This is a genomic window from Paenibacillus terrisolis (genome assembly GCF_056171975.1).
This window is the reverse complement of sequence record NZ_JBKFGG010000052.1, coordinates 1-46,037: the sequence shown is the minus strand read 5'-3', so window position 1 is coordinate 46,037 and position 46,037 is coordinate 1. Positions and strand designations below refer to the sequence as shown.

The 46,037-nt window shown below is 52.4% G+C and carries 46 protein-coding genes and 1 tRNA gene; 13 read left to right on the top strand and 34 right to left on the bottom strand.

Features of this window, described 5'->3' with window-relative positions; translation table 11 throughout:
* Positions 1 to 365: 365 nt before the first annotated feature.
* The 12 genes from ACI48K_RS24945 to ACI48K_RS24890 all read right to left on the bottom strand — a co-directional run bounded on the left by ACI48K_RS24945 (position 366) and on the right by ACI48K_RS24890 (position 11,424).
* Entirely contained in the window at positions 366 to 1,172 is an 807-nt protein-coding gene (locus ACI48K_RS24945; RefSeq protein WP_475030330.1) for an ABC transporter permease, read from the bottom strand.
* Positions 1,169 to 2,020 carry an ABC transporter permease gene (locus ACI48K_RS24940; protein ID WP_475030329.1) on the bottom strand — a complete coding sequence of 284 codons (852 nt, stop codon included), beginning with the start codon at positions 2,018 to 2,020 and terminating at the stop codon, positions 1,169 to 1,171. The genes ACI48K_RS24945 and ACI48K_RS24940 overlap by 4 nt, the downstream gene beginning before the upstream one ends.
* Positions 2,017 to 2,985 carry an ABC transporter ATP-binding protein gene (locus ACI48K_RS24935; protein ID WP_475030328.1) on the bottom strand — a complete coding sequence of 323 codons (969 nt, stop codon included), beginning with the start codon at positions 2,983 to 2,985 and terminating at the stop codon, positions 2,017 to 2,019. Before ACI48K_RS24935 ends, ACI48K_RS24940 begins: the two co-directional genes overlap by 4 nt.
* 256 nt (positions 2,986 to 3,241) lie before the next feature.
* A complete protein-coding gene (locus tag ACI48K_RS24930; RefSeq protein ID WP_475030327.1) occupies positions 3,242 to 3,994 on the bottom strand; it encodes an SIMPL domain-containing protein in 753 nt (250 codons plus the stop codon).
* 151 nt (positions 3,995 to 4,145) lie between these two features.
* Positions 4,146 to 4,415, bottom strand: a complete 270-nt coding sequence (locus tag ACI48K_RS24925; protein WP_188541858.1) for an HPr family phosphocarrier protein — start codon at positions 4,413 to 4,415, stop codon at positions 4,146 to 4,148.
* 108 nt (positions 4,416 to 4,523) lie between these two features.
* Positions 4,524 to 5,453: a DNA-binding protein WhiA gene (gene whiA, locus ACI48K_RS24920; protein ID WP_475030326.1), complete on the bottom strand. Its 930-nt coding sequence runs from the start codon at positions 5,451 to 5,453 to the stop codon at positions 4,524 to 4,526.
* Positions 5,454 to 5,458: 5 nt separating this feature from the next.
* Positions 5,459 to 6,403 carry a gluconeogenesis factor YvcK family protein gene (locus ACI48K_RS24915; RefSeq protein ID WP_475030334.1) on the bottom strand — a complete coding sequence of 315 codons (945 nt, stop codon included), beginning with the start codon at positions 6,401 to 6,403 and terminating at the stop codon, positions 5,459 to 5,461.
* Positions 6,404 to 6,474: 71 nt separating this feature from the next.
* Positions 6,475 to 7,368 carry an RNase adapter RapZ gene (gene rapZ / locus ACI48K_RS24910; protein ID WP_475030325.1) on the bottom strand — a complete coding sequence of 298 codons (894 nt, stop codon included), beginning with the start codon at positions 7,366 to 7,368 and terminating at the stop codon, positions 6,475 to 6,477.
* 282 nt (positions 7,369 to 7,650) lie between these two features.
* Positions 7,651 to 8,601 (bottom strand): ROK family glucokinase, encoded by a 951-nt coding sequence (locus ACI48K_RS24905; RefSeq protein WP_475030324.1) that lies wholly within the window; start codon positions 8,599 to 8,601, stop codon positions 7,651 to 7,653.
* 276 nt (positions 8,602 to 8,877) lie between these two features.
* Positions 8,878 to 10,152: a DUF438 domain-containing protein gene (locus ACI48K_RS24900; RefSeq protein ID WP_475030323.1), complete on the bottom strand. Its 1,275-nt coding sequence runs from the start codon at positions 10,150 to 10,152 to the stop codon at positions 8,878 to 8,880.
* A 46-nt stretch (positions 10,153 to 10,198) separates the two neighbouring features.
* Positions 10,199 to 10,426, bottom strand: coding sequence for a DUF1858 domain-containing protein (locus ACI48K_RS24895; protein ID WP_475030322.1), 228 nt, complete (start codon positions 10,424 to 10,426; stop codon positions 10,199 to 10,201).
* Between the two features lie 167 nt (positions 10,427 to 10,593).
* Complete coding sequence (locus tag ACI48K_RS24890) at positions 10,594 to 11,424, bottom strand: GNAT family N-acetyltransferase (protein ID WP_475030321.1); 831 nt, start codon at positions 11,422 to 11,424, stop codon at positions 10,594 to 10,596.
* A 153-nt stretch (positions 11,425 to 11,577) separates the two neighbouring features.
* Between ACI48K_RS24890 and ACI48K_RS24885 the strand changes: the two genes are divergently transcribed.
* The 5 genes from ACI48K_RS24885 (at position 11,578) to ACI48K_RS24865 (ending at position 16,156) form a co-directional block, all read left to right on the top strand.
* Entirely contained in the window at positions 11,578 to 12,258 is a 681-nt protein-coding gene (locus tag ACI48K_RS24885) for a response regulator transcription factor (RefSeq protein WP_475030320.1), read from the top strand.
* Positions 12,255 to 13,649 (top strand): sensor histidine kinase, encoded by a 1,395-nt coding sequence (locus ACI48K_RS24880; RefSeq protein ID WP_475030319.1) that lies wholly within the window; start codon positions 12,255 to 12,257, stop codon positions 13,647 to 13,649. The genes ACI48K_RS24885 and ACI48K_RS24880 overlap by 4 nt, the downstream gene beginning before the upstream one ends.
* A 146-nt stretch (positions 13,650 to 13,795) precedes the next feature.
* A complete protein-coding gene (locus ACI48K_RS24875; protein WP_475030318.1) occupies positions 13,796 to 14,710 on the top strand; it encodes an ABC transporter ATP-binding protein in 915 nt (304 codons plus the stop codon).
* Complete coding sequence (locus ACI48K_RS24870; protein WP_475030317.1) at positions 14,707 to 15,420, top strand: ABC transporter permease; 714 nt, start codon at positions 14,707 to 14,709, stop codon at positions 15,418 to 15,420. The genes ACI48K_RS24875 and ACI48K_RS24870 overlap by 4 nt, the downstream gene beginning before the upstream one ends.
* Position 15,421: 1 nt before the next feature.
* Positions 15,422 to 16,156 (top strand): ABC transporter permease, encoded by a 735-nt coding sequence (locus ACI48K_RS24865; protein WP_475030316.1) that lies wholly within the window; start codon positions 15,422 to 15,424, stop codon positions 16,154 to 16,156.
* 58 nt (positions 16,157 to 16,214) lie between these two features.
* On the opposite strand, the gene ACI48K_RS24860 is transcribed toward ACI48K_RS24865, so the two are convergent.
* The gene (locus tag ACI48K_RS24860) at positions 16,215 to 16,643 is read right to left on the bottom strand and encodes an Lrp/AsnC family transcriptional regulator (protein ID WP_475030333.1); all 429 of its coding nucleotides are present in this window, start codon (positions 16,641 to 16,643) and stop codon (positions 16,215 to 16,217) included.
* Positions 16,644 to 16,785: 142 nt separating this feature from the next.
* Here ACI48K_RS24860 and ACI48K_RS24855 point away from each other — a divergent pair, with 142 nt between their 5' ends.
* The 5 genes from ACI48K_RS24855 to ACI48K_RS24835 all read left to right on the top strand — a co-directional run bounded on the left by ACI48K_RS24855 (position 16,786) and on the right by ACI48K_RS24835 (position 21,128).
* Positions 16,786 to 17,553: an MBL fold metallo-hydrolase gene (locus ACI48K_RS24855; protein WP_475030315.1), complete on the top strand. Its 768-nt coding sequence runs from the start codon at positions 16,786 to 16,788 to the stop codon at positions 17,551 to 17,553.
* A gap of 128 nt (positions 17,554 to 17,681) precedes the next feature.
* Positions 17,682 to 18,590, top strand: a complete 909-nt coding sequence (locus ACI48K_RS24850; RefSeq protein ID WP_475030314.1) for an ABC transporter ATP-binding protein — start codon at positions 17,682 to 17,684, stop codon at positions 18,588 to 18,590.
* 1 nt (position 18,591) lies between these two features.
* Positions 18,592 to 19,338 (top strand): ABC transporter permease, encoded by a 747-nt coding sequence (locus tag ACI48K_RS24845; RefSeq protein WP_475030313.1) that lies wholly within the window; start codon positions 18,592 to 18,594, stop codon positions 19,336 to 19,338.
* Between the two features lie 3 nt (positions 19,339 to 19,341).
* Entirely contained in the window at positions 19,342 to 20,529 is a 1,188-nt protein-coding gene (locus ACI48K_RS24840) for a sensor histidine kinase (RefSeq protein ID WP_475030312.1), read from the top strand.
* A complete protein-coding gene (locus tag ACI48K_RS24835; RefSeq protein ID WP_475030311.1) occupies positions 20,526 to 21,128 on the top strand; it encodes a response regulator transcription factor in 603 nt (200 codons plus the stop codon). The genes ACI48K_RS24840 and ACI48K_RS24835 overlap by 4 nt, the downstream gene beginning before the upstream one ends.
* Before the next feature lie 537 nt (positions 21,129 to 21,665).
* Here the strand turns inward: ACI48K_RS24835 and ACI48K_RS24830 are convergent.
* Positions 21,666 to 22,679, bottom strand: a complete 1,014-nt coding sequence (locus ACI48K_RS24830) for an alpha/beta fold hydrolase (protein ID WP_475030310.1) — start codon at positions 22,677 to 22,679, stop codon at positions 21,666 to 21,668.
* A gap of 338 nt (positions 22,680 to 23,017) precedes the next feature.
* Here ACI48K_RS24830 and ACI48K_RS24825 point away from each other — a divergent pair, with 338 nt between their 5' ends.
* Complete coding sequence (locus ACI48K_RS24825) at positions 23,018 to 23,509, top strand: hypothetical protein (protein ID WP_475030309.1); 492 nt, start codon at positions 23,018 to 23,020, stop codon at positions 23,507 to 23,509.
* Between the two features lie 150 nt (positions 23,510 to 23,659).
* Here the strand turns inward: ACI48K_RS24825 and trxB are convergent, their stop codons facing one another.
* The 13 genes from trxB to ACI48K_RS24760 all read right to left on the bottom strand — a co-directional run bounded on the left by trxB (position 23,660) and on the right by ACI48K_RS24760 (position 37,750).
* Complete coding sequence (gene trxB / locus ACI48K_RS24820) at positions 23,660 to 24,619, bottom strand: thioredoxin-disulfide reductase (RefSeq protein WP_475030308.1); 960 nt, start codon at positions 24,617 to 24,619, stop codon at positions 23,660 to 23,662.
* Between the two features lie 139 nt (positions 24,620 to 24,758).
* On the bottom strand, positions 24,759 to 26,489 hold the full coding sequence (locus ACI48K_RS24815) for a tetratricopeptide repeat protein (RefSeq protein WP_475030307.1): 1,731 nt from the start codon (positions 26,487 to 26,489) through the stop codon (positions 24,759 to 24,761).
* Between the two features lie 350 nt (positions 26,490 to 26,839).
* Positions 26,840 to 27,787 (bottom strand): ribose-phosphate diphosphokinase, encoded by a 948-nt coding sequence (locus ACI48K_RS24810; protein ID WP_475030306.1) that lies wholly within the window; start codon positions 27,785 to 27,787, stop codon positions 26,840 to 26,842.
* A gap of 39 nt (positions 27,788 to 27,826) precedes the next feature.
* Positions 27,827 to 28,651, bottom strand: a complete 825-nt coding sequence (gene hisJ / locus ACI48K_RS24805) for a histidinol-phosphatase HisJ (RefSeq protein ID WP_475030332.1) — start codon at positions 28,649 to 28,651, stop codon at positions 27,827 to 27,829.
* A 22-nt stretch (positions 28,652 to 28,673) separates the two neighbouring features.
* Positions 28,674 to 29,456, bottom strand: a complete 783-nt coding sequence (hisIE, locus tag ACI48K_RS24800) for a bifunctional phosphoribosyl-AMP cyclohydrolase/phosphoribosyl-ATP diphosphatase HisIE (protein ID WP_475030305.1) — start codon at positions 29,454 to 29,456, stop codon at positions 28,674 to 28,676.
* Positions 29,453 to 30,211 carry an imidazole glycerol phosphate synthase subunit HisF gene (gene hisF / locus ACI48K_RS24795; RefSeq protein WP_475030304.1) on the bottom strand — a complete coding sequence of 253 codons (759 nt, stop codon included), beginning with the start codon at positions 30,209 to 30,211 and terminating at the stop codon, positions 29,453 to 29,455. The genes hisIE and hisF overlap by 4 nt, the downstream gene beginning before the upstream one ends.
* Before the next feature lie 110 nt (positions 30,212 to 30,321).
* Positions 30,322 to 31,065 carry a 1-(5-phosphoribosyl)-5-[(5-phosphoribosylamino)methylideneamino]imidazole-4-carboxamide isomerase gene (gene hisA, locus ACI48K_RS24790; protein WP_475030303.1) on the bottom strand — a complete coding sequence of 248 codons (744 nt, stop codon included), beginning with the start codon at positions 31,063 to 31,065 and terminating at the stop codon, positions 30,322 to 30,324.
* Positions 31,066 to 31,687: 622 nt separating this feature from the next.
* On the bottom strand, positions 31,688 to 32,326 hold the full coding sequence (gene hisH, locus ACI48K_RS24785) for an imidazole glycerol phosphate synthase subunit HisH (protein WP_475030302.1): 639 nt from the start codon (positions 32,324 to 32,326) through the stop codon (positions 31,688 to 31,690).
* A gap of 3 nt (positions 32,327 to 32,329) precedes the next feature.
* Positions 32,330 to 32,947 (bottom strand): imidazoleglycerol-phosphate dehydratase HisB, encoded by a 618-nt coding sequence (gene hisB, locus ACI48K_RS24780; protein WP_475030331.1) that lies wholly within the window; start codon positions 32,945 to 32,947, stop codon positions 32,330 to 32,332.
* Complete coding sequence (gene hisD / locus ACI48K_RS24775) at positions 32,947 to 34,245, bottom strand: histidinol dehydrogenase (RefSeq protein WP_475030301.1); 1,299 nt, start codon at positions 34,243 to 34,245, stop codon at positions 32,947 to 32,949. The genes hisB and hisD overlap by 1 nt, the downstream gene beginning before the upstream one ends.
* 95 nt (positions 34,246 to 34,340) lie before the next feature.
* Positions 34,341 to 34,985, bottom strand: coding sequence for an ATP phosphoribosyltransferase (hisG, locus tag ACI48K_RS24770; RefSeq protein ID WP_475030300.1), 645 nt, complete (start codon positions 34,983 to 34,985; stop codon positions 34,341 to 34,343).
* 26 nt (positions 34,986 to 35,011) lie between these two features.
* The gene (locus ACI48K_RS24765; protein WP_475030299.1) at positions 35,012 to 36,229 is read right to left on the bottom strand and encodes an ATP phosphoribosyltransferase regulatory subunit; all 1,218 of its coding nucleotides are present in this window, start codon (positions 36,227 to 36,229) and stop codon (positions 35,012 to 35,014) included.
* 303 nt (positions 36,230 to 36,532) lie between these two features.
* Positions 36,533 to 37,750, bottom strand: coding sequence for an acyltransferase (locus ACI48K_RS24760; protein WP_475030298.1), 1,218 nt, complete (start codon positions 37,748 to 37,750; stop codon positions 36,533 to 36,535).
* Positions 37,751 to 38,017: 267 nt separating this feature from the next.
* Between ACI48K_RS24760 and ACI48K_RS24755 the strand changes: the two genes are divergently transcribed.
* Positions 38,018 to 38,542: a sigma-70 family RNA polymerase sigma factor gene (locus tag ACI48K_RS24755; protein WP_475030297.1), complete on the top strand. Its 525-nt coding sequence runs from the start codon at positions 38,018 to 38,020 to the stop codon at positions 38,540 to 38,542.
* The gene (locus ACI48K_RS24750; RefSeq protein ID WP_475030296.1) at positions 38,535 to 39,950 is read left to right on the top strand and encodes a DUF4179 domain-containing protein; all 1,416 of its coding nucleotides are present in this window, start codon (positions 38,535 to 38,537) and stop codon (positions 39,948 to 39,950) included. The genes ACI48K_RS24755 and ACI48K_RS24750 overlap by 8 nt, the downstream gene beginning before the upstream one ends.
* Before the next feature lie 77 nt (positions 39,951 to 40,027).
* Here ACI48K_RS24750 and ACI48K_RS24745 read toward each other — a convergent pair whose 3' ends face one another.
* The 7 genes from ACI48K_RS24745 to ACI48K_RS24715 all read right to left on the bottom strand — a co-directional run bounded on the left by ACI48K_RS24745 (position 40,028) and on the right by ACI48K_RS24715 (position 46,036).
* Positions 40,028 to 40,546, bottom strand: a complete 519-nt coding sequence (locus tag ACI48K_RS24745) for an acyltransferase (protein WP_475030295.1) — start codon at positions 40,544 to 40,546, stop codon at positions 40,028 to 40,030.
* Positions 40,543 to 41,196, bottom strand: coding sequence for a pyrophosphatase PpaX (gene ppaX, locus ACI48K_RS24740; RefSeq protein ID WP_475030294.1), 654 nt, complete (start codon positions 41,194 to 41,196; stop codon positions 40,543 to 40,545). The genes ACI48K_RS24745 and ppaX overlap by 4 nt, the downstream gene beginning before the upstream one ends.
* A gap of 6 nt (positions 41,197 to 41,202) precedes the next feature.
* Positions 41,203 to 42,240, bottom strand: coding sequence for a prolipoprotein diacylglyceryl transferase (gene lgt, locus ACI48K_RS24735; RefSeq protein ID WP_475030293.1), 1,038 nt, complete (start codon positions 42,238 to 42,240; stop codon positions 41,203 to 41,205).
* Between the two features lie 11 nt (positions 42,241 to 42,251).
* Positions 42,252 to 43,193 carry an HPr(Ser) kinase/phosphatase gene (gene hprK, locus ACI48K_RS24730; RefSeq protein ID WP_475030292.1) on the bottom strand — a complete coding sequence of 314 codons (942 nt, stop codon included), beginning with the start codon at positions 43,191 to 43,193 and terminating at the stop codon, positions 42,252 to 42,254.
* Positions 43,194 to 43,468: 275 nt separating this feature from the next.
* Positions 43,469 to 44,590 carry an ABC transporter ATP-binding protein gene (locus ACI48K_RS24725; RefSeq protein ID WP_475030291.1) on the bottom strand — a complete coding sequence of 374 codons (1,122 nt, stop codon included), beginning with the start codon at positions 44,588 to 44,590 and terminating at the stop codon, positions 43,469 to 43,471.
* A 126-nt stretch (positions 44,591 to 44,716) separates the two neighbouring features.
* Positions 44,717 to 45,817 (bottom strand): PucR family transcriptional regulator, encoded by a 1,101-nt coding sequence (locus tag ACI48K_RS24720; RefSeq protein WP_475030290.1) that lies wholly within the window; start codon positions 45,815 to 45,817, stop codon positions 44,717 to 44,719.
* Positions 45,818 to 45,963: 146 nt separating this feature from the next.
* A tRNA-Lys gene (locus tag ACI48K_RS24715) sits at positions 45,964 to 46,036 on the bottom strand.
* Position 46,037: the final 1 nt, after the last annotated feature.

Genomic DNA, 46,037 nt, shown 5'->3' with positions numbered 1-46,037 from the left:
CATTTTTGGCACCTCTTCGTCTTATTAGATTCAATTATCTGTTTGACACTAAGAGATGTCCACTTTTTATTCTAGCTGCATTTTGCTGTTAAGTTTTGCAGTTAGGTTTTGCTGTTAAGTTTTGCTGTTAAGTTTTGCTGTTAGGTTTTTAAGTTCTGTTGTTAAGTTCTGTTGTTAAGCTCTGCACTTAGTTCGCATTAATCTTCCGTGCCAGTTAGCTTAAGTAGTTAGCCTCCGCAGTTAATTCCTGCTGTTAACTTCTGCAGTTAGCTTCCGCAGTCAGGTTGTGCCGTTGTGTTCAGCCGTTATGTTTCAAGCACTCACTGCGTCAGATGCCCCCCGCCAATTCCCCCGGTTTTTCCGGCTTAGAACGGCAGTACCGACTGCTTCTTCTGTCCCTTGCCCCGGTTCAGCATAAATTGAGCCAGGAATATCAAAGTGACGGTCACCAAAATCAAAATCGTACACAGCGCGTTAATTTCCGGGGAAATACCCCGTTTGACCTGACCGTAAATATAAATAGGCAAGGTGGTTGAGTCCGGTCCGCTTACAAAGAAACTAACCATAAAGTCGTCGAGCGACAGCGTAAAAGCAATAATCGCCCCGGACACGATCCCCGGCATGATTTGCGGCAGGGTAACATGACGGAACGTTTGCCATGCTCCCGCGCCCAGGTCCTGGGCCGCTTCCTCAAGCTGTTTGCCCATGCCCATGAGCCGGGTCGACACCACAACGTATACATAGGACAAACTAAAGGTAATGTGCGCGATAATGATCGTCATTTTGCCAAGCGGCATATGAAGCTGGGTAAACAGCACCAGCAGAGACAAACCCATAATGATATCCGGAATGATGATCGGCAAATACAAAAGCCCGCCCATCCCGGCCTTGGTCTTCCTGCCTGCCCGGCGCATCGACAGAGCCGCAAAGGTTCCCAGCACCGTCGACACGATCGTCGAAATGATCGCTACCGTCAAGCTGTTGCTGAGCGCCTCCATCACATGCCGGTTGTCGAATAACGAAACGTACCAGTCGAACGTAAAACCGGTCCAATTGGCGGCAAGCCGGGAGCTGTTAAAAGAATAGGCTACGATAAACGCGATAGGCACATAGATGAAAATAAACATAATCAAAGAGTGTACGCCCAGCAGCGGATGATTTTTCGTCTTCATGAGCGCACCTCCCGTGTCTTCTGATACTTGGAGGTCATCGCCTTATTAAACATACCGATCAGGATCAGCGACGTAATGACGAAAATCACCGACAACGCCGAACCGAACGGCCAGTTTCTGGCCCCCAGGAATTGGCTCTGAATAATATTGCTGATCATCGCGGATTTGGCGCCGCCAAGAATATCCGTCACGACGAACATCCCGGTTGTCGAAACGTAGACCAGGACACACCCCGTCATGATCCCGGATTTGGTCTGCGGCAGTGTGATATGCCAAAAAGCTCGCCAAGCGGACGCGCCAAGATCGCTGGCCGCTTCCAGCAGCTTTTTGTCCATTTGCTCCAAAGCGACGTAAATCGGCAGCACCATAAACGGAATAAAGGTGTATACCATACCCAGCAGTACGGCTCCTTTGGTATATAACATCTGCAGCGGTTCATGAATGAATCCGATGTCGACCAGCAGATTGTTGACGATGCCCTGCGTACGCAGCAAAAGAACCCAAGCATAGGTACGGATCAGGAAATTGATCCAAAATGGGATGGTAACGAGCACAAGCCCCCATGTTTGCCTTTTGGGTCCGGCATTCGCAATATAATAAGCCAGCGGATAGCTGAGCAGCAGGCAGATCGCGGTCGTCGACACGGACAGCACAATCGTATCCCAATAAATGCCCAGATACAGCGGGTCAAAAAACAACTTATATCCCTCAAGACTAAAATGAAATACCACATTCCCCAGATCGTCGCGGCTCATGAACGAAATGCCGACCACGATCAGCATCGGAACGACCAGAAACAAGCTAAGCCACAGCAAAACCGGAAGCATGCTCAGATTTGATCTTTTCATGATCCGATTACCACCTCGTCGCCCAGCTTCCAATTCACCCCGACTCGGTCTCCGATTGTCCACGCATGGTCGTCCGAAGAATCCAAAATGATCGAAACGGTCATCGGCTCGTTATCGAGCTGAACGATCAGCTTATGAATGCCTCCCAAATAGAGCACGTCCAGCACTTCACCGGTTTGCTGCGCTTCTGCCGTTTCCGGCGAAGCCGCAAGCTTCTCGGGGCGAACGGCGAACAGACGGCCGTCCCGGGAAAAAATATTGTTCTCCCCGACAAACGTGGCCGCAAACAAAGTGGACGGCGAGGCGTAAATCTCGCGAGGCGTGCCAATTTGCTCGACTTGTCCGTTGTTCATGATCACGATCCGGTCGGATAACATCATCGCTTCCTCTTGATCGTGGGTCACATAAACGAACGTAATGCCCAGGCTGCGCTGCAGCTGCTTCAGCTCGGATTGCAGACTCTTTCTGAGCTGCAAATCGAGAGCGCCAAGCGGTTCGTCAAGCAGCAGCACCTTCGGTTTATTGGCAATGGCGCGGGCAATCGCCACCCGCTGCTGCTGCCCGCCGGATAGCTGATGCGGATAACGCTTAATCAGCGGAGTAAGCTGCGTCATCTCTACCGCTTCTTGAATGCGTTCGCGCTGCTCTTTGACCGCCATTTTTTTCATTTTCAATCCAAAGGCAATGTTCTCTTCCACGGTCATATGCGGAAACAAAGCGTAATGCTGAAAAACAAGGTTCAAATCCCTGCGGTTTGGCGGAAGACTGGTGAGATCGGCGCCGTCCAGCAAAATCTTTCCTGCCGTCGGCTGTTCGAACCCCGCAATCATCCGCAAAATCGTCGTTTTGCCGCAGCCGCTTGGGCCCAGCAAAGTAAGGAATTCCCCTTCCTTGATGTTGAGCGAAAGCGGATGCACAACGACTTGTCCCCCAAAGTGTTTCTCCACTCCGGCCAGTTCAATCATTCATGCATCAACTCCTTCTATAGTAATAAAGCCATTCATTCATTAAAAAAAGCCATATCCATTGGTACGGCCCAATCAAATTCACAGATTCAATTTTGCATATTCACTATACCTTGTTTTGGCGCGGGTTACAACACTTTTCTGGGTCCTTCGACATGAGGGGATTCAGGCCGGAAAGGGTACATAAAAAACGCCCCGTTCCATAAGGAATTGGGGCGTTTAAGCTGAAACGGAACGCATCGAAAGGAGAGATTTGTTATTTCAATTCATACATCACGCTAAGCGATGTTTGCACGTCGATTTCTCCCGGCTCTACGGCAGTGCTGGCGGCGGCATCGGCGGCGCCAAGGCTGAGCGCTTTGTTTTGGATGAAAATCGGCGTCGAAGCTTCGGATTGGCTGATGCTCAGTACGATTCCGAGTTGACGGCCGGCGGCCTTGGCGATCGAAGCGGCTTTGCGGTTGGCATCGGCCATTGCCTTTTGGATGACTTGATCCTGGAATTGATCCGGGTCTTCTACGCCAAAACGCACGTTGTCGATTCGATTGGCTCCGGCTGCCGAAGCGGCGTCAAGCAATTGTCCGATTTTGGACAAATCCCGGTAAGTTACGTCCAGCGTATGCTGCGCGGAGTATCCTTTAATTTGCTGGCCGTCCTTGTCGCTGTAAGTGTAGTTAGGCTGAACATAGAACTGCCCCGTTTGGATATCTTTGTCGCTGATGCCCCAAGTTTCTTTGAGCAGTTTGGTGATTTTGCCGACCTGCGTCGCATTGGTGCTTTGCGCTTCCTTAGCGGTATTCGCATTGGTTACGACGCCAATCGAAACATACGCTACATCCGGCTTCACGGAAATTTCGCCGCTGCCTACTACGCTAAGCACATTTTTCTGCATGTCCCCATCGGCGTAAGCCGGGGCTACCGGGCTGTACGCTCCGGAAAGAAAGGTTCCCCCCACGATCAGCGCTCCGGCAATCATAACGGATCCTACAGGCTTAATCCACTTTTTCATTTTTCATGACCTCCATGGAATGGATGATTTTAACTTCTATACGAGAGGTTATGGACAAATGTTGCAGCATGCCCGAAAAAATGAATAAAAAAAGGATGAATTCGCTTTACGCCGCGAAAACATCCCCTTTGTTTATGGAAAACTCGAACTATTATTGGTTCTCCAATTCTTCCTTGCTGACCAAATTGATTAAAGCGTTTGCAGCCTGCTCCGCATCCGCGCCCTCAGCGCTTATGTAAATCTCGGTTCCGGTGCTGATTGCAAGGCTCATGATTCCCATGATGCTCTTTGCGTTGACTTTTTTATCGTCCTTTTCAACGAAGATTTCCGATGAATATTTATTCGCTTCCTGAACGAAAAGCGCAGCCGGTCTAGCATGCAGCCCCGTTTTCAATCGAACGGTTACCGGATTTTTAACCATCAAACTTTACCCCCTATTACGAATTCAGTCGTCATTCCTCATATTCGTAGACATTATAATTTATATCATTATAGCATATCCACCATGCAACACACTAGCCAAACAATTTCAGCCCCCGCGAATTTTTTCCGCCAGTTCGTCAATTTTGCGCAGCCGGTGGTTGACGCCCGATTTGCTAACTGTTCCCTTCAGCATCTCGCCCACTTCCTTCAAATTCATGTCGGGATGGGCCAAACGAACCTCGGCGACCTCCCGAAGCTTATCCGGCAAGTTTTCAAGGCCCATTTCCTTCTGCAGCAGCTTGATATTATCGATTTGGCGGACGGCCGCTCCGATCGTTTTGTTCAAATTGGCCGTTTCGCAGTTCACGATGCGATTGACGGAATTGCGCATATCGCGCATGATCCGCACATCCTCGAATTTGAACAGCGCTTGATGCGCCCCGATAATGCTCAGCAGCTCGATGATCTTCTCGCCTTCTTTGATGTAGAAGATGAAGCCTTTTTTCCGCTCGATGCAGCGGGCGTTAAGGTGAAATTCATTCGCCAGATCGACCAGCGCCTGGCAGTGTTCTTCGTACATGGAGGCAATCTCCAGATGATACGAAGAGCCTTCCGGATTGTTCACCGAACCGCCGGCCATAAAGGCTCCGCGCAGGTAAGCCCGCTTACAACAGTTTTTCCGGGTAAGCTCCGGATTAATCCCCTGGGTAAAAATAAAACCTTCCGAAACAATTTTCAGTTCCTTCAGTATTTCCTGCACCCGGGCCGGAATTCGCACGATATAAACGTTGTTTTTCTTAAGGCGCATCTTTTTGCGGACAAGCAATTCGGTGTGCACCTGAAAATGCTTTTTCAGCAAAGAGTAAATCCGCCTTGCGATCGCGGCGTTTTCCGTGGAGATATCCAAAACGACTTTTTTGTTCGAAACCTGAACCGAACCGTTCATCCGGATCAGCGCAGATAATTCGGCCTGCTCGCAGCAATCGGAAGCTTCGACCAAGGTCAGCTCTTTTTTGGTTTGCGCCGCAAATGACAAGGGACTCACCTCTTTCTAATAATCCAGTCTTGAACCAGCTGATAAATATGATGACTCAGTTTGTCCGCATCATGACGCAAATAACGGCGGAACATCACCAGCGTATCGGCGATGACTTTATAGCCTTGGCCGGTGACGTTGTCCCAATCGACCTGCACCGGCTTGGCGCCTTTTTCGGCGTAAAAATCCTGAACCTGCGTAGGAATTTCGCCGTCGTTCACGATCACATAATCGAATAAATGATGGCCGACATGGTTGTAAACCGCCTGCAAGTGATCGCTTACCGTATAATTATCGGTTTCCCCGGGCTGCGTCATCACGTTGCAGATGAAAATTTTGATCGCTTCCGTATTTTCCAGAACCGCTTCCGCCAGTTTCGGGACCAACAGATTCGGAATGATGCTCGTATATAAGCTGCCCGGCCCGATCAAGATCGCGTCGGCATCCCGAATCGCCTCAACCGCCTCAGGCAAAGGTTCGACTTCTTCCGGCTCCAGGAAAATCCGCTTGATCTTGCCCCGAACTTCCGGAATTTTCGATTCCCCGGTCACGATGCTGCCATCTTCCATTTCCGCATGCAGCACCACCGCCTGGCCCGCCGCCGGCAAAACGCGCCCGCGAACGGCAAAAACACGGCTTAGTTCCCGGACTGCCGTCACGAAATCGCCGGAGATGTCCGTGATCGCCGCTAAGATTAAGTTGCCCAAACTGTGGCCCGCTAGTCCGGACCCGGATGCAAAGCGATAGCTGAGCATATCCGATAACAAAGGCTCGACGTCGGCCAGCGCAGTCAATACGTTGCGAATATCGCCGGGTGGCGGCATTTGCAGTTCGCTGCGGAGGATTCCCGAGCTGCCCCCATCGTCGGCTACCGTCACAATAGCCGTGATATCGAGCGGTTTCTCCTTCAACCCGCGAAGCATGACGGACAACCCTGTTCCCCCGCCCATTACGACGATTCGCGGAACTCTTCCTTCCTTGGCCCGATGTATCACTTTATGGTTCACCTCTTAAAATCGAGTTACTGCCGGTCCCGCCCCTCATCCCGATGGCTGACCCGGACCGTTTCCGTTTCGCTGGTTCCCAGCATCCTGCCCAGATATTCGGCAATCGCCACCGAGCGGTGTTTGCCGCCGGTACAGCCGATTGCGATGATTACCTGGCTTTTGCCCTCTTTATGATACTGAGGGAGCAGGAAATGCAGCATATCTAACAGCTTGGTTAAGAAAACCTGCGTCTCCGGCCACTTCATAACATATTCATATACATCGGCATCTTGTCCGGTGTGTGGACGAAGCTGTTCAATATAATGAGGATTCGGCAGGAAACGTACGTCGAACACCAGATCGGCGTCGATCGGAATTCCGTATTTAAATCCAAAGGAGGTTATATTCACGGATAAGTTGTTGCTCTCCAAATGAGAAAACCGGGAAATGATCTTCTCTTTCAGTTGGGCAGGCTTCATAATGCTCGTATCGATGACCTGAGTAGCCGACATCCGAAGTTCGTCGAGCATTTTGCGCTCCAACTGGATGCCTTCGAGCGGCATGCCTTCCGGCGCAAGCGGATGCCGTCGCCGGCTCTCCTTGTATCTTTGCACGAGAATAGCGTCGGTCGCATCTAGGAACAAAATTTCACAGTTAATGGTAAAATGATCTTTGATATATCCGAGCGATTCGGCCAGCGCGGTAAAAAACTCCCGGCCCCGCAAGTCGATGACAAGCGCAACCTTGGCGATTTTCCCCTTGGACTGCTCGATCAACTCGGCAAATTTAGGAATCAGCACCGGAGGTAAATTGTCCACGCAGAAAAAACCGAGATCCTCCAAGCTTCGAACGGCAAGCGATTTCCCCGCACCCGACATCCCTGTAATAATAATAAGATTGGCTACTGAGCTGGTTTCTTTATCCGGCATTTCTTTTCCCTCCTCGCGGAACTCCTGTTCTCTATCTATTATAAATGAAGAACACCTTTATTAAAGCAGAATGCCTTCGTTACAGAAAAAAGGCAGCCGTGTGAAATACTCTTCCGATCGCTGTTGTTCGCTGATTTCTTTGAATGGATAAATTCAGAGGAGGCTGAAATCCGCTCACAAAGGCGACCACTAGCGTTTCTTCCAGAGCATTTCACACTCTTGCCTAATTCTTTAACGATAACAATAAAACTCAACTAACCATAACGGGACAAAGTTCCGTTCTTAAGAACGCAAGAACAATCCGGCTGCGCCTACCATGCCGGCGTCGTTGCCAAGTGTAGCCGGCACGATTCTCATGCCTCTTTGTGCCGGTTCCGGTGTCAGCTTCGCAAATACGCTGCTGACTTCGTTAAACAAGATGTCTCCGGCTTTGGATACGCCTCCGCCAACGATGAACAACTCCGGATTCAATACGACGGCAACGGCGGCCATCGATTTGCCGAGGTAATAAGCGGCGCGGTTGACGATCCGAATGGCGGCTTCGTCGCCGGCTTTGGCGGCGTCAAAGACGTCCTTCGCCATAATGTTCTCCACGAGCGACAGGGAGGTCCGGTCGCCGCGCGCTACGGCGTCCTTAGCCATGCGGATAATCCCGGTTGCCGAAGACACGGTTTCCAGGCAACCCATTTGGCCGCAGCCGCAACCGATCGCTTCAAGATCGGGCACAACGGACATATGTCCCAGCTCACCGGCCATGCCGGAGAAGCCCTGATAAATTTTGCCGTTAATAATGATGCCCCCGCCAACGCCGGTTCCGAGCGTATAGCACACGCAATTTTCAACGCCTTTGCCGGCGCCGCCCCAAGCTTCCCCGAGGGCAGCCACATTGGCGTCGTTATCTATTTTGATCGGCTTGCCTAAGCGCTTCTCCAGAATTTCACGAATTGGAAAATCCTTTAAACCTACATTCGGGGCCAGAATAATGATGCCCTCGCGGACATTCGTAAAGCCTGCAACCCCTGCGCCGACACCGGCAACCTGATCCCACTCGAAAGGAGATTGCTCGACAACCAGACGTACGTACCGTTCAATGTTACCGACGATCGTGTCCGCTCCTTTATCGACTTCCGTGGGCCCTTCATAAGTATGAAGAAGCTGACCCTCTTCATTACAAATGCCGACTTTGACCGCCGTACCGCCCAGGTCTACACCAATGTAGATTTTTTCAGACATTTTACAAGCCACCTTTTTTCAAATAATATTCTGCAACTGAAATGCGTCTCTTATCGATGGGAATGCGCGTTCTTAGATGTATTTTGAGCCTACGTACCAACTATAAGCGAACCCTTACGTTCGGTCAAGAGACGGAGTTTTGGGGAAATCCCAATAAAAACAAGGGTTTTCGGGATATGAAGAAGATCACAGCGGAGGGGAATTGGATGAAGCTTACAGCGGCCCCGGCGTAAAAACGCCCCGACTCTCGCAGGTAGCGGGAATCGGGGCGGACGATTAAGACATAATGCGTTTTTGTCCTTCCAGAGCGCGGATCGGAGCAATGTTTTGCGTAAATTCCAAGGTGCCGAGATATCGTCCGTCTTCGCTGCGCACCGCAAAATACCGGATGTAGACGAATTTATCTTTGATTTGAATCCAGAAATCCTCCGCATCCTTTTTCCCTGCCTTGAAATCATCCAACAGGGCATTGACGATGTGCACGCTTTGCGGCGGATGGCAGTTCTGGACGGTGCGGCCGATGACGGCTTTGGTGCGGGCGAAAATCCGTTCCTTGCCATGGGAGAAATAACGGACGACGTCGTTCTCGTCAATAAACGTCAGATCCACAGGCAGATGGTTCATCACCGATTCCAACTGCTCCATGGACAAAATCCCGGTCTCGAACTTGACGTAGCCCTGCGGCGTTTCACCCCGGTTTTCCGCGGATTCGCCGCTGCCTTCCCCCTCTTGCCCATGGTCCGGCAGCGGAACGCGGTCAGGGATCCATTCCTGATCCGGCGCAGTCAGACAGAAGCCGATTTCGTCGCTTTCACGCGCGATCTTCACCCATTCGTCCTCCGTCAGCTTCTCGAGCGCCATCGGCAGCAAGATGTTTTCTTCCTTAAAGATCATTTCGTTCACTTCGCTGATGATCCGCTCCAGGTCAACGACCAGGGTTTCCTTGTCTCCGGTGTAATTTACCAGCTTCCCCTTGACTTCCTTGATCATCGCGCGAATGCCGTCGTCCACGCCCCACATGACTTTCGTCGGCCCGTAGATGCCGTACTTCTCCAGGTAAGGGAACAACAGATTTTCTTTCCGGCTATAGTGCTTATCGAGATCCAGCAACAGGTTCAGGTCTTCGATCAGCTTATAGATCGTCTCTGACGCGTCTTCTTTCGCGAATTTATCCTTGTGCAGTTCGATTTTGAAATTGACGAGCTTTTCAATTTCCCGGTTCTCCAGCTTGAAGGTGTGAACCGGATGCCCTGGCTGATCCTTAGGCTTCGACGAGCGGTGGATTTCTTCAATCGATCCTTTGAAAATCGCCGTATGCACCGAGCATAGCCGCTGCACTTCCGCCACCGGGATGCCTTCCTCTTCCATCAGCGCATGCTCCAAAGCCGAGATTTCCGTGACCGTTACGTCACCTACCGCTTCTTCGAATTGCGCTTTGACTTCCTCCACGCTTTTGCCCTGGTGAAGCTGCTTGATGATCTCTTTCAGCATCTCCTGCCGGTGCGACTGCTCCGGTGCGCCATGTTCACGATTATTGATCAATTCGCTCATAATGGTTCCTCCTTAAAAAGTTGAAATGTTGCGTGCCTTTCTTCCTCTATTCCACGATTTCGTAACCTCTGTTGCGAAACGCCGTTTTTATCGCGTCTATATCCAGCTTCTTCATCTTGGCTCCCTTGGGGATGGTCATAAAACGTCCGGCCGTCTGCAGCATGCCCGGTTTGGCGATTTGCTCGAAGCCCAGTTCCTCCATGATGATCAGGATTTCGGGATCGGCCGAACACAGCTCAAATACGGTTTTGCGCAAATCGATAAACTTGCTCATCCGCACCGCCGCCTTAATTCATAAAATTTGAATGATAATTGTTCTCGCATCAAAGTTAACATAGGAGAATTCACAGGCTCGTGATTTCAATCACAAATAAATCGTCCCCATGGTGAACAAATAAAAAATGCGAAGAAGGTTTCTTCGCATTTGAGAGGTCGTCCTGTCTATTCATAAGTATGCTCCGCAAAGCAGGCAATCTCCGCAAAGCCGTTCCTTTCATATAACCGCTTGGCGCCAACATTCGATTTTGCAACGCGCAGCCTGATATTTTTAGCGGCACGGTTTACAGCTGCCTCTCCAACGCAGCAGGCTAATATATATCCGCCAAATCCTTTATTCTGATATTTCGGCTTTACAACGAGGTCCGTAATATAATGATCCTGAATAATGTAAGCCCCGATCAATTCTTGATTGAGCCAAAACGAACGGACTTGACGGGATTGACTCAAAGTAAGGAGTTCTTTGCGGAAGTTCTCCCGATTTACGGCATGACCATTCGTGGGCCAACCGTTGTCCACATTTAATTGATAATAAGCGCTATCGAATAGATCAATAAAGCCCTCCAGCATTTGGCTCTCAAAGCCTTGCTCCGTCAAATCAAAATTCGTCACTGGGGGAATTATTTGTTTCCCGGTATATTCAAGGTGCCAACCCTCCATATCCGGCTTAAAACCTAATCGCCTTACGAGATTAATGATTGTCGGATTACCTCCGAACACGTTAAAACATATTTCCTTGTCTTTGGTTTTGGATACAAATTCGCCGGTCTTGTTATGTATTTCGTTCAAAATCTCTTCTATACCCTCTTCGTGAACAAACGACGCGTAGAAAATACAGCTGTCTTCCGCATCGACCATCAAAAATACGCCTTGGTTGTGCACGGTACATATCGAATCGATGATTTCAACCTGATGATTTTCAAAGGCCCGATTGACATAATCCTTTGCTTGAGGCGAAATGCTTGCGATCAACTTTAGTACTTCTTCTTGAGACACGGAATTCCATCCTCCCACCTTCAAATCATGGATTGGCATACAACATCGCCCTAATCAATAAGTCGATATCGCCATTATATCCCGGAGACGGTTTAACGTCCCGTTTCTTTTTTGCCCGTAATTTGCCAAAATAGGGGTAGGAGGAAATGAACCATGACAAACATTCATTTGCTATATATTGAAGACGACCCGGAAATCGGCGAATGGGTCAATCGAATATTAAAAGAACGCGGCTACGGCGTCACCTGGCTGACCAGCGGCGAGCACGCCGTGGAGGAAGCGGCGGCCTGCCGTCTGGCCATTCTTGACGTGATGCTGCCGGGACTCGACGGCTTCACCGTCGGCCAGCGGCTTAAAAAGCAGTACCCCGCCCTGCCGGTGCTGATGCTGACGGCCCGCTCCTCAATCGACGACAAGCTCCACGGACTGGAGTTCGCCGACGATTATTTGACCAAGCCGTTCCATCCGGACGAGTTGGCGGCCCGGATCGAGGTGCTGCTTCGCCGAAGCGGCAATCCCGCTTCGGCGGAACCGCTGAAGCTGAAGCATCTGCTGGTCTACGAGGCGGAAAACCGCATCGTAAATCATGAAACCGGCGAAGAAATCGTGCTGACGGGGAAGCAGTTCCACATATTTGTCTATTTGCTGCGCCATTTAGGCCAGATTTTAACCAAAGAGCAAATTTACGAGGCCGTCTGGAACGAGGCTTATCTCGACGGGGATAAAACCTTGATGGTACATATCCGTCACCTGCGGGAGAAGCTTGAGCGGGATCCCGCCAACCCCGAGGTCATCGAAACGATCCGCGGGATCGGGTACCGGGTGAGAGCATGAGGCTGCAGAATACGCAAAAGTTCCGCCAATCGCTAATGACGAGATATGTTCTGATTATTTTTACGGCGCTGGTCTTCATCCCCATCTTGATCCCGATCAGTTTCTTCGCTTCCTGGGGAGTCAACACACTGATATACCCCCATCATCCCGGCGGCAAACTGCTTTACGGCAGCGGGCTTGACCTTGAAAACACCTGGCATAAGGAGGCGCTGGGCCTGGACTCGGCAACCCCTGCGGTCATCGATGCCCGGTTCCGCAAATTGAAGGGAAAGTATCCCGACGCCTCTTTATTTTGGGTCGATTCCGGGGGAAAAACCGGGCTGGAGCTTCCGGAGCAAACGACGGTGCCCGCAATATGGTCTGTGGAAGATACGATCGCGTTTATGAAACAAAGAGTCGACGCCGATCCTTTTACGATCGTTGCTTTTATCGGCGGAGACGCGCAAAAACGGCAGGGTTTCATGGTGTTTGAGCTCCCTCGTCGTTTCCTGCGGCCGGATGATTCGGACCGTCCGCGCGACGACCGATTTTACGGATTTTTCCTCGCCATTATGCTTGGCTCTTTTGTACTGATCTCCTTGTTGTTCTTCCGGGATATTCGCAAAAGGCTGCTGCGGCTGGAATCGGGTATGACCCGAACCGGGGAGAACGGAATTCCCGCCCCTATCGCGGAAGGGCGTCCCGATGAAATCGGCAGACTCGAGCTGGCCTTTAACCATATGGTAGCCGAACTCGAGTACAGCCGGATGCGGGAGCGCGGAGAAGAGGATTTGCGCAAAAGCCTGATCAGCCATCTTTCGCATGATCTGCGAACGCCGCTCACCGTCATGGCCAGTCATCTTTATTCGCTTCAGGAGGAGCCTTTGTCCGAGCAAGGGCAGCGATCGCTCTCGCTGATGGAGACAAAGATTAAGGACCTTTCCGGACTGATGGACCATTTGCTGTCGTACAACCTGCTCTCCAGCGGCAGATACGTACTAAACCTGGAGAAACGCGACGTGCTGCGGATCGTCCGGGAAAGCGCGGCCGCTTGGTATCCGGTATGGGAAAAAGCCGGGATCGAAGCCGACATCGATCTGCCTGAGGAACCGCTGTACTGGCGGATTGACGAGCAGGGCTTCCGCCGGGTGTTGGATAACCTGTTCCAGAACCTGGTGCGCCACGCCGGCTCAGGCAAGTATGTTGGCATCCGCGTGGTTTCGCGGAGAAACGGAGCAACCCTCGCCATCAGCGACCGCGGTCCGGGCATGAACGCCGGCTCTGCCTCCGGCGGCGCCGGACTTGGCCTGCAAATCGTCGATTTGCTGCTGCGGGAGATGGGCCTTGCGAGGGAGACGGAGTCGTCGGGCGCGGGCACGGGTTTTTATATCTATCCGATAATGAAAGGATAAAGTGAGGAGATCAGCCGCGACAAACTGTAGATATACAGGAATTTGCACACAAAGGGCCGTTTGAGAGATTTTTAAACAAAACTTAAACTAGCGCCTTCTCCGCCTTTAACCTTCGGGCGATATGATGGTTCCCGAGGTGATGAATCGTGAGTGAATGGATTATTCAAACGCAAGGACTTACGAAAAAATATAAGGGACGTCCCGCCGTGGACGATTTGAACCTGGAGATTGCCAAAGGCGATATCTATGGCTTTCTTGGTCCGAACGGAGCCGGAAAAACGACGACAATCCGGATGCTGCTGGGCCTGATCCAGCCGACGGCCGGATCGATCCGTGTCTTCGGCAATGATCTGCGCAAGGATAAATTGGAGATTCTGCGACGGATCGGTTCGCTGGTGGAGTATCCGTCGTATTACGGCCACCTGAGCGCCGTCGACAATCTTGAAGCGATCCGGCGAATTTTGGACGTGCCCAAGTCCCGAATCGATGAAGTGCTCGAGATCGTTTCTTTAAGCGGCGAGGCCCGCAGACCCGTCAAGGGCTTCTCGCTTGGCATGAAACAGCGGCTTGGCATCGCGGCCGCCCTGCTCGGGAACCCCGAACTGCTCATTTTGGATGAACCGACGAACGGGCTTGACCCGTCCGGGATTCATGAAATCCGCGAGCTGATCAAAAGCATGCCGAAGCAATTCGGCATTACCGTTCTGGTGTCCAGCCACCTCCTTGGAGAAGTGGAACTCATGGCCAATACCGTCGGGATTATCCGCGAAGGCCGGATGGTATTCCAGAATACGATTGAAAATCTGCGGCTGCAGTCGGCGCACAATATGGAGTTGATGGTATCCGAACCGGATGCCGCGCTGTGGATCGCCCGCGATCACGGAGCTATCGGAACGCTTCAGCAAGGAAAGCTGATTTTTCCCGGCATGAAAGACCCTCAGGTGGCGGCCATCGTCAAAAGCCTGGTGGAAAACGGGCATTCCATCTACCGGGTCGAGCAGAACAAGAAGTCCTTGGAGGACATCTTTATGCAGGTCATCGGGGAGGGAAGCGCGTCATGATGATTCGTTCGCTGGCCGCGGACTTTCTGAAAATCCGCCGCAAGGGAATCTGGTTCCTGATCTTTCTCGCGCCGGTCGGGCTTGTCGTCATGCAGGCGCTGAATTACGGCTTTCGCTTCGACTATATGATGAAATTGCATAAGGCTGATCCCTGGGGCGGGTTGATCGACGATATTTCCCTCTTTGTGCCCATCTCGCTCTATCTCGGATGTACGCTGGTCAGCTCGCTTGTAGCCAATGTGGAGCACCAGATGAGCTCCTGGAAGCAGCTGCTTGCCCTGCCGATCTCGCGTACGGCCGTTTTCGGCGCCAAATTTCTGCTGTGTTTCATCCTGCTGGTAGTTTCCTGCTTTCTGCTGCCGCTGGGGACCGTTATACTGGGGCTGATTTTCGGCTTCAACACGGATATGCCGTACAGCGATCTTCTTACCTTGGGTTTCTTCCCGTTTCTGGCGGCTTTGCCGCTGCTCGCGCTTCAGCTTTGGTTGTCTCTGACCTTCCGCAATCAGGCTCTGCCGGTATCCCTGGGCGTAACTGCAGCTATCGTATCTCCGTTTACTCTGAATCTATCGAAGTGGTTCCCGCTCAACTGGCCGACCTTCGGATACGTAAGTCCGCACCGGGAGTGGTTCATTGCCGCCGGTATCGCGGCTGGCGCAGTCATTTGGCTCGTCGGACTGATCCATTTCAACCGAAAGGATGTCGATTAACATGAGAACCTTCCTCAAGGTGCTTGCGGCGGAACGGTTAAAAATGTCCAAATCCCGCCTGTGGCTTGTTTTGCTCGCCAGTCCGGTTCTTTCCTCGCTGATCGGCGTCCTCGTCGACATTCGATTCGGAGAGAATCCGTGGCCATTGATCATCGCAGGCATGTCGATGCTGCACGCCCTTTTGTTCCTGCCGATTATGTCCGGCTTGTTTCCGGCGTTTATTTGCCGCTATGAACATACCGGCGGCGGCTGGAAGCAGCTGCTTGTGCTGCCGGTATCCCGAACGGCCGTATATCTGGCTAAATTTACGGTCGTAGCCGTGCTGCTGCTGATCTCCCAGCTGCTCTTTCTCTCGGCTCTCCTGGTGGTCGCCCTGGTGCAGAACGTCAGCACGCCAATCCCTTGGCACATGATTGCCGTCAGCCTGGCCGGCGGCTTTATCGCCTGCCTGCCGCTGGTGGCGCTGCAGCTCGGAATCTCGCTGTTTTGGTCCAGCTTCGCCGCGCCGCTCGCCGTCAACGTGTCGCTGACCATACCGAATATCCTGATCGTCAATTCGGCCAAAATCGGCCCTTTTTATCCGTGGGCACAGCCGATTCTGGCAATGATGCCGAGAGGGCAGGATGACTATGGCGCGCTAAATCTTCCGTACGAAAGTCTGATCATTACCATCCTCGGCAGCTTTCTGCTCTTCCTGGCGGCCGGTCTCCTTTATTTCCGCCGGAAGGAAATCTAGTGAAATGCAAAAGCCTCCGGGAGAACTCATTTCTCCCGGAGGCTTTTTGACGTTTCTTCTATTTCACTCGTTCAATCGATAAGCTGAGTTTGTAATTGCCGAACTCAAGCAGGCTATCCAGCAGCCCGTTCAGGCTGTCGGCCGTGTCCACCCGCACCCTTAACCAATAGCAGCCTTCTCCGCTAACCCGATGCGCTTCCACCACGCTTTCGTTCGCTGCGGCAAAATCCCGAAACTTCTGATGAGATTTCCCCAATGCCATAAACACCGTCACAAAAGCATGCACCGATAAGCCGACGCGCTCGGGGTTCCAGCGCAGGGTGTACCCTTCAATAACGCCGAGATCCTGTAGCCGCCGAACCCGTGCGCCAACCGCCTGACCGGTCAAATGCACCGTTTGCCCGATTTCTTTGAAGGAAAGGCTGGCATCCTCCAGCATCATCCGCAATATCCGCAGATCCGTATCGTCGAGTTCAGGGAGTTGTATCGTCAATTGGCGGTCCATCCTTTCATCGCGCAAGTATTCCGCGAGGTTTCTTTTCACCGGAGTATTCATGCGTATAATACAGCTCCGTTACAATAAAAATTGTAACAAATAACATTGGCAAACATAAGGGGTGTATTTATCGATGAAAATGCAATTGATTCGCAATGCCACGCTGTGGCTCGAATACGGTAACGTGAAGTTTCTGATCGACCCGATGTTCTCGGAAGCCGGGGAGAACCCGCCGATTATCAATTCGGCCAATGACCGGCGAAATCCGCTTGTTCCTTTGCCGCTGCCGGTTGAAACGTGGCTGGAGCCGGATGCGGTTGTCGTAACCCATTTGCATCTTGACCACTGGGACCCGGCCTCAGCCAATCGGCTGTCCAAAACCGTGCCGCTGTTGTGCCAGCCGGGGAACGAGGAAAATCTCGGCGCCGCGGGCTTCACGAACGCAACTGCTATCCAGGAGTCTTATGAGTTCCGAGGCGTCTCTCTGACCCGCACCGGCGGCCATCATGGTACCGGCGAAATCGGCCAGTGGATGGGGCAAGTCTCAGGGTTCGTGTTCCGGGCCGAAAACGAACCAACCTTATATCTCGCCGGAGACACCATTTGGTGCGACGAGGTGCGGCTGACCCTTGACCAATATCGGCCGGACATCATCGTGGTTAACGCCGGCGGTGCGCGTTTCGTTACGGGCGACCCGATTATCATGGACGACGATCAAGTCGTACAGCTGTGCCGTTATGAGCCGGATACGCAGGTCATTGCCGTGCATATGGAAGCCATCAACCACTGCCTGGTCACGCGCAGTGATTTACGCACCCGCCTTGCCGCCGAGGGCTTGAAGAATCGGGTGACGATCCCGGAAGACGGCGAGTGGGCCATGCGGGACAAGTTAAATATGTAATACAGGAGCCTCCGCTTCTTATGACAGTTGTCATCCGAAAGTCATGACAGTCCTTACTAATGCCGCCTCCCGCCATCTTGTATTCTAAAGAAGAAGAACCGAATACGATTTGCGGAGGCGAAGGCTCCATGGAAGCGATCATCGAAATGAATCAGGTCAGCAAAACCTTCAAGGACAAAAAAGCGGTGGACAATATTTCATTCACGATAGAAAAAGGTTCGATTACGGCAATTCTGGGCCCGAATGGCGCGGGGAAAACAACCGCCATTTCCATGCTGCTGGGGCTGCTTGAGCCTACGGGAGGAACCGTCAAGCTCTTCGGCAAGCATCCGAAGGATCAGGCGGTACGCGAAAAAACCGGAGCGATGCTGCAGGAAGTCAGCGTCATGGACCGGCTTAAGGTCAGGGAAATGCTGGAGCTCTTCCGGGGATACTACCCGAAGCCGATGGACATGGATTTTCTTGTACGATTAACCGGCCTGACCCCGGACGATCTGAACCGGTATGCGGAGAAGCTCTCCGGCGGACAAAAGCGAAGCCTGGGCTTTGCAATGGCGCTGGCCGGGAATCCCGAGCTGCTGTTCTTCGACGAACCGACCGTGGGGCTCGACATTCAGTCGCGCCGGCGGTTCTGGGACAGCGTAAGAGAATTGGCGGGGCAAGGCAAAACCATTATTTTCACCACGCATTATCTGCAGGAAGCGGACGATATCGCGAACCGAATCCTTCTCTTCAATCGGGGGGTACTGGCTGCGGACGGAACGCCGGACGAAATCAAGTCGCGCATCGTCAAGCGCTCGCTCTCCTTCCTATCCGACCAGGACGGTCCCGAGCTTCGCAAACGGCTGCAAGAGCTGCCCTCCATCGCGGAATGCTATGACAGGGACGGGCGGATCCACGTAACGACCGACAATACCGATGAGGCTCTTGCCGATATCTTCATAGGAAGGCTGCCCGTCAGGGACGTCCGAATCGATCAGGGACGGTTGGACGACGCTTTTGAACAGTTGACGATGAGCCAAGAGGAGGCGGTGTAGCATGCGTACACAAATGATTTTGAAACAATGCAAAGCCGAAATGCTGCGGATTCTGCGGAACCCTTATTATGTGTTCTGGTCCTTGCTCATGCCGATCATGTTCTATTTCATTTTTACCCGGCTGGTCAATACGGGCGGGGATGATCTCAAGCAGTGGCAAGCTAATTATTTGATGTCCATGACCACTTTCAGCGTGATGGGCTCGGCCATTATGACGCTGGGCATCCGTCTCGTACAGGAACGGACCCAGGGCTGGGCGACCTTCATGCGGATCACGCCGCTTCCCGGGTCAATCTACTTCCTCGGCAAAATGTTCGGGCAGACCGTTATGCATCTGTTCTCCATTGTGGTTATCTTTCTCGCCGGAATGCTCATCAACGGAATATCGCTGCCATTTTTAACCTGGATGAAGAGCGGACTCTGGATTCTGATCGCTTCGCTTCCGTTTCTCGCGATGGGTGCGACGGTCGGAACGATGAGGCGCGTTGACACGGCAAGCGGGATCAGCAACGTCCTATACATGCTGATGGCCGTGGTTGGCGGCATGTGGATGCCGATAGACAGCTTCCCTCGGATCATTCAGGAGATTGGTAAATGGCTGCCCTCCTATCATTTCAACAACGGCGCTTGGCGAATCGTTCACGGCCAGGCTCCCGGCTGGAACAGCGTATTCGTTTTACTAGGCTATCTGATCCTGTTTATGCTACTATCCTCGTATATTCGAAAAAAACAGGAAGTGGTGTACTAGAGTATGGCCTCCGAAAGATTTCAGTTTTTGCCTAAAAAATTCGGATTGTTCGCTTACATGTGGCTGATTTATATTGCTCTTCCGATAATTAACCTCCAGAACGAGAAAGGCATCAAGATGGTTCTCGGATATGCCCTTCTCGGTCTGTTTATCGTCACTTACAGGCAGCTGTACTTTACGAGCGGCAGGACGTTCTCCTTTTGGCTCGCTATGCAAATGCTGATCGTCCTGGCACTGAGTCTGGCGTTTGATCCTTACAACTTTTTTATGGGATTTTTCATCGCCAATTTTATCGGCTGGTATACCGATCATCGGAAATTCAACTTCGGCATGATCGCTTTTGCGGTGGTTGTGCTGCTGCCCATCATAGTACATTGGAACAGTTTTTCCAGCTCGGATTTGGTTTTCTTGATCCCTTTTCTGTTCATTATGATGCTCTCTCCTTTCGGCATACGTTCCATGACCCGCAGACAACGCCTGGAGCAGGAGCTCGACCGGGCCAATGAACAGATCAAAGACCTGGTCAAGCGGGATGAGCGGATGCGGATCGCCCGCGATTTGCATGATACGCTGGGACATACTTTATCCCTGATCACATTAAAAAGCCAGCTTGTCGAAAAGCTTGTGGTGAAGGACCCGGAGCGGGCACGGCTGGAGGCGCAAGAAATTCAGCGGACCTCGCGAGCCGCCCTCCGTCAGGTACGGGAGCTCGTATCGGACATGCGGGCCGTGACGGTGGCCGAGGAATTGGCCGAAGCTACGGATATGCTGCACACGGCGGATATCGCTCTTAGAGTGGACGGGGATCCCAAGCTAACCGGCGTTTCCGCGCTGACGCAAAATATTCTCAGCCTCTGCATCAAAGAAGCCGTCACCAATATCGTAAAGCATAGCGGAGCGCGGAAGTGCTCCATCCACATCGAGGCGGCTACCTCCGAAGTGACCCTCGAGATTGCCGATGACGGCATCGGACTGGAGTGCAGATCAGGAAGCGAAACGGAGAGGGCGATGGGGACTCCATCAACGGACCACGCAAGTCCAGGCAACGGATTAAAAGGGATGGCCGAACGCTTATCGCTGATTGAGGGTACGTTAACCTTAGCCTCCTGCGCGAATAAATCCGAGGGAACCCGGCTGATCATCAAGGTCCCGTTAATCGTCAAAGAACAACAAGAAGGTGATCCCGCATGATTCGCATTGTCATAGCCGAAGACCAGCGTTTGCTTCGGGGAGCCCTTGCTTCGCTGCTCGATCTGGAAGACGATATCGAAGTGGTTGGCGAAGCCGGAGACGGAGCCGACGCACTCTCCCAAATTCGAAGCCTGCAGCCGGATGTATGCCTGATGGACATCGAGATGCCGCGGATGACCGGACTGGACGTGGCGGAAGCCCTTAAAGAGCAAAATTCCTCTTGCCGGGTTATTATATTGACGACCTTCGCGCGTCCAGGCTATTTTGAACGCGCCGTGAAGGCGGGCGTGCAGGGTTATCTGCTTAAAGACGAGCCGAGCGATCGATTGGCGGAAGCGATCCGGCGCGTCGTCGCCGGCCACCGGGAAGTGTCGCCGGAGCTTGTTTTCGGCAGCATCCGCGAGGCGAACCCCCTCACCGAAAGGGAGCAAGAGATTCTCAGGCTCGCGGCCGAGGGCCGGACCGCCGGTGAAATCGCCGCCGTGCTGCATCTCTCTTACGGAACCGTCCGCAATTACATCTCGGAGATTTTGAACAAACTGGACGCAAAAAACCGAATCGAGGCCGTCAGGCTGGCGGAGGAGAAGGGCTGGATTTAAGAATAAAGTTTAAGACTGCACTCTGAAATTGAAACAACGATGCCCATCGACTAGTGGAAGGTTAATGAATTAACGTAAACATAACGGAACGGGGAGCCGAGCGCAGAAGAAGCTAAGATATAAGGGTATAAAGGGGCGCTATTGGAGCAATAGCCCCCGTTTGACATGAAATAGAGGCCATAAATGGCGCTATTCTCTCAAATCACCGGAAAATCGCCATTTTTTGCCCTGTTTGCTCCAAAATAAGGCCCAAAAGTTCCTCTATTGATGAAGAATCCGCGGAAATCCGAAAAACAAGACCATAACATGCCGCTACTTGTGGGTACTCTTAGTCATGGGATACCATTGACCATAAAAGCATCTCCGCAGATTAACCATGTTATTTCCGGTTCGATTTACTAGAAAATAAAGCCCTAGACTATCGCTGTTCCTTTGAACTAATCATCGGTCCAATATATGGACATGACCTAGATACGAGGGCTCCGTATCGTCGGCGCTCAGTTGTCTTATTTCGTTAGCTCGTCATTCCAGTATAAATCATCGGTTCTGTATGAGAGTATTAATGAATTTGCTGCTTTGGGCCGCGATGGTCTCATACTCGAAATCTTGTACATAGTGCCCGCAATCGAGGATGACCTGTTGACTGTCCTTTACTGTAGCTAGAAAGTCCCTTTGATATTGCTGCCATTCCTTCGTAGCGATTCCCGTCCCCTTCCCGTTCGACGTGAAGAACAACATCGGGACTTGAGGGGAGGGCGTGCCATTCACTTTCCGGGCATTCGATTTTACGCTTTCCATCTCCGTTATCATAGGTTTTGTTTCCGTTCTTCTATAGTAGACGGATTTATAAATCTCTTTTTCATGATCCGTCAGTGTACCTGCCATAATAGCCGCTTCACCATCGATCATCGACGGAATGAACCGCGTAATCCCCATTTTAGCTCCAAATGAGAATAAGTCGAATAGAATACTGTTCGGAACATTCACATCGGAATAAGAACCGGGTACTGCTGCATCGAGTCCTATAATGCCCGACACTTCTTCGGGATGCTTCTGCGCCCAGTATATGGCCTCTAAGCCAGACATCGAATGGGGGAATAGAATATAAGGTGCTTTTACACCAGCTAATCTCAACGAATCCCTTGTCTCTTCCAACACGGTATCGATATCCCTTGGCACATCCGCAACCTCGCTGAATCCATATCCCGCACGCTCAACGACCGCAATTTTATATTCGCCGCTTAATCGGGAATAAAGGCTCCTGAAATCCAAGATCGGAGAAGCCGTTCCGCCTCCGGCTAAAAAAACGAGAGTGGCACTCCCCTCCCCCTCCGTATACACGCTCATCTCATGGCCGTTTACCGAAACCATTTGACCGAGCGGCTTAAACAACTCCGCTTCTTGGTTTAATTTGATTTGATGATTGATAAAACCTCCTAGTATAGCCAATAATATCAACCCGATTAGTGTTCCAAATCCTTTTCCGAACCGCTTCCACATCTTCCTGCTTGTTCCTTTGCCTTCATGTTGTTTTATCATAGCCAACTCCAATCAATAATCTCTTTTTCATAGAGTTATCTTAGCAGTTTCGACAGTACGTAATAATGGATTTAAGTCGTGATCTCTCGCTAGACCTTTGTCTAGCCTAAGACTGGACCACTAAATTACGCATTTCCGCAGGAATGACACTACATTAAGGACAACATGCAAATTTTAACCAACACACAAGCATTTTTAATACCTTCACCTTAATTTGCCAAACAGAAAATATTCTGTCCGAACAACCGGAGCGATAGGGCACAGCTTTTGTTTGGTTCGTATTGGTCGTCGGCGCTATTTCATATACAATGAGAATAAATAAGTAACGGACAAAAGGACGGGTCAAGCCAATGAAAAAACGCACCGCTAATCTTCTTACTATTATAGTTATCGCTTTGTCCGTGATCGGGTACGGATTCTATTATTCTATGAATTTAAATACAACCGTACAGAAAGCCGTGTTGGATCAGGTGAATCCCGATGATATTTACCTCCAAAGCGGCCGCATTAAAACCGCAGAAACGGATGCTCCGCCCGATAATGATGTGTTCGTGAGAGATGCCACTGAAGTTAAAGAAATTTTAGAGCTGTTGACGGATATCAAAATTAAAAAGGTAAATGAGCTCAGTAAAACAAACCAAGCTGCTTACATCTATAACATGATGATTCGTTCAAAAAATCAGGATTCCTCAATGGATGGGAACATCACGCTATGGAGTTACAAGGAGATTTCCATCTACAACAACCATAACGCAAACCATAATCAGGATTATGCGATTAAGAGCGACTTCGACTTTAATGCCTTTGCAAGCTCGCTGGATCAGCTTTTTCCGGCGAAATAAAAACACTTCTATATAAATTGAACCATTGTTCCGGATTTCTTTGATTTAATAAAATTCAAATGGAGTACTACTTTTCATTAGTTCAATTTATATAGCCCGAAAAAGGCCGGCTGAATCAAATCAGCCGGCCTTTCCTATATAGAGGTCCGCTCAAGGCTTACCAAGCTCTCCGCTCCAGTCGTGGACCATGCTGCCCTCGAAGAACTTCTCGCAGTCCATCGCCGCCATGCAGCCCGAACCGGCCGCAGTAATCGCCTGGCGGTAGCGCGTGTCCTGAACGTCCCCGCATGCAAATACCCCCGGCACGTTCGTCTCCGTCGTTCCCGGCTTTACGGCGATGTAACCCTGCTCGTCCGTTTCAATCGCGCCGCCGAGGAAACCGGTATTGGGCGTATGTCCAATCGCGATGAATACCCCGTCTGCTTCCAGCAGCTCCTCCCGATTCGAGGCATTGTCGCGAACTTTCAAACCCTTCACGATTCCGTTCTCGTCCGTCGCGACCTCAAGAGGCGTCCGGTTTAACGCCCAGTCGATTTTTTCGTTGCTTCTGGCCCGCTCCTGCATAATTCGCGATGCCCGGAGCTCGCCACGCCGATGCACCACGGTCACTTGGGTCGCAAAACGCGTCAGGAAGCCCGCTTCCTCCATGGCGGAATCTCCTCCGCCCACAACAACGATCTTTTTCCCGCGGAAAAAAAAGCCGTCGCATGTCGCGCAAGTACTAACCCCGCGGCCGACGTTCTCCTGTTCGCCCGGAATGCCCAGGTATCTGGCCGAAGCTCCGGTCGACAGGATCACCGTTTCCGCCTCGAGCTCTCGGCCCCCCTCCACCTTCACCTTAAACGGGCGCACCGAAAAGTCCACTCGCTCTACCCATCCGCTGGTGAACTCCGCGCCGAACCGTTCGGCCTGCTTGCGCATATTGTCCATAAGCTCCGGCCCCATGATCCCTTCCGGGAAGCCGGGAAAGTTCTCCACTTCCGTCGTTGTCGTGAGCTGTCCGCCGGGCTGAACCCCCTCGATGACGAGCGGGTTCAAGCCGGCGCGGGCCAAATAAATGGACGCCGTCAAACCTGCGGGACCGGTACCGATTACGATTGTTTTGTGCAAATCCCATTCCTCCTTGGCTCCTCCTGATCGGCAATCAATTCGTCATTGATCCTCCGTATCAAGTTTTGCCCAAGTTGGACGGCTTTACCCTACTTAAGTCGAACTAATGACTGGGGCGGAATGCAAGCAGCCCGAGCGGCTACCGGACGGATGGGAAAATAGCCTCCATCTTCTCTTTAACCCCGCACACCTCATCAACGCGGCGCACATATCTACTGGCCGTCGATGCAGAAATTCCATATTTCTTCGCGACCGCCTCGTAAGTAACCGGATAGCGGTGCATTTTGGCCGTTAAATACTCAAGCGCGGCGGCCCAGCCCTCCGTATGCGAAATCGGCGGCGTATCCGGGTACAGCCGGGTCAAAAAGTCGACCCACAACGTTTCCATGTCATGCAGCTGTTGAAGCCCAAAGCTTTTGCCCATGCGGTTCATGGACATATCCACGACCGCCTGCCACTCGCTCCGCCAAACCGGGAGCTTTGTGGTGACTTTGCTTGGGTTAACCATCGTCGTCGTTCCCCCGGTGCAAACCGGCATAAGCTGATCGACGCCCAAGCTGCGCAGCGCAAAAATCGCGAGTTCTTTCAAGTATTCATCTTCCTCCGGCTCCAGCAAAAACGCCTGAAGCGCCTCCTCCACCTCGCTGTCGGCAATCAGGCTGAGGGCTTGAATCACCTGCAGCTTCGTTTTGGCGTCTCCATGGCGAAGCGCCCAGAAGAAGGAAGAACGCACCAGCGGATCGTTTTGCAGCTCCGGCGGGAGCGCGTCTTCCGATCGTTCCCACAGCTTAAACTGCTCCTCAAACGGCAAATGATAATGATAGCTGGCCGTAAGCGTCCCCGGCTCGGCTCCGGGTTCCTCCAACCGGCTTAAATAAAAGTCCGGAAGGCGGCTGCCTTGATCAAGCCTGCCGACTTGCTGCCACAGTTTTTTGGCTTCGTCAAAACGGCCCGTATGATAAGCCGCAACAGCCGTATAATGGTGCAGGCTTGGATCGCCGTTCATATCCTCGTCCTGAAGCAGCCGTTTAAAGTGTTCATACGCCGTTTCGTGTTCTCCCAAGATGCCCATCGTCGTAGCCAGCTTAAAAACATGCTCCTGGTGGAAAGGAACAATTTTCCGCAGCATATTCGTTAGCTCGGCAAGAGCTTCCCGGTTTCCTTCGTGCTGATAAAAAATCGCCAGATTACACAGGCCGTGCAAATTGCCGGGCTCTCGCTCCAGCACCTCGCGAATCGTATCCTTCGCTTTTTGGAATAAACCCAGATAATAATAACCCAGCGCCAGATTGTTGCGGGCCGCCTGAAAGTCGGGGTGCTTCTCAACCAGTTCCTCCAAAAGCTTCACGGCTTGAGCGAATTTGCCCTGTTCCAGCAGCTCCCTGGCTTGATCATGTTCAAACACACCGCCGCTTGATTTGATGCTTCTCGGTTTCGTCGGACGGTCCAGCTCATATTGGAGCAAATCCATCATCTCTTCCGCCTCGGCCAAAAACTGGCCATGCGGGTCTTCTTCCAAATAGGTGATCAGAGCCTCTTCCGCCGCTTCGAACAAATCCATATTCGCATAATTGTTGGCCATATAAAAATAGCATTCCGTCATGGTCGGGTCGATTTCCTTCAGTACCACGGACAACGCGGCGTTGGACGCCTCGTAATCTCCCATTTCCGACAAAATCCCCGCCATATTGCAGTGATTCACCGGGTTTCCCGGTTCGTATTCCACAGCCTTGCGAAAATATTTCAATGCCTTGTCATAGTGATAGCGGTCCAATGAAGACACGGCCCTCTCAAAGAAAAAACCTGCGTCCATAGAGATCGGCAGAACTTTTCCCCGCGTGTTCCCCTTAGGTTGTTTTTTCTCTTCCAAGCAAGGCACCTCCTTTATATCGTCCATTTCATACATCCTTCAAAAATCTCTCCAAACCAGTATACCATAGTAAAAGCTGTCCTCCCACGGGGAATCCGGGCGGTAAATAACGGATTTTCACCTTGAATGGAAAGATGCGCGGGTGCGGAAAAATGCCATGTTTTCGAAACTTGCAGCTCTATCAGCCAACCCGTCTCATCCAGCAGCTTAATTTCAACACACAAAATATACCATATTATGCATAGAAATAGATATTTATGTTATGCCAAAATACGACAAACATCCATTAAAAAAAGCTGTCCAAAGGACAGCTTTTACATGGTATATATCCGTCGAAGCGAGGAGCGGCTTCAAATTCCCCGGTCTTTAAACAGAGCGGCGATCGACCCGCCCTCCATAATGAATTTAACGGCTCTCGCCAGCATAGGCGCAATAGGCAAAACCTTGAAATTATCCGGATGCTGCTCCGGTTGAGCGATGGAATCGGTGATGACAACCTCACGGATGTTCGGATGCTGCAGCTTTTGGATCGCCCCGTCCGAAAATAACCCGTGCGTCGCGCAGACGTATGCGTCCTCGGCGCCCCGTTCCTTCAGACCCTCCACCACATTTACGATGGTGGACCCCGTATCGATCAAATCTTCGATGATGATCGGAGTATGCCCCGCCACATCGCCGATCACGTGCGTGATCACCGATTGGTTATGCGCCGGACGCTTTTTGATCATGATCGCAAAAGGCGAATCGAGGCCGCTGGCCAGCTTCTCCGCCGTCGAAGCCCGTCCCGCGTCCGGAGACACGATCACGGGATTCTGGATGTTTTGCGCTTTGAGATAATCCGTCATCAAGTCGAGCGCCGTCAGATGATCCACCGGAATATTGAAAAATCCCTGGATCGCGGGCGCGTGCAAATCCATCGTGATCACCCGGTTTGCTCCGGCCGTGGTAAGCACATCGGCCAGCATTTTGGCCGAAATCGGCTCCCGAGGCGCGGATTTGCGCTCCTGGCGTGCGTAGCCGTAGTAGGGCATGATGATATTGACGGTGCGGGCGGAAGCTCTTTTGGCCGCGTCAATCATAACCAACAGTTCGACAAACAGCTCATTGATCGGATGCGAAAGCGACTGTACCAGAAACACATCGTAATTGCGGACACTTTCCTCGTAGTGCACATAAATTTCTCCGCTTTTGAACCGTGACAGTTTGATTTTTCCGGGTTCCACGTCCAGACGCTCGCAAATTTGCGCCGTCAGCTTCGGATTGGAGGAACCGGAAAAAATCCGCATCTTGGCTTCCATAGTACCCTCCCAAAACATCAGATTGGATGATTCGGCAAGCTACAATTCCAGAGGAATCATGGTCCGCTTGCGCCCTTCAAATGTGGCCAACTCTCGTACACCTAAATCATACAACTCTTTACGCGCAGTGTCCAAGTACTCGCCAAGCTTATCCGGATCATGCGCGTCCGAGCCGACGGTCAGCGGGATATTCAGCTGAACGGCGGTCTGCAGGATTCGGCGGCCCGGGAACATTTCGGCGCACGGCTTGGATAAACCGGAGGCGTTCAGTTCCATCGCGACTCCGGCATCGGCCACGGTTCGCAGCGCATTTTGCTCAAGCTGCACGGTTTCCTGCTCACGCTCCGGCCCCGGACGATAGCCGAATCTTTTGATCACGTCCAAATGGCCCATGATATCGTAAAATCCGGTCGCGGCCGCTTTGGCTATCGCATTGTAATAACGTTCATAGACCGCAAAGACGTCCTGGCCCTCCCAGTTATGAACTTGGCGGAAGTCCGAAACGTCCCATTCTCCGAGAAAATGAACCGAGCCGATCACGTAATCCCACGGGTATCCCGTAACGATCTTCCCGATCTCTTCCTCCCAGCCTTCTATATAATCCCCCTCCAGGCCGACCTTGACTTCAATTCGTCCCCGGTACTTCTCCTTAAGAGACAGCGCCTCCTCTACATAGCGGGGCAATTCGGCGAGCGGCATGGCCATTTCGGGATAATACTCGGCCGGATCGACATGCAGCAAAGGCATATGGTCGGACAGGCCGATATGGGATAAACCGAGCTCGATTCCCCGGAGTACGTATTGCTCCAAGGTACCCACGGCATGGCCGCAGCGTTCGTGATGCGTATGGTAATCGATCAGCATTTCCTGCGCTCCGCCTTTCGTGCTAGTCGCGGCGCGGACGTTCATGACGCCGCTCCAGCTCCCGCATAATTTCATCCAGCGGCAAATCCCGCTCGCGCAGCAGCACCAACAGGTGATAAATGAGGTCGCTCACCTCGTACCGCAACTCGTCGTTGTCTTTGTTTTTGGCTGCAATGATCGATTCGGCGGTTTCTTCGCCTACTTTCTTGAGAATCTTGTCGAGACCCTTCTCGAACAAATACGTGGTATACGCGCCTTCGGGACGTTCCGCATACCGCGCGGCGATCAACTGCTCCAGCTCAGCAAGCACCTGGAAGCGGCCGCCGTCCGGCATCCTTTCGCGACCAGCGTTAGCCGCGTAGTCCTCTTTGGCCGGGATAGCCGCGATTGCTTCGGTTTTGTCACCTTCGGCTTTATCTCCGTCTACGGTTCGTTCGCCGCTCTTAACCGCCGCCGTCCGGTAAAAACAGCTGTCTTCTCCGGTGTGGCAGGCTGGCCCTTTCCGATTGACTTCAAGCAGCAGCGTATCCCCGTCGCAGTCGTAACGCAGCGCGGTAACCCACTGAGTATTGCCCGAAGTAGCCCCTTTATTCCACAATTCCGCACGGGAGCGGCTCCAAAACCAGGTTTGTCCGGTTTGCACCGATTTCTTAAGCGACTCGCGGTTCATATAGGCCAGCATCAGCACATCCTTCGTATCCGCGTCCTGGACGATGGCCGGAACAAGTCCCTGGGCGTCCCACTTGATGGCCTGCTCTAAATCATCTATCGAAAGCAACAATTGCAGCGGTTGATTCTCCGTCATCTTATCTCCACTCCTCTAGCCTTTAGTTCCCGTTTCAACTCCGGTACCGCGATTTCCTTATAGTGAAAAATCGTCGCCGCCAGTGCAGCGTCCGCCTTGCCTTCCGTAAAAACATCGTAAAAATCCGCCGGTTGTCCCGCGCCGCCCGAAGCGATGACGGGAATGCCCACCGTGCCGCTCACCGCGGCGGTCAGCGGCAAATCGAACCCGTCCTTGGTACCGTCGGCGTCCATGCTCGTCAGCAAGATTTCCCCGGCTCCGCGCGACTCCGCCTCTCTCACCCAAGCGAGCGCCCGAATGCCGGTCGGCTTGCGGCCGCCGTGAGTGTACACTTCCCACTCGCCCCATTCCGCATTGTATTTGGCGTCCACCGCCACCACCATGCATTGGGAACCGAAACGCCGCGCCCCGTCCGAGATCAGCCCGGGATTCAGAATCGCCGCCGTATTGATGCCGATCTTGTCCGCACCGGCCCGCAGCAAGCGCTTCATATCGTCCACTTGGGAGATGCCGCCGCCGACAGTAAAAGGAATGGCAATTTCCCCCGCGGTTTGCCTCACGACTTCGATCATCGTTGCACGACCCTCGTTCGAAGCGGAGATGTCCAGAAAAACAAGCTCATCCGCGCCCTCCCGGTCATACAGCGCCGCCAGCTCCACGGGGTCCCCGGCATCGCGAAGATTCACGAAATTTACGCCTTTTACCACCCGTCCGTCCTTCACATCCAGACACGGGATAATTCGCTTTGCGAGCATATGACCCGACTTCCTTTCCAATGTTCCAAAGTGGATAGACTAACCTGACGAAGCTGGCGTGCGTCGCGCCGAACTCGTGAGCCGCTTGCAAGCAGCTTGCACGGCTGCCGCTACTTCAACACGCCCGCGACCGCCCGAATCGCCTCCGACAATTGAATGCTTTCCGTATATAAAGCCTTGCCCACGATAGCTCCACCGACACCCTCGTTCGCGTGGGCCGCCAGCTTCAGCAGATCCTCCTGCACCGTCACCCCGCCGGAAGCTATGACCGTCCGACCTGATGCTTTGGCCAGAGAACGGATCGCTTCCACGTTGGGGCCCTGCATCATGCCGTCCCTTGAGATATCGGTAAAAATGAATGTTTCCGCACCCTTGTCCGCGAGCTGGGCCGCAAGCTCCTCCGCCTGCACCTCGGACGTTTCCAGCCAGCCGCGCGTCGCCACGAAGCCGTTCCGGGCATCGATGCCGATGGCTACCCGGTCGCCGTACCCGCCCAGCACCGCTTCGGTGAATTCGCGATCCTCGATCGCCGCGGTGCCAAGAATGACGCGGCTGACGCCAAGCGACAGTAATCTTTGCACATCGCCCAGCGTTCGGAGTCCGCCGCCAACCTGTACGGGAACCTGCACGCTGCGGGCGATTTCTCCGATCAGCGCGTCGTTTACGGGGTGGCCGGCTTTGGCGCCATCCAAATCCACCAGGTGGATAAAGGTACCGCCCTGGCGCTCCCAAGAGCGGGCGACTTCCACCGGATTGTCGTTATAGACGGTTTCGCGCCCGTAATCGCCTTGCACCAGGCGAACACATTTCCCGCCCCGGATATCAATCGCCGGATAGATCACAAATGAAGACATCGCATCAATACCTCCCGCAGACTTTCTTTAATTTAAAATAGCGGTTATTTTTGGCGCTATTTCAGGAATTTCGAGCGATTTTACAAAAATAGAGGCCAATAATGGCGCTATTCTTGTAATTTTGAGCCTGAAACGACCATTTCATCGCCTCTTGCCCCAAATAGGACCATTTCGTACCGCTATTCCTCGCTGAATCTCGAAAGAACCTGAAATAGGGCCACTTTTTACCGCTATTTCCTCGGTACCCGGCCGAAAAAGGCCAAGGTATCGCATGACCGCGTGGCCACCGCAGTATCAATAATGGGGCAACTATTATGGAATACCGATATGCTGCGGCTGATATAGCGCATTCGATATAGCGCATTCGAAATGGCGGAGCCGAAGCAGCACAGCCAATGCGTCGCAGCCGAAGCGGATCATTTGTACCAGCACATCCTACCACGCCGACTTTGCCGCGTTCCATATCACACAAGCAGACTGCCGTATTTCCGCCTGTCGCATTTTTTGCGTCACGTGCAGTAGCTCGGCGAAAGCCCCGATCGGGCCCTACTCGCGTCAGCCGTGACCGGCCTTACACACGCTATCCTCGACTGCGCCCTACCTGCACCAGCAGCGACCGTCCCTACACTTGACGGGCCGTTTCCCTGCTCGCGGCAAGCGCGAGGAAATTGCGCAGCAGCGCCATGCCCAGTTCCCCGCTTTTTTCCGGGTGAAACTGCATGCCGTAAACATCGCCGCGGCCTACGATCGCGGTGACCGGCTGGCCGTAGTCCGTCACGGCCAGCAAATCCTCCCGGCGCACCGGCAGCACATGGTAGGAGTGGACGAAGTACACGTGCCCCTCCTCCAGGCCTGCCAGAAGCGGACTTCCCGGCTGCAGGAACGTCAGCCGGTTCCAGCCCATGTGCGGCACCTTGTAGCCCGCGCCGCCCGCAAAGCGCACCGCCCTGCCCGGCAAAATGCCGAGGCCCTCGTGCTTGCCGTGCTCTTCGCTCTCCTCGAAGAGCAGCTGCATGCCGAGGCAGATGCCGAGCAACGGTTTGCCGCTGGCGGCCGCCTGTCGCACGACCGCGTCCAGGCCCGACGCGCGCAGATGCTCCATCGCGTCGCCAAAAGCGCCCACGCCGGGCAGCAGCACGCCCGACGAGCCGAGAATCGCCTCGGCGTCGCCGGTGACGACGCCCTCAAAGCCAAGCCGCTCCACGGCTTTGCCGACGCTGTGAAGGTTGCCCATGCCATAATCGACGATAGCGATCGTCATTGGCTACAGCACCCCTTTCGTCGACGGCACACCGCTCACGCGGGGATCGATGGCGGTCGCTTCATCAATCGCCCGGCCCAGCGCCTTAAACACCGCCTCGATCATATGATGCGTGTTGTGTCCGTAGTGCACGATCACGTGCAGCGTGATCCGCGCTTCCAGCGCAAGCTTCCACAGAAACTCGTGCACCAGCTGCACATCGAAGGCGCCTACCCGATCCGAAGGATACTCGGCCCTGTACTCAAAATGCGGACGATTGCTGACGTCGATCACTACCTGAGCGAGCGCCTCGTCCATCGGGATGAATACGCTGGAGTAGCGCTTGATCCCTTTTTTATCGCCCAACGCTTCTCGCAGACATTGTCCGAGGCATATCCCGATGTCCTCCACCGTATGGTGATCGTCAATCTCGATATCGCCGCGCGCATCGACCGTTAAATCGAAATGCCCGTGCTTCGTAAACAGGTCCAGCATATGGTTCAGAAAAGGCACGCCGGTATCCAGCCGCGCATCGCCGCTTCCATCCACCCCAAACCGCAGCTTGATATCCGTTTCATTCGTTTTCCGGCTCACACTCGCTGTCCGCGTAAATACCTCGCCGATGCCAATATCCGTTCTCATCATGGTTTACATGCCTCCCCTTCCTCCAGCAGCCGAATTTCCACCGCCCGGGCGTGGCCTTCCAGCCCTTCCCGGCGCGCCAGTTCCATAATCGTCGCCCCGTTTTGGAGCAGCGCTTCCTTGCTGTAATAAATCAGGCTCGATTTTTTGATAAAATCGTCCACATCCACCGGCGACGAAAATCGTGCCGTCCCGTTGGTCGGGATGATATGGTTCGGCCCGGCAAAATAATCCCCCACCGGCTCCGAGCTGTACGGTCCGAGAAAAATAGCACCGGCGTTCTCCACCAGCCCCAGATATCCCATCGGATTCTCGACGATCAGCTCGAAATGCTCCGGCGCCAGCCGGTTGATCACCCCGATTCCGGCTTCGATGGAATCGACCAGGATAATGGCGCCGTACTGATCTATAGAGGCGCCGGCGATCTCCCGGCGCGGCAGCTCCGCGAGTTGGCGCCGCACCTCCGCTTGGCAGGCCTCGGCAAACGCCCGGGACGGCGTAACGAGAATGGCCGAGGCCATCTCGTCATGCTCGGCCTGGGACAGCAGATCGGCCGCCACATAGGCCGGGTTCGCGCTGTCATCAGCCAGCACGGCGATTTCGCTTGGCCCCGCAATGCTGTCGATATCCACGACGCCATATACCTCGCGTTTCGCCAGCGCCACGTAAATATTGCCCGGACCGCAGATTTTGTCCACCGGCTTGATCGTGTCCGTGCCGTAAGCGAGCGCGACCACGGCCTGCGCCCCGCCAACCCGGTATATCTCGCTCACGCCGGCTTCCGCCGCCGCAACGAGAATATACGGGTTGATCCCGGCCTTCCCTCCGGTCGCCGGCGGCGTCACCATCACGATCTCCGGCACGCCGGCGACCTGGGCCGGAATGACGTTCATCAGCACGGAAGACGGATAAGCGGCTTTCCCGCCCGGCACATACACCCCAACCCGGTTAAGCGGGCGAATGATCTGCCCAAGCAGGCTGCCGTCCGGCTGCAAATCCATCCAGGAGTTCCGCTTCTGCCTCGTGTGGAAGGCCCGAATATTGTCCGCCGCCGCCGAGATCGCCGTCACGAACGAAGGCTCCACCTCATCGTAAGCCGCCTGCAGCTCTTCCGCGGTTACCCGAAGCGCATCAGTGTCCAGCTTCATCCCGTCAAATTGCTTCGTATAGCGGAGCAGAGCGGCGTCGCCTTCCCGCTTTACGTCCTGCACGATGGAGCGAACAACCGCATTTTGCTCCGCCGACCCGTATTCCACTTCCCGCCGCAAATCAAACTCTTCCGCCTTCACCACTCTCATTTTGCATGCCTCCTGACTTCATACGGCGTTACCTATTTTTGCATTTCCCGGACGGATCTTCGCCTTGCAACAAGCACCATATCCGCTTATAACAGCTAAGGTTTGCCTATTCCAGCCTTGGGGATCACCCGGTTAAGCGCGTCGCAAACGGCCTGAATCTCCTCGTTTTTCATCCGGTAGCTCACCCGGTTGGCCACCAGGCGGCTCGTGATCTCAAAAATGCTCTCCAGTTCGACCAGCCCGTTCTCCTTCAGCGTCTGTCCCGTCTCCACCATGTCGACAATCCGGTCGGCAAGGCCAATCAGCGGCGCGAGTTCAATTGATCCATTCAGCTTGATCACTTCGACCTGCTGGCCCTGCTCCCGAAAAAACTGCGACGCTACGTTCGGATATTTCGTCGCTACCCGTTGATGAATGCCCGGCTGCCAGCCCGGCAAAGCAATCACCGACATGCGGCAGCGGGCGATCCCGAGGTCAAGCAGCTCATACACGTCCCGGTTCTCCTCCATCAGGACATCCTTGCCGACGATGCCGATATCGGCCACGCCGTATTCCACATAGGTCGGTACGTCGACCGGCTTGGCAAGAATAAACTCCATGCCGATTTCCGGCAGCGGAATGACCAGTTTGCGGGATTCATCCACATCGGTCGGAATCCGAATTCCCGCTTCCCGGAATAAGGCCGAAGCTTTTTTATAAATTCGCCCTTTGGGCATCGCGACTTTGATGATTTGTCCCAAGTGAACCAGCCTCCTTTTCCCTGCGGTCAAAAGCCGAAATCGACATAGTTGCGGATTTCCCCATACTCATGCGTCCGTCCTAATGAGCCGGTTCGGAGCGTTTCCGCACCATCTTTCTCGGTCCGCAGATCCTCCGGCCCTTCCACATGCCTCATCACGGCGATACGCCCTTCCCGTCGCAAGTGCGAAGCTTCCAAAAAAGCCTGCTTGCGGTTGGCCGCATCATATTGAACAAGAATCGGCAGCTCGCGAATCCGTGAAATCCCGTCTACGCCATCCAAAATCCGGTTCGTTTTCAGCGCAAACCCCGTGGCCGGGGCCGGTCTCCCGAACTGCTGCAGCAGATTGTCGTACCGCCCGCCGCTGCACACCGGGAAGCCCAGTTCCGCCGCGTATCCTTCAAATATCATTCCGGTATAATAGGAAAAATCCCCGATCATGGTCAGGTCGATCATGACATGCTCCGCAACGCCATAATCCTCCAGCGCATCCCACACCCGGGCTAGATGCTCCACCGAAGCGCGGGCCAGCGGACTCCGGCTAAGCTCCAGCGCTTGACGGCAAATTTCCTTGCCGCCGCGAAGCCGCAAAATCCCTTCCAGTTCCTCGCGCTGCTCCACAGCGAGGGATAGCCCCGCTAGCGTCTCGCGGTACCCGACAAAATCCCGGTGCAGCAGCCCTTCTTTCAAGCTCTCGCGGGTGTCTTCCCGGCCGGGGACAGCCTCCTCCAGCAGTCCGTTCAGAAAACCCACATGCCCTAAGGCGATTTTAAAAGAAGATACTCCCGCCGCCTGCAGCGAAGCAACCGCCAAAGCGACTACCTCGGCGTCCGCTTCGGGGGAATCATCGCCGACCAATTCCACGCCGGTTTGAAAAAACTCCGCCTCTCTGCCCGCTTCCTCTTCAATCGCCCGAAATACGTTGGCATGATAGGACAGGCGAAGCGGCAGCGCCTCATCTTTTAGCAAAGAAGCGACCACCCGGGCAATCGGGGCCGTCATATCGGAACGGAGTACCATCGTGGTTCCTCGATTGTTGAGCAGCTTGAACAGCTTTTGATCCGATGTGGAACTGGCGACACCCACCGTATCGTAATACTCCATCGTTGGCGTCATCATTTGCCGGTATCCCCATCCCGCCATGCAGTCCAGGACATTTCGCTCGATTGTCCGCAGCTTCTCCACGGCAAAAGGCAGATAATCACGGACTCCCACCGGTTTCTCAAATCCTTTTGGCTTCGACAAGACTCTCACCTCAGCATTATCATTCGAAGGATGCAAATCTTTTACTACAGCTAATATAAAATCCTTCATCGAACCTTTACTATATTAAAGTACTACCATACTACCAAAGTAAAGAATATGCCATATCGTATCATATTTGCTTTGGACCCGTCAACGCCCTTCGCCGCCTAAAATAAACGTTGGTCAATAAAATATTTCGCCGACCTAAGGCAAAACCCTTGTACTCCGCAGTGGAATTCAGCCTCCTATTTCGGCGTCAAAAAACCGGCCGGGAACCCGGCCGGTTTTGATATTTGGAGGAAGTTACATATTCGCGCGTACGGATGGACCCTGTCCGTGATCGTGGACACCGGGCAATTTCTTTCTTCGCAGCGAGGAAGGCACACTGCCCAAAAAGACGGAAGCAAACGGCAGCCTGCGAAAGCAGAATTGAACAAAGATCCAGGATAGGAACAAGGCGCAAAGCGATCCGCCGAGGATGAAGAGCAAATATTGTACCGAATCTCCGGGCAAATTTTGTTCCGTGCGGAAATACCGGAAAAAGATCAGAACCGCAGGATGAAACAAATAGATCCCGAACGACAGCTCCCCTACCCGGGTCAAAATTCTCATCCAGAAATCCGAACCTTTGCGGTAAACCAGAAAGGAAACCCTCATCAACAGGATTGCGGTGAAAAGGGTATGCAGGTTCCACAGCAGTTCAAACCATAGCGAGTCGGGAGATATCCGCCCTGTGCGGAAAGCATACCATAGCTGCACATGAGTAAATGCTATCGCAAGCCACCCTACCCATAGCAGCGCAGTCATCCACTTGCCCCGAAAGGACAGCTCTCTCCAGTCCGTCAGCAGCCATTGTTTAATTCGGGCGAAATAGATCGCCACGACGGCGCCCATCATGTAACACGCCATATAGGTAGGCGCATAGCTGGCTTTATTCACGAGATGCAGCTGGTACTTGTTCCAGATAACGAAGCCCCATTGCACCGCCAGCCCCGCCGGAAGAATCAACCCGAGCAGAACGTTGTTTTTCCGGAAAGCTTGGAACAACCACAAAAAAAGCGGAAACAAAACGTAAAACTGAATGCTGATAAATACGAAATACAAATGCGTGTATGCCGTTCCCGTTAATAACGCAATCCCGAGCGCCTTCAGCTCGTATAGTTTAGAGTTATAGAAGAAGGACCCGGTCCCCAAGGCCACGACCAGAAAATAACAGATGGAAACGAGAAGATAAGGAAGGATGATGAAAGTAAGTCGCTTTTTATAGAATCGGCCAATCAGGTTTCGGTTCACCGGCTGGTCGTAGTAGTTGTAAAAAAGAACGAAGCTGCTAAGAAAAATAAAGGACGGCGTGCCGATTTTGAAGAAAATATTCATCCAGTTGTATAAGTAATAGAAGGGTGAGTTCAAGGCTTGTTCCGCTGCGGCAAACGAGGAGGCATGCACCTGAATGACGCAGAAAATCGCAAGCGCCCGAAATAAACCCAGCTGCGGCAACCGTTCCTTCATCACTTTATTCACTCTACCAACTCCTGAGTTCGATTTTTGAAATTCTTATCATTGTTGGCAATCCGGAGCTTTTTGTTTCCAATCCTGTTATACTTTTTACTTATCTATCCTCACTATACCTGGATTTCCCATTCAAAACTATTATTTTTTCGCGGATCCTCGCCCTCCGAAAAAAAGAAAACCGTTTAGGACGTCAGGGCGTCTATATGATAGGAATTTAAAATTACCGGCCGGTAAATTCCGCACAAATGTCGTAATTTATATGGAAGGAGCCCGAACGTGGAAGAGAGAGAATGGGCCGCCGCCGCTTGCCAAGGAGACGAAAAAGCCTTTTATTGTTTGATTGCCGCACACAAAAGAAAGCTATACGGAATCGCCTTCAGTTATTTGCGCAATGAAGCCGACGCCCTGGAGGTCATTCAGGAAACGGTGTGCAAAGCGTGGATCAAATGCCGTCATTTGAAGGAACCGGAAGCTTTTGTGCCTTGGTTGATTCGAATTCTGATCAACGTTTGCATCGATGAGCAGAACCGGCGAAAAAGGGTTCTTTCGCTGGCTCCCGAGCGTCGTCAGGGAACTCCCGAGATGATCAGCGTTTATAAGATGGATCTGGAAATGGCGCTGGAGCAGTTAAAGCCTAAATACCGCCATGTCATTATGCTGAAATACTATCAGGACATGACCTTAAGCGAAATCGCCAAAGTGCTGGACCGTCCCGAAGGCACCGTCAAAACCTGGCTTCACCAGGGACTTAAACTGCTTCGGGGCAAAATGAATTGGGGAGGCGAATTGTATTATGGTTGAACGGGAAGAAAGCCAGCTGCGCTACATTTTTGACAGCTCGCGCCAAGCCGAGAGGCTGATCGGCGAGGAGCAGTTGGATGCCGCCATCCGCGGCGGCTTGGATCGCGGAAGATCGTTGCGGCGCACTCACGCTGCGCGCGCTAGATGGAGCATGGCCGGGGGAGCCGTAGCCTGCGTGCTGCTGCTTGCGTTCGTCTGGCAGTTTTGGAATCCGGCATCGGCACCATCGCAAGTCTCGCTCGGCAGCCAGGACAATAACATCCCAAGCTACGTCCAATCCCTGATGACCACGGACATGGAACAAGCCGCCGAGCATGGATTGTATCAGCCGATCAACCAATCGGCCGAAAAGGACGGCTACAAAGTAACCGTAGACGGAGTCCTCGCGGACAGCCAGACGATAGTTGTGTTTTATACGTCGGAGAATACCAATCGGGGGTTTCCGCTCGAAAGTCAAAATACCTGGTTTGACGGCATCAATTACAACTCATTTTATTCGCTCACCACAGGGACCTCCTTTTATGAATCGGCAGACCATCAAAAGAGCAGCGTCGGTCCGATTACTCATAGCTCATACACGCTCCGCTTCTCGGACGGGCAGGTTCCTGATAAGCTCTCTATTACCGGTAAGTGGGGAGAACGCTTTGAGTCGAAGGATGCCCTGAAACAAATTTCGGTTCCCTTCCGTGTGGACAGTTCCCAATATGCCGGCTTGGTGCAAAAAGTTCCTGTTAATCAGTCGGCTACCGTCGGCAAACATAAGGTCACAATTACGCAGTTGGTGCTTCGCCCGCTAAGCACAACCCTGGAAATTAAACCCGAATCCTCCGGAGGAGAGAATCTGCAGGATATGCTCGATGCCAAGCTGTATTTGGGAGATGCGCGAGAAGGTCAGTTTTCTGCTTTCGCGATGCCTATAAATACTATAGTCGATTCTCTTAACGGAATTCCTGCGATCTCAGGACTCATCTTTAAAAGCCTTTATTATGACAATTACAGTGAACTGACATTGAAAGCCGCGGGAATAACGGAAGCCATGAAGAAAGAACAAAAAACGTCAATGGATCTGGATCAGAAGAAAGTATTTACAAATGATCCTAATACCTTAATCAAACTCAAAGAACTTACAGCGGATAAAGAAGTGATCGAAGTCCAATGGCAATTTGAACGCAGCGATAAGGACAAAAGCATTCAATACGAGCTGGATACCCATTTCACCGATGGAGCAGGCCAAAAATATGTCATGAAGAACAAAAAAAATCCGGATTATTTATACGAGCTTTCTTCGGAAACGGCAACTTTCTATCTGGAGCCGAAACCATACGTTCAGCCTTTGACCTTCTCGCTTTCGTCTATTCATTTTCATGACATCAAGCAACCCTTGGAATTCAATGTGAATCTGAAGTAAGTAATCAAAAAAAGAGGCTGTTTCGGGTTCAGGTCTTAATGACCTCCCGAAACAGCCTCTGCTCATTTTCCGCTTATTTAACCCTCTGCCTCATTGCCTCCGGCACCCTCAGGGCTTTTCCTCTCTATAACCCGCAGCGGATTGCCGCCGACAAACGTACCGGCTTCGACATCTTTATGTACTACCGACCCGGCGGCAACTACCGCACCGTCTCCGATCGTAACGCCGGGCAAAATGGTGCAGTTCGCCCCAATCATTACTTCGTTGCCGATGTATATTTCCCCCAGCCGATACTCCTTGATTAAATACTCGTGGGCTAAAATGGTCGTATTGTACCCGATCACCGAATTTCGGCCAATCGTGATCAGCTCCGGAAAAAAAACGTCCACCATTACCATCAGGCCAAAAGCCGTATGGTCGCCAACCCGCATCCCAAGAATGCGGCGGTAGATGGCGTTCTTGACGGACAAAACCGGGCAATAGCGCGATATTTGGATGAAAATAAAATTCCGTACACCCTTCCACGGGCTCACGGTACGGTACAGCTGCCATAACGCGTTTGGCCCCTCAACGGGGTAACGCCGAGTTTTTCTCACGGCTTAACAGGCTCCCATCCCAAAATACCGTATAGATCGGTCATATCCTTCAGGATATAGTCCGGGTTGTATTTCTTCAGTTCCTCTTCCCCTTTGAGCGACCAGGCCACCGCGGCCGAACGGACTCCGGCGTTTTGCGCGCACTTGATGTCCGCGATGCTGTCGCCTACCATCAGCGTACGGGAAGAATCGGCGTTTAACCTTTGAAGCGCGGTCAGAATTGGCTCCGGATGCGGCTTAGGGTGCTCCACATCCTCGACCGTAACGATCGTCTTCATAAACGGTCGCATTTCAAACAGATTCAGCGCCTGCAGGGTCGTGAGCTGGATTTTGGTTGTCACTACGCCCATGGAAATGCCGCGTTCGTGCAGCTTGGCCAACACTTCCTTGACATTCGGGAACTCCTTGACCAGCTCATCATGGCGCTGCCGGTTATACTGGCGGTAATCCGCGACGAGCGCGGTGACATCCTCCCAGCCGGAAAACGTCCGAAGCTGCTCCTCAAGAGTCAACCCCATATAAGGGATGATTTGCTCCCGGGTATAGGCCTTCAACCGATTTTTCTCGATCACATGCAAAAAAGTCGTAATAATCAGTTCGTTAGTATCTACAATCGTCCCATCCAAATCAAATAACACAGTGTCTATCATGTATGGCTACTCCTTTTTATCTTCAGGGGCTTCCGGCGTCTCCGCCGCCTCCTCCTTCTCTGGAGCTTGATTCTCTTCTTTCTGCTCCTCTGCCGCCGGAATTACCGGCAGGTTATCCGCCTCCACCTGCTTGGTGGACACGATCGGATCGCGGTAATAAGGCAAATCCCGCACCGTCTGCCGCCGGACGATGATGAATACCACTGCGGCAATCACGATCAGAAGGGCCAGCAGCTGCGAGATTCTGATATTCCCGTAGGACGGGGCCAGATATCCCTGCTCAAAGCCGAACCATTCCATCGGTTTCCAAAGTGCGTTTACGAAGGAAGCCATCCACGCCGCGCCTTGGAAGCCAAGGCTGTCCGTCCGCAATGCCTCAATGAAGAAACGGCCGATCGAATACCAGATAAAATAAGAGGCGAACAATTCTCCGGCCTTCATAAATTTCTGTCTTCTGAGCACGAACAGCAGCAGAAGTCCTACCAAATTCCACACCGATTCATACAAAAAAGTCGGGTGATGGAACGTGCCGTCGACATTCATTTGATTCACGATAAAAGCCGGCAGATGAAGGTGATTGCTTAGGAAATCCTGGGTTGTAGGACCGCCGTAAGCTTCCTGGTTCACGAAATTTCCCCAGCGTCCGATCATCTGGCCGACAATCAGGGAAGGCGCGCAGATATCGGCGATCCGCCAGAAGCCGTAACCGCGCCGACGGGTGAATATAACCGCGCAAATAATCGCTCCGATCAATGCGCCGTAAATCGCAATGCCGCCGTTCCAGATTTTAAAAATGTCCCAGAAATTGTTCTTGTAATCATCCCACATGAAGGCGACAAAATAAATTCTCGCCCCCACGATAGCCGAAGGCACGCCAAGGAGCAGCAAGTCCATAAAAAATTCTTGGGGAATGCGGAACCGCTTCCCCTCCCAGACCGCAAGCAGCAAACCAACCAACGCCGCACTGCCCAAAATCAGGCCGTACCAATGAACCTTTAAACTGCCGATAGAGAAAGCTATCGGGTCCAATAACAAGGTGCCCATTCTTCACGCTCCTAATCCAAATCGTCGATATCTTCCGCAATCGTTTCCGTCAGCTTGGTCGTAAATTGCAGCGCCGCGTTGTAGCCCATCCGTTTCAAACGGAAGTTCATCGCAGCTACTTCTATGATAACCGCAAGGTTACGTCCGGGACGAACCGGAATCGTAGCCAGCGGCACATCCGTGTCGATAATCCGGGTCGTTTCTTCGTCGAGGCCCAGACGGTCGTATTGTTTTTCCTGCTGCCAGGCTTCCAGCTTCACCACAAGCGAGATCCGCTTGTTATTGCGAATGGCTCCGGCCCCAAACAACGTCATAACGTTGATAATGCCGACGCCGCGAATCTCCAGAAGATGGCGGATCAACTCGGGGGCCGTACCGTGAAGCTGATTATCCGAGGTTTGTCGGATTTCCACGGCGTCGTCGGCAATCAAACGGTGCCCGCGTTTTACGAGCTCAAGCGCGGTTTCGCTTTTCCCGATGCCGCTGCTGCCGGTGATGAGCATGCCCACGCCATACACGTCCACAAGTACGCCGTGAATGGTTGCGGTTGGCGCCAGCTTCCGTTCGAGGAAGCTGGTGATCCGGCTCGACAGAATCGTTGTCGCCATGCTGCTCCGCAGCACCGGAATTTGTTTCTGCGTGCTGATCTCAATAAGCTCCTCCGGAACGTTCCAGGAGCGCGTTACAATAATGCACGGCGTCTCATCGCTGCTGCACAAACGCTCCATGCGTTCCTTCCGTTCTCCGGGAGGAAGCATTTCGAAGAAGGCCAGCTCCGTTTTACCTAAAATTTGTACGCGTTCCGGCGGGTGATATTCGAAATAACCGGCCATTTCCAGACCGGGACGATACAAATCATCCACCGTAATGGCCCGTTTCAACCCTTGCTCTCCGGTAACAACCTCAAGCCCGAATTGGTTGACCAATTCCGATACCTTCACTTTTTTAACCATGGTGTTCTCCTTTTCCGATACCGGCGGTCCGAATGAAAAACGGCCATCCTTCCCGTTCCGATATACGCCGTCTATACGCTTTCATAAATGCTCGGATAGCTCGTTGTGCCCATAAAACTTACCAATGTATCCATCGTAATTGAAATTGCTTCGTAAATCAATCATCGTCCGGGAAAGCGCGGTTTATCCCATTGCGACGGTCTTTGGCGCTTGCTGCATCAGCATACTAAAAAAACCGCCCCGAAGGGCGGTTTTTTTTAACCGTTAAGAATCGATTAGCTAAAGAATACGTTCCGTTCCGTTTCTTTATCGAAGATATGAATTTTGTTCATATCGATCGCGAGCTTCACATTGTCGCCTTCGCGAGTATTGGAGCGGCCGTCAACGCGAGCGATCAGGTTGTCGTTGCCTGCACCGTTCAAGTACAGTTGCATTTCATGACCAAGGTTTTCAGTCAGGTACACGTTAGCGGTAAATGCCGTATTCGGGGAAGCTTCCAGGAATACCGGTTCTTCGTGGATATCTTCAGGACGGATACCCATGATTACTTCTTTACCTACATAACCTTTGTCTTTCAAAATCGCAGCTTTACCTTGAGGAACAACTACGTTCAGATTGTTAGCCTTGAAGCGGAGTTCGCCGCCTTCTTCAGCCAAGCTTCCGTTTACGAAGTTCATCGTAGGGGAACCGATGAAACCGGCAACGAAGATGTTTCCTGGTTGATTGTACAGTTCTTCTGGGGAAGCGGCTTGTTGAATGATACCGTCGTGCATAACGACGATCCGGTCACCCATCGTCATAGCTTCGATTTGGTCATGTGTTACGTAAATGCAAGTGGTTTCCAAACGTTTAACCAGTTTCGTGATTTCCGCGCGCATTTGACCACGCAGTTTAGCGTCCAAGTTGGAAAGCGGTTCGTCCATCAGGAACACTTGAGGATCGCGGACGATAGCGCGGCCCAAGGCAACCCGTTGACGTTGACCACCGGAAAGAGCTTTTGGTTTGCGGTCAAGCAAATGTTCAATATCCAAGATTTTCGCAGCATCGCGAACGCGTTGGTCGATTTCGTCTTTTTTCACTTTGCGCAATTTCAAACCGAACGCCATGTTTTGATATACGTTCATGTGTGGATACAAAGCGTAGGATTGGAATACCATCGCGATATCGCGATCTTTCGGAGCTACGTCGTTCACGACGCGGTCGCCGATGTACAGTTTACCTTCAGTGATTTCTTCCAGACCAGCGATCATCCGCAAAGTTGTGGATTTACCGCAACCGGACGGACCAACCAGTACGAGGAATTCCTTATCCGCGATATCAAGGTTAATGTCAGCTACAGTTGCTTTATCGGCACCTGCATATTTTTTGAAAATGTGCTCTAAACGTACGCCTGCCATGTGTTTTGCCTCCCATAAATGGTTTTTGGTTGTGATTGCTATCTCAAAAATGTAATCGGATACAATTCATATTTATATATTACCCATGAAGCCCAAAGACCGCTATCCACAAACTGCACAAAAATACTAAGTCCTTTTCGTCACTTTGTACAATAGCAGCTCGAGCTTGACCAAAACGGCATCCCTAAACGCTCTCACATCGAGACTCGTCTCCTGTTTGAACTTGTCCAACCGGTACAATAACGTATTCCGGTGGATATACAAATGCTTCGCCGTTTCGCTGACATTGCAGTCGAGTTCAAAAAACGTTTCCAGCGTCATACGCGTCTCTTCATCTTGCAGCAGAGCGGCATGATCTCCGGTTTCTTCAATAAACCGCAGTCGCTGCGAATCGGGAATGCTATAAACAAGCCGCTCCAGTTTCAGCTCCCAAGGCAAATGGATTTGCTCCGTGACGCGAAATATCCGGCCAAGCGTCATCGTCTCTTTCATTAAAAGAGCTGCGGACACGAGTTCATTCTCTTCAATAAACCTGTCGCCAACGGTCACCTGGAATCCGCCTACCCATTCATTCGTGACCAGCTCGTACAATCCCTGACATAAAGCGCCCAGCATTTCACGTTCGGATTCGGCCCCTTCTTCGCTTTCCTCACGCAGGTTGGTGTACAATTCCTCGCTCAGCAGAATGAGCCATTCCTCTTTTATTGGAATAAGAACGACTTCTCCCCCAAAATAACTGCGAAGCAGCTTGTTCAATTTGGCAAAAGAAACCGCCTGCCCCGGGTTGTCCGAGCTCAGCAAAAAAGGATACAGTCGTCCCCTTAAACGGGATTTTATCGGCATTTCTTCAGGAACCGGCGTATGCGGCGACGGGCCGTGAGCCATTTGTTCCTCCAGCCATTCTCCAAGCTCCGCGCTCCAGAATTCGTCATCCTTTTTGGAGGAAATCGGCGCTTTAGGCTGAGTTTCCCGCTTCGAGGCCAGCAGCAGTTCAATCAGCTTCGCCTCCGCATCGGTTAGATCGGCGGAAACCGCCTCAAGCACCTGCACCTTAGAAGTTTGAAGCTGCCACAGCCAAATCACCCGGTCCTTGCTCCGAACCGGTCCTTGCTGCGCCGCGCCGCTTTCTTTGATTAAGTTTCGCCATGTCGAAACATCCATTTCCGACTCGGATAACGGGATTTTGACGATCGTCTCGATTTGCTGTTTCAGCGTTCTGATATCCATCGTATGATGCCATTCCTATCTATCATTTTTATAAATCGGATACCCTATTTTAGCATACCCAAGAGCCGAAACGAAAATGTCTGTTCCCGTGCAAAGGGACGCAAAACAAAAAAGCCGCCAACCCTAAGGTTGACAGCTTCTTATGATGAGCCATGAAGGACTCGAACCTTCGACACCCTGATTAAAAGTCAGGTGCTCTACCAACTGAGCTAATGGCTCA

Bases quoted from the DNA above. Each gene is read 5' to 3' on its own strand.
- ACI48K_RS24945 (WP_475030330.1), bottom strand. From the start codon at position 1,172: ATGAAGACGAAAAATCATCCGCTGCTGGGCGTACACTCTTTGATTATG.
- ACI48K_RS24940 (WP_475030329.1), bottom strand. From the start codon at position 2,020: ATGAAAAGATCAAATCTGAGCATGCTTCCGGTTTTGCTGTGGCTTAGC.
- ACI48K_RS24935 (WP_475030328.1), bottom strand. From the start codon at position 2,985: ATGATTGAACTGGCCGGAGTGGAGAAACACTTTGGGGGACAAGTCGTT.
- ACI48K_RS24930 (WP_475030327.1), bottom strand. From the start codon at position 3,994: ATGAAAAAGTGGATTAAGCCTGTAGGATCCGTTATGATTGCCGGAGCG.
- ACI48K_RS24925 (WP_188541858.1), bottom strand. From the start codon at position 4,415: ATGGTTAAAAATCCGGTAACCGTTCGATTGAAAACGGGGCTGCATGCT.
- ACI48K_RS24915 (WP_475030334.1), bottom strand. From the start codon at position 6,403: ATGGGCGGGGGAACAGGGTTGTCCGTCATGCTTCGCGGGTTGAAGGAG.
- rapZ (WP_475030325.1), bottom strand. From the start codon at position 7,368: ATGCCGGATAAAGAAACCAGCTCAGTAGCCAATCTTATTATTATTACA.
- ACI48K_RS24905 (WP_475030324.1), bottom strand. From the start codon at position 8,601: ATGTCTGAAAAAATCTACATTGGTGTAGACCTGGGCGGTACGGCGGTC.
- ACI48K_RS24900 (WP_475030323.1), bottom strand. From the start codon at position 10,152: ATGAGCGAATTGATCAATAATCGTGAACATGGCGCACCGGAGCAGTCG.
- ACI48K_RS24895 (WP_475030322.1), bottom strand. From the start codon at position 10,426: ATGAGCAAGTTTATCGATTTGCGCAAAACCGTATTTGAGCTGTGTTCG.
- ACI48K_RS24885 (WP_475030320.1), top strand. From the start codon at position 11,578: ATGACAAACATTCATTTGCTATATATTGAAGACGACCCGGAAATCGGC.
- ACI48K_RS24880 (WP_475030319.1), top strand. From the start codon at position 12,255: ATGAGGCTGCAGAATACGCAAAAGTTCCGCCAATCGCTAATGACGAGA.
- ACI48K_RS24870 (WP_475030317.1), top strand. From the start codon at position 14,707: ATGATGATTCGTTCGCTGGCCGCGGACTTTCTGAAAATCCGCCGCAAG.
- ACI48K_RS24865 (WP_475030316.1), top strand. From the start codon at position 15,422: ATGAGAACCTTCCTCAAGGTGCTTGCGGCGGAACGGTTAAAAATGTCC.
- ACI48K_RS24855 (WP_475030315.1), top strand. From the start codon at position 16,786: ATGAAAATGCAATTGATTCGCAATGCCACGCTGTGGCTCGAATACGGT.
- ACI48K_RS24850 (WP_475030314.1), top strand. From the start codon at position 17,682: ATGGAAGCGATCATCGAAATGAATCAGGTCAGCAAAACCTTCAAGGAC.
- ACI48K_RS24845 (WP_475030313.1), top strand. From the start codon at position 18,592: ATGCGTACACAAATGATTTTGAAACAATGCAAAGCCGAAATGCTGCGG.
- ACI48K_RS24840 (WP_475030312.1), top strand. From the start codon at position 19,342: ATGGCCTCCGAAAGATTTCAGTTTTTGCCTAAAAAATTCGGATTGTTC.
- ACI48K_RS24835 (WP_475030311.1), top strand. From the start codon at position 20,526: ATGATTCGCATTGTCATAGCCGAAGACCAGCGTTTGCTTCGGGGAGCC.
- ACI48K_RS24825 (WP_475030309.1), top strand. From the start codon at position 23,018: ATGAAAAAACGCACCGCTAATCTTCTTACTATTATAGTTATCGCTTTG.
- ACI48K_RS24810 (WP_475030306.1), bottom strand. From the start codon at position 27,787: ATGGAAGCCAAGATGCGGATTTTTTCCGGTTCCTCCAATCCGAAGCTG.
- hisJ (WP_475030332.1), bottom strand. From the start codon at position 28,651: ATGCTGATCGATTACCATACGCATCACGAACGCTGCGGCCATGCCGTG.
- hisIE (WP_475030305.1), bottom strand. From the start codon at position 29,456: ATGACGGAGAATCAACCGCTGCAATTGTTGCTTTCGATAGATGATTTA.
- hisF (WP_475030304.1), bottom strand. From the start codon at position 30,211: ATGCTCGCAAAGCGAATTATCCCGTGTCTGGATGTGAAGGACGGACGG.
- hisA (WP_475030303.1), bottom strand. From the start codon at position 31,065: ATGTCTTCATTTGTGATCTATCCGGCGATTGATATCCGGGGCGGGAAA.
- hisH (WP_475030302.1), bottom strand. From the start codon at position 32,326: ATGACGATCGCTATCGTCGATTATGGCATGGGCAACCTTCACAGCGTC.
- hisB (WP_475030331.1), bottom strand. From the start codon at position 32,947: ATGAGAACGGATATTGGCATCGGCGAGGTATTTACGCGGACAGCGAGT.
- hisD (WP_475030301.1), bottom strand. From the start codon at position 34,245: ATGAGAGTGGTGAAGGCGGAAGAGTTTGATTTGCGGCGGGAAGTGGAA.
- ACI48K_RS24750 (WP_475030296.1), top strand. From the start codon at position 38,535: ATGGTTGAACGGGAAGAAAGCCAGCTGCGCTACATTTTTGACAGCTCG.
- ppaX (WP_475030294.1), bottom strand. From the start codon at position 41,196: ATGATAGACACTGTGTTATTTGATTTGGATGGGACGATTGTAGATACT.
- lgt (WP_475030293.1), bottom strand. From the start codon at position 42,240: ATGGGCACCTTGTTATTGGACCCGATAGCTTTCTCTATCGGCAGTTTA.
- hprK (WP_475030292.1), bottom strand. From the start codon at position 43,193: ATGGTTAAAAAAGTGAAGGTATCGGAATTGGTCAACCAATTCGGGCTT.
- ACI48K_RS24725 (WP_475030291.1), bottom strand. From the start codon at position 44,590: ATGGCAGGCGTACGTTTAGAGCACATTTTCAAAAAATATGCAGGTGCC.
- ACI48K_RS24720 (WP_475030290.1), bottom strand. From the start codon at position 45,817: ATGGATATCAGAACGCTGAAACAGCAAATCGAGACGATCGTCAAAATC.